Source organism: Paenibacillus sp. 32352 (assembly GCF_002042965.1).
In the GTDB taxonomy this organism is placed as follows: domain Bacteria; phylum Bacillota; class Bacilli; order Paenibacillales; family NBRC-103111; genus Paenibacillus_S; species Paenibacillus_S vulneris.
The window spans coordinates 1-57,671 of the sequence record NZ_MZNT01000008.1 but is presented as its reverse complement, the minus strand read 5'-3'; the positions used below and the strand labels follow the sequence as shown (position 1 = coordinate 57,671).

Annotated in this window: 43 protein-coding genes and 1 rRNA gene (1 of these 44 running past the window's edge); 7 read left to right on the top strand and 37 right to left on the bottom strand. The window is 49.8% G+C overall.

All coding sequences use genetic code 11. The annotated features are described in order from the left end of the window. The 18 genes from B1728_RS19070 to B1728_RS18990 form a co-directional block, all read right to left on the bottom strand. On the bottom strand, positions 1-198 hold the 5' portion of the coding sequence (locus B1728_RS19070; protein WP_079911991.1) for a carbohydrate ABC transporter permease. It extends 687 nt beyond the left edge of the window; the window shows 198 of its 885 coding nt (coding positions 1-198); the start codon lies at positions 196-198; its stop codon lies beyond the left edge, outside the window. Positions 199-213: 15 nt separating this feature from the next. Next, a complete protein-coding gene (locus B1728_RS19065) occupies positions 214-1,098 on the bottom strand; it encodes an ABC transporter permease (RefSeq protein WP_079911990.1) in 885 nt (294 codons plus the stop codon). A gap of 172 nt (positions 1,099-1,270) precedes the next feature. After that, the gene (locus B1728_RS19060; protein ID WP_079911989.1) at positions 1,271-2,179 is read right to left on the bottom strand and encodes an AraC family transcriptional regulator; all 909 of its coding nucleotides are present in this window, start codon (positions 2,177-2,179) and stop codon (positions 1,271-1,273) included. Continuing rightward, positions 2,176-2,487 carry a DUF4387 domain-containing protein gene (locus B1728_RS19055; protein ID WP_079911988.1) on the bottom strand — a complete coding sequence of 104 codons (312 nt, stop codon included), beginning with the start codon at positions 2,485-2,487 and terminating at the stop codon, positions 2,176-2,178. Before B1728_RS19055 ends, B1728_RS19060 begins: the two co-directional genes overlap by 4 nt. Continuing rightward, on the bottom strand, positions 2,484-3,857 hold the full coding sequence (locus B1728_RS19050; protein ID WP_079911987.1) for an acyclic terpene utilization AtuA family protein: 1,374 nt from the start codon (positions 3,855-3,857) through the stop codon (positions 2,484-2,486). Before B1728_RS19050 ends, B1728_RS19055 begins: the two co-directional genes overlap by 4 nt. Positions 3,858-4,119: 262 nt before the next feature. After that, on the bottom strand, positions 4,120-4,824 hold the full coding sequence (locus B1728_RS19045) for a FadR/GntR family transcriptional regulator (protein WP_079911986.1): 705 nt from the start codon (positions 4,822-4,824) through the stop codon (positions 4,120-4,122). A gap of 132 nt (positions 4,825-4,956) precedes the next feature. After that, complete coding sequence (locus tag B1728_RS19040) at positions 4,957-5,379, bottom strand: DUF3995 domain-containing protein (protein ID WP_079911985.1); 423 nt, start codon at positions 5,377-5,379, stop codon at positions 4,957-4,959. A gap of 142 nt (positions 5,380-5,521) precedes the next feature. Beyond that, positions 5,522-6,034 (bottom strand): TetR/AcrR family transcriptional regulator, encoded by a 513-nt coding sequence (locus B1728_RS19035; protein ID WP_079911984.1) that lies wholly within the window; start codon positions 6,032-6,034, stop codon positions 5,522-5,524. 115 nt (positions 6,035-6,149) lie between these two features. Beyond that, complete coding sequence (locus B1728_RS19030; RefSeq protein WP_079911983.1) at positions 6,150-6,515, bottom strand: hypothetical protein; 366 nt, start codon at positions 6,513-6,515, stop codon at positions 6,150-6,152. Between the two features lie 180 nt (positions 6,516-6,695). Further along, entirely contained in the window at positions 6,696-7,328 is a 633-nt protein-coding gene (locus B1728_RS19025; RefSeq protein ID WP_079911982.1) for a TraX family protein, read from the bottom strand. A 123-nt stretch (positions 7,329-7,451) separates the two neighbouring features. After that, positions 7,452-8,771 carry a histidinol dehydrogenase gene (gene hisD, locus B1728_RS19020; RefSeq protein ID WP_079911981.1) on the bottom strand — a complete coding sequence of 440 codons (1,320 nt, stop codon included), beginning with the start codon at positions 8,769-8,771 and terminating at the stop codon, positions 7,452-7,454. Positions 8,772-9,083: 312 nt separating this feature from the next. Then, a complete protein-coding gene (locus B1728_RS19015; protein WP_079911980.1) occupies positions 9,084-9,821 on the bottom strand; it encodes a sporulation initiation factor Spo0A C-terminal domain-containing protein in 738 nt (245 codons plus the stop codon). Between the two features lie 99 nt (positions 9,822-9,920). Continuing rightward, complete coding sequence (locus B1728_RS36865; RefSeq protein ID WP_256865421.1) at positions 9,921-10,052, bottom strand: hypothetical protein; 132 nt, start codon at positions 10,050-10,052, stop codon at positions 9,921-9,923. Between the two features lie 129 nt (positions 10,053-10,181). Continuing rightward, positions 10,182-10,736: a hypothetical protein gene (locus B1728_RS19010; RefSeq protein WP_079911979.1), complete on the bottom strand. Its 555-nt coding sequence runs from the start codon at positions 10,734-10,736 to the stop codon at positions 10,182-10,184. Positions 10,737-10,921: 185 nt separating this feature from the next. Next, on the bottom strand, positions 10,922-11,494 hold the full coding sequence (locus tag B1728_RS19005; RefSeq protein ID WP_079911978.1) for an RNA polymerase sigma factor: 573 nt from the start codon (positions 11,492-11,494) through the stop codon (positions 10,922-10,924). Positions 11,495-11,753: 259 nt separating this feature from the next. Then, positions 11,754-12,131, bottom strand: a complete 378-nt coding sequence (locus tag B1728_RS19000) for a hypothetical protein (protein WP_079911977.1) — start codon at positions 12,129-12,131, stop codon at positions 11,754-11,756. A 60-nt stretch (positions 12,132-12,191) separates the two neighbouring features. Next, complete coding sequence (locus tag B1728_RS18995; protein ID WP_079911976.1) at positions 12,192-12,551, bottom strand: response regulator; 360 nt, start codon at positions 12,549-12,551, stop codon at positions 12,192-12,194. A 236-nt stretch (positions 12,552-12,787) separates the two neighbouring features. Continuing rightward, positions 12,788-13,948 carry a response regulator gene (locus B1728_RS18990; RefSeq protein WP_079911975.1) on the bottom strand — a complete coding sequence of 387 codons (1,161 nt, stop codon included), beginning with the start codon at positions 13,946-13,948 and terminating at the stop codon, positions 12,788-12,790. Between the two features lie 242 nt (positions 13,949-14,190). Here B1728_RS18990 and B1728_RS18985 point away from each other — a divergent pair, with 242 nt between their 5' ends. Beyond that, complete coding sequence (locus B1728_RS18985; protein WP_256865420.1) at positions 14,191-16,224, top strand: bifunctional diguanylate cyclase/phosphodiesterase; 2,034 nt, start codon at positions 14,191-14,193, stop codon at positions 16,222-16,224. A 71-nt stretch (positions 16,225-16,295) separates the two neighbouring features. On the opposite strand, the gene B1728_RS18980 is transcribed toward B1728_RS18985, so the two are convergent. From B1728_RS18980 to B1728_RS18950, 7 genes are all read right to left on the bottom strand, one after another. Further along, positions 16,296-20,762: an S-layer homology domain-containing protein gene (locus B1728_RS18980; RefSeq protein ID WP_079911974.1), complete on the bottom strand. Its 4,467-nt coding sequence runs from the start codon at positions 20,760-20,762 to the stop codon at positions 16,296-16,298. A gap of 364 nt (positions 20,763-21,126) precedes the next feature. After that, positions 21,127-23,376 carry a cellulose biosynthesis cyclic di-GMP-binding regulatory protein BcsB gene (locus B1728_RS18975; protein ID WP_079911973.1) on the bottom strand — a complete coding sequence of 750 codons (2,250 nt, stop codon included), beginning with the start codon at positions 23,374-23,376 and terminating at the stop codon, positions 21,127-21,129. Between the two features lie 34 nt (positions 23,377-23,410). Continuing rightward, positions 23,411-24,688, bottom strand: coding sequence for a glycosyltransferase family 2 protein (locus B1728_RS18970; RefSeq protein ID WP_079911972.1), 1,278 nt, complete (start codon positions 24,686-24,688; stop codon positions 23,411-23,413). After that, positions 24,681-26,471, bottom strand: a complete 1,791-nt coding sequence (locus tag B1728_RS18965; RefSeq protein ID WP_079911971.1) for a polysaccharide deacetylase family protein — start codon at positions 26,469-26,471, stop codon at positions 24,681-24,683. The genes B1728_RS18970 and B1728_RS18965 overlap by 8 nt, the downstream gene beginning before the upstream one ends. Continuing rightward, positions 26,437-27,291 carry a GGDEF domain-containing protein gene (locus B1728_RS18960; RefSeq protein ID WP_079911970.1) on the bottom strand — a complete coding sequence of 285 codons (855 nt, stop codon included), beginning with the start codon at positions 27,289-27,291 and terminating at the stop codon, positions 26,437-26,439. The genes B1728_RS18965 and B1728_RS18960 overlap by 35 nt, the downstream gene beginning before the upstream one ends. After that, positions 27,272-28,426 (bottom strand): glycosyl hydrolase family 8, encoded by a 1,155-nt coding sequence (locus B1728_RS18955; protein ID WP_079911969.1) that lies wholly within the window; start codon positions 28,424-28,426, stop codon positions 27,272-27,274. The genes B1728_RS18960 and B1728_RS18955 overlap by 20 nt, the downstream gene beginning before the upstream one ends. A gap of 174 nt (positions 28,427-28,600) precedes the next feature. Beyond that, positions 28,601-29,614 carry an HD-GYP domain-containing protein gene (locus B1728_RS18950; RefSeq protein WP_079911968.1) on the bottom strand — a complete coding sequence of 338 codons (1,014 nt, stop codon included), beginning with the start codon at positions 29,612-29,614 and terminating at the stop codon, positions 28,601-28,603. A gap of 341 nt (positions 29,615-29,955) precedes the next feature. Here B1728_RS18950 and B1728_RS18945 point away from each other — a divergent pair, with 341 nt between their 5' ends. Then, positions 29,956-31,098, top strand: a complete 1,143-nt coding sequence (locus tag B1728_RS18945; protein WP_079911967.1) for a response regulator — start codon at positions 29,956-29,958, stop codon at positions 31,096-31,098. Between the two features lie 75 nt (positions 31,099-31,173). Here the strand turns inward: B1728_RS18945 and B1728_RS18940 are convergent, their stop codons facing one another. From B1728_RS18940 to htpG, 6 genes are all read right to left on the bottom strand, one after another. After that, positions 31,174-31,548 (bottom strand): response regulator, encoded by a 375-nt coding sequence (locus B1728_RS18940; RefSeq protein ID WP_179136087.1) that lies wholly within the window; start codon positions 31,546-31,548, stop codon positions 31,174-31,176. A gap of 78 nt (positions 31,549-31,626) precedes the next feature. Then, positions 31,627-32,694: an LLM class flavin-dependent oxidoreductase gene (locus B1728_RS18935; RefSeq protein ID WP_079911965.1), complete on the bottom strand. Its 1,068-nt coding sequence runs from the start codon at positions 32,692-32,694 to the stop codon at positions 31,627-31,629. A 166-nt stretch (positions 32,695-32,860) separates the two neighbouring features. Further along, the gene (locus tag B1728_RS18930) at positions 32,861-34,330 is read right to left on the bottom strand and encodes a GGDEF domain-containing protein (protein WP_079911964.1); all 1,470 of its coding nucleotides are present in this window, start codon (positions 34,328-34,330) and stop codon (positions 32,861-32,863) included. Between the two features lie 305 nt (positions 34,331-34,635). Then, positions 34,636-36,216 carry a sensor histidine kinase gene (locus B1728_RS18925; RefSeq protein ID WP_079911963.1) on the bottom strand — a complete coding sequence of 527 codons (1,581 nt, stop codon included), beginning with the start codon at positions 36,214-36,216 and terminating at the stop codon, positions 34,636-34,638. Beyond that, the gene (locus B1728_RS18920; RefSeq protein WP_079911962.1) at positions 36,209-36,901 is read right to left on the bottom strand and encodes a response regulator transcription factor; all 693 of its coding nucleotides are present in this window, start codon (positions 36,899-36,901) and stop codon (positions 36,209-36,211) included. The genes B1728_RS18925 and B1728_RS18920 overlap by 8 nt, the downstream gene beginning before the upstream one ends. 309 nt (positions 36,902-37,210) lie before the next feature. Then, positions 37,211-39,094: a molecular chaperone HtpG gene (gene htpG / locus B1728_RS18915; RefSeq protein WP_079911960.1), complete on the bottom strand. Its 1,884-nt coding sequence runs from the start codon at positions 39,092-39,094 to the stop codon at positions 37,211-37,213. A gap of 366 nt (positions 39,095-39,460) precedes the next feature. On the opposite strand from htpG, the gene B1728_RS18910 reads away from it, so the two are divergent. Continuing rightward, positions 39,461-41,017 carry a stalk domain-containing protein gene (locus tag B1728_RS18910; RefSeq protein ID WP_179136086.1) on the top strand — a complete coding sequence of 519 codons (1,557 nt, stop codon included), beginning with the start codon at positions 39,461-39,463 and terminating at the stop codon, positions 41,015-41,017. A 127-nt stretch (positions 41,018-41,144) separates the two neighbouring features. Here B1728_RS18910 and B1728_RS18905 read toward each other — a convergent pair whose 3' ends face one another. The 5 genes from B1728_RS18905 to B1728_RS18885 all read right to left on the bottom strand — a co-directional run bounded on the left by B1728_RS18905 (position 41,145) and on the right by B1728_RS18885 (position 50,744). Then, positions 41,145-47,819: an OmpL47-type beta-barrel domain-containing protein gene (locus B1728_RS18905; protein ID WP_179136085.1), complete on the bottom strand. Its 6,675-nt coding sequence runs from the start codon at positions 47,817-47,819 to the stop codon at positions 41,145-41,147. A 341-nt stretch (positions 47,820-48,160) separates the two neighbouring features. Beyond that, positions 48,161-49,159, bottom strand: coding sequence for an HD-GYP domain-containing protein (locus B1728_RS18900; RefSeq protein ID WP_079911955.1), 999 nt, complete (start codon positions 49,157-49,159; stop codon positions 48,161-48,163). Positions 49,160-49,185: 26 nt separating this feature from the next. Beyond that, the gene (locus B1728_RS18895) at positions 49,186-49,548 is read right to left on the bottom strand and encodes a response regulator (protein WP_079911954.1); all 363 of its coding nucleotides are present in this window, start codon (positions 49,546-49,548) and stop codon (positions 49,186-49,188) included. A gap of 211 nt (positions 49,549-49,759) precedes the next feature. Beyond that, positions 49,760-50,125, bottom strand: coding sequence for a hypothetical protein (locus B1728_RS18890; RefSeq protein ID WP_079911952.1), 366 nt, complete (start codon positions 50,123-50,125; stop codon positions 49,760-49,762). Positions 50,126-50,366: 241 nt separating this feature from the next. Then, complete coding sequence (locus B1728_RS18885; RefSeq protein WP_079911951.1) at positions 50,367-50,744, bottom strand: winged helix-turn-helix transcriptional regulator; 378 nt, start codon at positions 50,742-50,744, stop codon at positions 50,367-50,369. A 261-nt stretch (positions 50,745-51,005) separates the two neighbouring features. Between B1728_RS18885 and hxlA the strand changes: the two genes are divergently transcribed. The 4 genes from hxlA to B1728_RS18865 all read left to right on the top strand — a co-directional run bounded on the left by hxlA (position 51,006) and on the right by B1728_RS18865 (position 57,083). Then, a complete protein-coding gene (hxlA, locus tag B1728_RS18880) occupies positions 51,006-51,638 on the top strand; it encodes a 3-hexulose-6-phosphate synthase (RefSeq protein WP_079911949.1) in 633 nt (210 codons plus the stop codon). Positions 51,639-51,643: 5 nt separating this feature from the next. After that, on the top strand, positions 51,644-52,201 hold the full coding sequence (hxlB, locus tag B1728_RS18875; RefSeq protein ID WP_079911948.1) for a 6-phospho-3-hexuloisomerase: 558 nt from the start codon (positions 51,644-51,646) through the stop codon (positions 52,199-52,201). A 380-nt stretch (positions 52,202-52,581) separates the two neighbouring features. Then, complete coding sequence (locus tag B1728_RS18870; protein WP_079911947.1) at positions 52,582-54,147, top strand: SWIM zinc finger family protein; 1,566 nt, start codon at positions 52,582-52,584, stop codon at positions 54,145-54,147. Beyond that, positions 54,144-57,083 carry a DEAD/DEAH box helicase gene (locus B1728_RS18865; RefSeq protein ID WP_079911946.1) on the top strand — a complete coding sequence of 980 codons (2,940 nt, stop codon included), beginning with the start codon at positions 54,144-54,146 and terminating at the stop codon, positions 57,081-57,083. The genes B1728_RS18870 and B1728_RS18865 overlap by 4 nt, the downstream gene beginning before the upstream one ends. Before the next feature lie 227 nt (positions 57,084-57,310). Here B1728_RS18865 and rrf read toward each other — a convergent pair. Beyond that, positions 57,311-57,427: ribosomal RNA gene (gene rrf, locus B1728_RS18860) — 5S ribosomal RNA — on the bottom strand. Positions 57,428-57,671 lie beyond the last annotated feature (244 nt).

Sequence of the window (57,671 nt, the reverse complement as noted above, 5' to 3'; positions counted from 1 at the left end):
GTTGCTGAGAACGACTTGAAAGTTAATGAACGAGAAGCCTCTCGGCCATATTTCGTACCCATGCAGCAGATATACCTTGGCCGGATGGGATAAAGCTCTCGCCAGCAGGTTTATGATCGGGACGAACATCGTTAACGTAATCAGCGACAGAACCAGCCCGATGATCACTTTGGGAACGGTAAGCCTTCTATCTAGCATGATACATCCACCTCCTTACCATGCGCCTTTGTTCGTTAGTTTCTTCGAGATAAAATGCGTGGACAGCACGAGCACGACGCCGATCAAGCTTTTGAACAGGTTGGCTGCCGTTGCGAACGAATATTGCCCGTTGATCAGACCGACGCGGTATACGTACGTATCGATGATGTCGATCTGGCTGTTGACGGAATCATTCGTGAAGTTGAGCACTTGATCCAGCCCGGCATTCATAATGAAGCCGACATTCAGAATGAAGATAGTCACCATTGGCACATACAAATGCGGCAGCACGATTCTCGTCACGATATGCCAGCGGCTTGCACCATCAACATATGCGGCTTCGTACAGACTTGGGCTTACGCCCATAATGGCGGCAAGGAAAATGATCGAGTCCCAGCCGATACTGCGCCAAGCTTCACTTGCAAGCAGTACCCAGCGGATGCTGTCTTTGTCGGTTAGAAAATCTTTGGCCGGCATGCCGAGCGCCTTCACGAATTCATTGACCGCCCCGGTCGACGGAGACAGGAACTCGAACCAAATGCCTGCAATAACGACCCACGATAAAAAATGCGGCAAATACGACACGACCTGTACCGCTTTGCGGAACTTCCCGTTGGCGAACTCATTCAGCATCAAGGCAAAGCAGATCGGGATCGGGAAAATAAGGAACATTTTCATCGCGCTTATGATTAAGGTGTTCTGCAAGACATTAGCGAAAACCGGAGTGCTGAACAGCTCCTTGAAATATTTAAGACCGACGTACTCGTGATCGCCGAGAATGCGGTAATCGTAGAAGGCCAGCTTCATGCCGATAATCGGCCATACGTGGAACAGCACGAAATAGATGATGCAGGGAAGCAGCATAAGATACAATGTTTTATCTGCCCACATTCGCTTCATTCTAGTGTTCACTTGGTCATTCTCACCTCTTGTCTGGTAAAATTCTAAGCTGATTGTTAAGCTGCCTTAACGCTCAACATGAAAGCGCTTATTTCCACTCATTAAATTGTAATGAATTACGGCGCTTGAGTCCTCTTCAATTCACTTCAATTCTTCTCAAAAATAGCTATTCTCACAAAGTGAGCATATATTTTCTGAATTCTTTTGGCGTCATTCCTACAATTTGTTTAAATGATCTGTAGAAGGAAGCATGGCCCTGAAAGCCACAGGACAGATACACTTCGGTAATCGATACATTGGGATCGCTCAATTTCTTTTTCGACTCGTGAATCCGGATTTTGGTCAAATATTCTTTGAAGCCCTCTCCCATCGTTTCTTTAAATAAATGATAAGCCCGGGACGTACTCAAAGATAAACTGGCTGCCAGATCCTTCAGCTGAATATTTTCATGATATTGATGGTGAATCAACCCAAGAGCCGGCTGCAATTTCTTATAGGCCTGCAACGAGCGGTTCCACTCTTCCGCAGGTATTTCTTTGGCATAATGGCGGAACAGATGAGTGCATACTTGGATCAATAATCCTCGAACCATGCTCGTGTACGCCCGGTCCTGCTCCTGCATTTCGCTCCAAATGTCTCTCAGAAGCGCTCCAATCTGTACGGCTGTCTGCTGATTCCCATCGATTTTATTGACAAAATACGGCGACTTCATAAAGAACGGGGCTAACAGCTCATTCTCCCCTCCATCTATCAAAGAACCGTCAAACTTCAAGAAGTGGAACTGGCATGGCTTCAAGGGATCGGATTGCGCCCGATGCTGTTCCATATGACTCACAACGAACACATCGCCTGTGTTGATCTCATATCTCTTATCCTCAAAGTGAAAAAGTCCCTTCCCCTCCATGCAATATCCGACCTCAAACGAGGTGTGCCAATGGAACGGTTCCATAAAAATACTTGGCATCCAGCGTGAAATATGAATGGGGAAATTTTTGTTCAGGTTATAATCCCGCTTCACTATAAAGCCGGGTGCGGCAGCGCTCGTGCGAACAGATGGGTCTGCTGCCTCGTTCACTTTCATAGGTTCACTTCCAGTTCCATCAGCGGCGCGTGCTGCTGGGCTCCGTAGACGTCGCGGTCGAGGAACGTACCGGACGATACTTTGCGGGAGAACGTAATCTTGAATCCGAGCGCCTGATCGAAAAATACGATATGTGTAATGCTCTCCTCCGGAATGTTGTAGAGCCGGGATACGAGCGGCTTGGTAATCAGCTCCTGCTCCTTGACTCGGTAGTAAATAGCGGGATCGGTGAACAGCACATCGACCGTAATTTCAAAAGGCCCGCTGTTCTTGCTGCGCATAACGGCTGCTGCGTCATACAGCTTCATGGCTGCACCTCCGTATATTCGATAGGGAACATTTCCAATCCATCGGCAACCTCCATCAAGTGATAGACGGAAAATTCGTACACGGCGCCGAACGGCACATCGCTCGGGGCAAAAGGAAACGCCAGATTGCCTGCCGTCGCTTTACGTCCTTCATAGCCGTAGTGCAGGAAGGTCGATCTTACCGAGCTGCAGATCGCATTCGCCAGCTCCTGCGTCTTCGCCACGACCTCGAATACGACGCCCAATTCATGGGCGGGGGTACGCTGCGGCTCCAGCTCGCCGAGCACGCCGTTCAAGCCATAATTGATAAAATGAATGCGGTAATCGTCCGGCGCAATCTCGCTGTAGTAGTCTCTGACCTGCTGCTTTACGAGCTCCTCCACTTCTTCTATACGGGAGATCAGCAGAGGATCGCGCACTCCCGCTACGACGAACGTCCGGTAAGCCACCTTCATGGCGCCTTCCAGCTTGATCTTGTACACCGGCGTCTCTTCGATCCGGCTGCCTCTCACTTCGACGCTGCCATCACCCAGCTCGGTGAAGGTGCACTGCTCAAGGTTCAGTATCATTCCCGGCCCGTGCAAAATGTACGGGTGATCCTTCTCGTAGAACGTATGGGCGGCGACCGATACGGCTGTGCATTTGCGGGCATCGCTCAGCGGCTGGACGATGAAGGAATCGCGCTTGAGCGTTCCGAGCATGCTGTCCTTCGTCGTCCCCGGCTCTGCCGATAAGGCGGCGCATTCGAGGATTTTGCCGAGATGATAGGCGAGCGCCGTATCGAAGCCGTGGTACATCGCGACCGCCGCGAACGGCGAAGGATCATAGGCGCGTCCGCAGACGATGATGTCCGCACCCGCCGCAAGAGCTTCGATGATCGGCTCGTGGCCCATCTGTGCGACGATGCGGCTTGTCGCCTCCAGCCTCTCCTGCGTCAGCGGCGCTACCGACAAGCCAAGCGGCTCGCACTGTCCGGCTTGCTGCTTCGCTGCCACAACCTCATGGGGGATATCCGCCCATATGGTGGCGAGCTTGACTCCTCCGATCGCGTGCTCCTGCAGGATCTCCATAATGATCGACTGTGTCCATTCCACATGGACCTTCGCCCCGCTTCCTCCGGCAGAGCCAATGATGACCGGGATGCCTGCCTTAACGCCTTCCGTAATAATGATCTCCAGGTCCTTCTTGCAGGCCTGCCTGCTGACAATGGCCGTTCCCGCGCCCAGCTTGTGAGGCCCTGCGTCGGTGGAACCGGCATCCACTACGATCGCATCTGGCTCATGCGCCATGCCTTTCAGGAAGGACGCCTTGGGAAAACCGTACCCCAGCATGCCGCAAGGGGCCAGTATTTTGAATTGTTCTTTTGTCATATATTCCCTCCATTTGTCCAAGCTGCATCGATGTATATGGTGTTATTGCTGCTCTGCATACTGCTAAGCTTCTGCTGAGGAACGAAGGCTTGCTCCAGCAGGAGCTCATGCTCGAAGCGTGCATCGCTGTTGTAATCGGTTACAACAAGGCCTTTAGAAGCTGTTGCTAACGGAAAGAAAGCTCTAATGCAGATTAGTCCGATGGAGAAAGAGGTATTTTTGGATAATTGGGTGACCCAATTAAATGATCAAAAGGATGCGGTCATCCGTTTGATTCCACTTTATTCAACATAATATTTTGCTTCACTTGGCCGATATGGAACAGCAGCGCTTCCTTCGCCTTCTGAGGGTCCTTCTCTTTAATCGCTTGGAGAATTTGAAAATGCTCTTTATAGACTTCCGCTTTCCGGCCAGGGATATCGACGGTCTTCGTCGCTGTCTTCTGCAGGAGATCCATATGCAGCTCGATCAAATTGACCAGCACGACATTGTGCGTCGCCTTGGCAATGGATAGATGAAACGCCTGATCAGGACTCATCGGATCGTCCGAATCGCTGTCGATGGTGCCCCATCGTTCAAGAGCGCTTTCTATTTCCTGAATATCTTGCTCCGTCGCCCGCTTTGCCGCCAGCTCCACAATGCCGGTCTCGAAAATTTCCCGCGCTTCCAGCAGCTCGATAATCGTCGCTCTCTCGATGTTCTCGATAATCCGTTTCTGGTCTTCGGCTTTGCTGAGATTTTTGCTAAGAAAGCGTCCTCCGCCCGGGCGGGTCTCGATCAGTCCTTCCCGCTCCAAGATGCGGAAGGCTTCGCGCAGAGTCCCTCTGCTGATGCCAAATGCTTGAGCCAGCTCCCTCTCCGTAGGCAGTACATCGCCCGGAGACAGATTTCCTTCGAGAATCAGGTTCTCGATCTGCTCGATGACGTCCTCGTACACCCTATGGTATTTAATCTTCTTAATGGTCATGGTCATTAACCTTTCTGTGTCATGATGACTCAACAGGGTAATTGGATCACCCAATTAACCACAACTTCATACTAATCAGGATCAGGGGATGTGTCAAGAGTTTTTTGTATACGCTTACTGAAGCAGCGCTGTTCAAAAGCATACAATCCCATAAGCTAACCCGAAGAAAAAGCATAGCGGGCTATAAAGCCAAGTATCATTTCTAGCGAAATTAGAATGGGTTATTTTCTTGAAAAATCCTACATAGTTGAAATCACCTATCGCTCGAAGAAAGAACACGATAGCACAAGCCATACAGCCCCAGCGTGTCCATACCATTGGCTTACAATAAGGTACATAGCCGCTCTGAATAAGAAGAACGGAGCACACGCCGAACAGAAGCACAGCGACAATCAATGTACCAACCTTACCAGGAACAAAAACGGGCTTATCGCTTCCCGCTCGGGAAGGTATTGACGCCGCGCTCCCCCATCGCCCTCCAAAGGCCCAGTAAACATGCAGGATGCCGATGCAGCTTAAAAGACTTAGTGCGGAAATAATCATGACAAATTTCATGGCAAGTCCTCCTCATCCCGATTTTCTTGCAAAAAGTGTGCAGCCAATTCGCCGAAACATACGCTGGCGTATGCAATGCCATTTTTTATGCCCCTTCCGGGCCGCACAGCTGGCTGTACAACCGTATTAGGGACATCCATGATCATATTTTGGATAAAATCAGCAGTAGTCTTTTTGCATCCCAGTCCGTGTTAGACTCAAACCGAACCATCCATCCCACATAGGCCATATAAGTGAGTCGAGCCCGTTCTATCGCTTCAGAGGCCTGCAGCCCTTTTCTTTGAAACAGGCTGGCAACATAATGGATTCTTTGCTCTTCGATTCCAGCTAACCGGGCAGCCAGAGCAGGGTCATCCTTCGCCCATGCATAAATGGCCTTCTCCAATCGTTTATCGCTATCCATGCTAATATGAAGCAGCTGCTCCAATGTGATTGGATCTTGCTCCGAACTACGAATGATCCATTGTGTCGCATTCTCTTCCCAATGATCCATTATAGAGTCCAGCAGCTCCTGGCGGTCTCGGAAATGGTGGTAAAAGCTTCCTTTACTAATTCGAAGCACTCGAGCGAGCGCCTCGACCCGAACGGCGTGGACACCAGCCTCAGCCAATGTACGGACCCCCGCTTGGACCCAATCTTCTCTGGTTAATTGCATAACTCACCTCAGGATACGGTAGCGTATGTTTTAACAATGGACCTAAATGTTTATGAAGTCAACAGCGACCCTTAGGTTAAGCGACCAAAGACAAATCGGATATAGACAGGCAATCTTACTTCTTCACCACCGCAATCGTCTCCTCTTTTCCATCCCATTGAATACGGACTTTAAAGCTCTTCTCCTCCTCATAAGGCTTGGTCATCGTCCCTTTTCCCGTCATCACCAGGTGGCGCGATTGGGTATCGCTCTTCCCTTTGCTGTTGAAATTTTTGCTGTTCTCAAAGGCATACTCCACTTTCGATATAGGCTGGCTTTCCTTTCCGATATACTCGATAGCGTAGGATTGAACTTTTGCGGATGGATCCACCGAGCAATCGACTTTCCATAACTCGCTATTCCCGCTAAATGCAATGGGCTGTGAGCAGCCTGCCAGAATGAATAAACCTAGAAAGATCAGACAAACCATCCATCGTTTCATCGTCATTACCCCTTACTTATTGGAATGGTATAACCGTTCAGTTATGGTGCTTAGTCTACCTTCCAAAACTTAACAGATTGTCATACAAATTCTTAATCCTTCCTTAAAAATCGGGTCCCCGCCCGCAGCAAAAAAACCGACACGGCGGCATGGCCAGCGTCGGCTTTGTGACATTTATCTTTATGGCTTCATAGACAATATAAATTCCACTATCGCAAGCACCATCAAGTGTACAGGGTAAAAGCTTCTCCATACCCACTTGGGCATCCGAATTCCTTCCACCCGCTTCCATACGGCCGGAGCGTACACAATGGCTATCGTTGTAATGATGCTGTAGGCTTCGATAACCCATCCCTTCAGAAATAAAAACAAGACGTTCAAGGCAAAATGGCACAGGACCATCGAATGGCTTTTCGTATATTTATAGATCAGCACCAGCAGCACGCCGTACAAACCGTAGTCGAAGCTGAAAGCCTCCATACCGGCCGATAAGACCATTGCCGCGGGGACCCAGACCCATTTTGCCGTATGATCGATAAGATATAAAATGATGACGCAGATTAGCAGCGTTCCTACCGCGTTCACTCCTCGGGTACCAAACGCCAGCATGAAGGGAACTTGCGAGATGAGAGCGATGAGAAAGAGACGAACCGTATACAGCTTCAAATTCCTTGTTCGGCTGTATCCCAGCACAATAAAGTAAGCATAGATGGGAAAAGCAATCCGCCCAATCATCCGCCATATGGCTTGATCTTGAAAGAAAACCAAACCGATGTGATCAATTAGCATGGTCAGCATGGCAATAAGCTGCATCCGGGTTTCCCCCTTCAAAAAAATCTCACATCTTAAGAATATACTGCCGACAGACCATCTGTACAGCGGACTACTCCTGATGATGAAGGTGAATATGGACGGTTGCTTTCCCTGGGACACTTCTTATTTAGCCGCATCTCTCACACGGATTTCAGCCGCTTTCACGTGGCAAGGCAGCTGTTCGTAGGCACCCAGCTCACGAATCATCGGATACAGACTCCGAAGCGCTTCCCGGTTCAGCTTCCCGATCGTCGACACCTTCACCATATCTTTGGAGGTCACCCCTGAGAACGACTTGGCAAAATGATTCGTAGGCAGCACAGCTGTAATGCCTGTCCCGTAATTAGCTGCGGAGAACGGCGTACTGCCGCCGATCAGAATTTCCCCTGCATGTCGCACCAGCTCCATGACCCGCTTCTCCTGCTCTTCTGCACAAACAATCATCAAGTGCTCGGGGGCAAATGCATTGATAAAATCACAAGCTTGCCCGATATCCGGTACAACAATAATGGCTCCTTTGCCCTCAGGGCCGAATACTTGCCGTAAGTAAGTCTTTCTTACTGCTTCCACTTCTTCGATGCATTCATAGAGCTGCTTCTCTACTTGGGATGCCAGCTCCGCAGAGGTCGTCACCAGAATGGAGGTGGAGTCGGGGCCATGCTCCGCCTCGTTGATGAGATCATAAGCGGTTAGCCGGGGATCGGCCGTTTCATCCGCTATAATGATACTTTCCGTAGGACCGATGCCAAGGGCGCTCCTTTTGCCGCAGGTCATAGCTAGGCTCATGGCCGCTGCAATGCCGCCCGGACCCGGACCGAAAATACCGTCTGCCTCAGGGATCGAATCGGTTCCTTGGGCTAAGCCTGCAATGACAGCTACGCCATTGCCGATGACGAACCGGTCTGCTCCGGCCAGCTTCGCAGCCGCTACGGTACCCGGGTCGGCAGAGCCGTCCTTTAGCGGAGGCATGCCGACGATAATCTCAGGGACACCTGCTGCTTTCGCCGCAGCGACCAGCATGATGGAGGTGGATAGGAGCGGCCCCTTCCTGGCCGGAATCCATATGCCTACACGGTCCAGTGGAGTCACCTTTTCACCGACTATCGTTCCGGGGCGAATCTCCCGCTCCCACGAGGAGGGCAGCAAAGCCCGATTTACCTCCTGCACATGCCGTATCGCCTGCTCCACCGCAGCGCTCAAGGCAGAAGGCAAGGAAGCGATACAGTCCTGAACATAACTCTCTGTAAGTAGCAACTGCTCTACTGCAACACCGTCAAACTTCTGCGTTAGATTGTGAATCGCTTCGTCCCCCTGTGCAGCCACCTCGTCAAAAATTTGCAGAACCCCATTTAATACCTCGCGGGTAAACAGCGTTTTATGCGAAGCCAGTCTCTTCTTTACCTGCTCTTTGTCCTCTGGCAATGCATACATAATTCTCGACATCCTTCATCGACCTCCAATAATTTTAATGGCTTCGAAGCTGTTTCAGTAAAGCCCCAAACAATGCAAAAAAGAGCCATGCAGGATAATAAAAATACCCGCATGACTCTTATGCTTCAAGTCCGCAGGTATAACGCCAAGAAGCGTTTGCACCTACGGACTCGTTAATCCGTATTACAAACGCTTAACTATGATGATGGCTATAGGATTCGATGATATAACTATAAGAATTCATATTCATTTCGGTAATCCTCCTCAGCCATTTTGGATTATTATACCGGTGTCCTATCCGTTTGTAAATAGTTTCCACAACCTTTACTTTTTCATGTCTATTACTTGACACCAACGTGCAGACATCGTTATAAAATCCAGGTTGGTCGGCACGGACTTTCTTGTAGTACTCGTACTCCCAAAAACCTCTCGGATAACCTCCGGATCAATCCGAACCCAGCATACACCCACGGCATGACGAATGGCCCGTTCCACACGGCTTGGAGTGGTTCGATACTTCTCGGCAATGACCGGATAAACATGACGAGTTATCGCCAAATGAGCCTCAGAATCGCGTAACACGATTAGAATGGCGTCCTTTAAATAGGAAAACCCTTTGATATGATTGGGTACGCCTAAATAACCCAATAGTTGGGTAACCCTTTTCTCTTCCTGAAAAGAATCCGGATCCAGGCTTGCACGCGAAAGGATTGGCTTGGGACTGACATCTACCGCAGCTTGCTGGGAATCTACCGAAACATTCAGCACAACCGGCTTCCCTATCTCATCCAGTTTACTCAATTTCTGCGTCAACTTCTTGTCCAGTTGGTCGATCATTGATTTCAGACCTTGTATTTCAGTGACTATGGCGTTTATTTTAGGAGATTCGGAAGGACCTGACGATTGAGGCATCGAGGAGAACGGCGGCCTCATGCTAGACCATCTATCATTCATTTCGTTAAGCAGCCTCATCATATTCCGCTGGTTCGCTTCCACCTCATACACTTTGTTCGTTAACATCTTCAATTCCTTTAGCATTGCATCTTCTATCGTTCCACCCATTCTTCTGCCTCTTCTCTATGTAAAAGTTCTGACTCCCTATTTTTCCATCATCTCACAATAAAATAGAAAAGACCACCATACAAGGTGGACTCTAGCCTCCTATCCATTCCGCTCACATTCTCGAATCTTCAGATTCAGAAAATATTCCTGAAGCCGGACCAGCTCCATCCGTGCCTCATATTCCGTCCCCACCCGGGTCAATCTCTTACTCCTGTAAAATACGGCGAACATCAGCGCTATCTCTCCTTTTGAATTTCTAATTTTTCTCTAATTGTTTCTAATTCTTATATGTCTCGCCTGAAAACAAATCTTAAGAAGAAATAGAAAAAACCGCTGAAGCACAGCGGTTTTTCCCTGGTATTATCTCAATAGTTGAAGCTCTTGAATAAGCAGATCTCTACTTGTCTCATGCTGCTCCCTATAGTTCCGGGCATAGTCAGACAAAGGCTCCTTAAAGCACATTTCTGTATTTCTTTTAAATTGGATTTTAATATCTTTAATTTGATTCCAAAGAATAGGAGCAGATGGAATTTGTAATAATCTCAATCCTTCAATAACCTCTTGAATATCTAATTCTAAATATTGAATAAGTTTAATAAATGAATGGTCAGGCAGCTCCCACGGCATTAAAGAATGATGAAATAATTGTTCAATAAGATCTTCTTTTATATCTGCATAAGCTGAAAGCTGTTTAATACTCATTTGACGGTCTTCCAAGGCAAATTGAATAAGCAATATACAATCCAGCAGATATGATTCCAGATGAAATTCCGGTAATTCCTCATCTTTTTCGTGCATAGGATAGGCTTGTTGATCTGATTCATGTTGATGAAATGGGTATTCCTTCAGCATTTCTTCTAAAAAATGATGAAAATATTGTACGGAATCGATGTTATTGGATTTCCATTTATTCATACATCAACTCTCCAAAATATGAAATTAATAATAAAAATTGAATATACAATGATTTATTAATCTATTATTTAATTATTATTAATATAATCTTATATCTAATTCTATTTATATTAATCATCCGGGAGCAGGTTAAAACCAACCTATGGTTCTAACCCTCCCATCAGAATCGTTTTCAAAATGAATGTTTATGATGACCTGCGCTTATTAAAATATTGGGCTAACCTTTCGTTCAAGTTTTTTCTTGCCAGAAAACACCATTGATTTACTTGATTTTCATTGCTGCCGAGAATCTCCGCGATTTCCTTGGCCGAATACTCTTGTACGTACTTTAGGATCAACGCCTTTCTCTGCTTCAGCGGCAGAAGCGCGATCGCTTCTTCCAGCATGTCCTGCTGCGTATCCGTTAAGATGGACGAATCCTTGGGCACCGTTAAGTTCAGAATGCCATCCTCCACTTCCGCGTACAGGATCGGCCTTTTTTTCCTCAAATGATTCTTGGTCGTATAAGCGGCCGCTTGGCAGACCCACGCGCGTAGCTTGTCCGGTTCGATGCAGCCGATTTTCTGAAACACCAGATCCCGCACCTTATCTGTAATTTCCTCGTAATCACTCCTTCCCATGGACCGATTTTGTCCTATTGCCTCTTGTCTGGCTTGATGCTCTACGATCCTCGGCAGCCAGTCCTTAACAAAGGCGGCCACCTCCGCATCATCTAACTGCTGATGTACAATGCAGTGATGAAGCCGACGCAAATCCATGCTGGACCCATCCCTTCCCTATGCTATAAAAAGAGGAAAATCCTACCTCTCTAGTATATCATGTCATAGGAAAGAGAGAATCTTATTTCGTTTTGAAAAAAAAAGTTGGGATAGAGCCTGAGAGAGAAGAAGCTTGAGCGGAAGAACTACCAGTAGGAAAGTATATTCAGGAGAAATCCGGTTCGAAGAATGGACGGAGTCTATTGAATACGGCGGGTTCAGCTTTTCAGATGCGTCTTACAATGCTTTTAGTCAAATGTCATGTTCCTCTTAGATAGGACACTCGCTCCCTGTCCTCCGCTAACGTATATACATCGCGGCAGCCTGCACAGCTTAATTCTATGATATGGATCGTCCTGCCCGAAGGGCATGGGTTTCGGCAATGGCGGAATCGGAAAGCTGTCCTGCATTTTGGGCACTGCAGGCTGTCAAGACAAGCCTCCCGCATAATGGCCACGCTCTCTGTGATAAGCTCGTCGGTGATGTTCTCGTCCAATCCTTCCGTCATGTCGCGAATCAAGGAAAGATGGTATTTGAAAACAAAGAATAACGGGTCTTCCTTCAGGGCCGCCCTTATCCCATCCACGAATACGGCAGCATGTATAGAGTCGGGATTGCTGAGCTTTTCTTCCAACATGTACTTCACCCCGAATCGAATAATCCAGAAGACTTGCTTCCGGCTTTATATAGTAAGAAGCTATGCCAATATTTTGGCAACGGCTTCCTGAAGTCGGTCTTTTTGGACCGGCTTCACGACGAAATCTGCGGCTCCGCTGCGGATCGCTTCTAGCACCATGTCCCTTTGCCCCATGGCCGAACACATCACAATCTTCGCCTGGGGATGCCTTCCCTTGATATGCTTTAGCGCATCTATACCGTCCATCTCAGGCATCGTAATATCCATGGTCACGAGATCAGGCAGGACCTTATCGTACAGGTCCACAGCCTCCTTGCCATTGCGCGCTTCCGCCACGACATTCATCCCCATCTCCTCCAGCATGCCACGCATCACCATTCTCATAAATGCCGTATCATCTACCACCATAACTGCTGTCATGTCATTATCCTCCTTTTTGACCATTGCTTCTAATTTAACCAAACCGCTCTGAACAAAAAATGAACAGGAGGGGTCAGGACAGGGCTAAGGAGCTTGGTTTTCCGGGAAGAAAGGCCTTCTGTGGTTGCATGAGCGGAAACGTTTCCTTGGGCGTTCCCTCAACAATATGGAGTAACTTGCCTACATATACAAAAAAATACAGCCCCCTTCGACAGGAGCTGCTTGTAAACTTCTTGCTATGGGGCGGACTGTGCCAAACCGGGGCCTGAGCCCTTCCACTGCTCGTACCATGTCACAATATTCTCGTTCGGAGCTACATCCAGCTCCTCCAGCACCGAGACAAGACGCTTGTACTGCTCTTCAACCGCCGTACGTTCCTTCAAGAGGCCGTACAGCTGCATCAGGGCAAAGTAGCATTCTTCGTAATACGGGTATTGCCTCTGCATCCGGTGATATACCATCATTGCATCAGTAATCTTCCCCTGGCGGGCAAAATAATCGGCCAGCAGCATCGCCTGCTGAAGCCAAAGCGTCCGCAGACGCTGCCGCTCGTTCTCGGCCCACAAATAATCGAAATCGGCCATATAGTCTCCCGTGTACATTTCGAAGAACCGCTGATGCTCCTGCCAATTTTGTTCGTTCACGGCTCCTGCCGCTCGGATGGCTTGCTCCCATTCCTCCACATCGATACGTATCCGGGAAGCATCCAGCATGTACCCTTCCTTGATGCTTAAGCTGCGGATTTCAATGTCCGCTCCCATTCGCTTCAAGTCTTGCCGTACTTGATAAATCGTCGTATACAGATGCGTCTTGGCCTTCTCCATCTCAAAGTCGGGCCAGAGCATCTCGAACAGCTCCCCCTTGCGGACCAACTGCCCTCTGTGGTGGAATAAATAGGCGAACAATTCTTGCGCCTTGGCGGTACGCCATTTCAAGGCAATCGGCTCCTTGCCGGGGAATTCGATTTGCATCGTCTGCAGACAACGGATAAGTACGGAGCTGTTCTGGAGCGGCTCTTCCTCCAGCTTACGGACGGCCTCTACGGATTGCTGAAGCCGTTGAACCGTACGGGCCAATCGATCCCTCTGTATAGGCTTCATGACGTAATCCAGCGCATTCAGCTCGAAGGCCTGAACCGCATATTCGTCATACGCGGTTACGAATACAATTTCGACCGCAGGACAGACCTCCTGCATCAGTTCAGCGGCCCGCAGGCCGTAGATCTCCGGCATATTAATGTCCAGGAACACCACATCAGGCCGCAATGCTCCAACCGCCTCTATAGCTTGATTCGGCTCCATATAACTGCCGATCACTTCGATTCCCGACATATCCCCCAGCAGCTTGTTCAGCTGCATCAAAGCAAGACGTTCATCATCCACCAGAATAGCCTTCATCGTTATCCCCTTACCCTTCTGCGGAGCCCATTCCATTTACTTATCCGTGATGTCGTATATATCATCTGCTTCAACGAAATGCCCTTGTGTCCGGAAATTGTTCAGAAATTGTTTAGTGTACTGCGATACAATACCATTTTAATAGTAAATAGGCTTCAGGATGTTTGGATACATTCGCTCATCCATTATCTCCCTCTCCATGTCATCTAAGGCCTCTATCGCACATAAGGAGTGGTTCATCTATGCCCATCGAAGGATCCTATAATTATTATATCGCATCGCTTTCCGTTGTCATTGCGATACTGACCTCGTATGCGGCTTTAAATATTGCATCCAAAATCTCGCTGTCCAAAGGAACTATCCATCATTTCTGGTTATTTGCAGGCTCCTTTGTGATGGGCAGCGGTATTTGGTCCATGCATTTTGTCGGAATGCTGTCGTTTCACCTTCACGTTCCGGTCCATTACGATGCCCTGTGGACTCTTGTATCCATGGCGTCCAGCATCGCGGCCTCATTAATTGCCTTCTATACTACCATACCTAAAAATAGGAGCAGGAACAAGATCGCCGTAGGCGGTTTTTTTATGGGAAGCGGTATCATTTGTATGCATTATACCGGAATGGCGGCCATGCAAATGCCGCTTCAGCTGGAATACGACCAATTCTATTGGATCTTGTCCGCTTTGGTCGCTTTGGCGGGATCTTATATCGCCTTGGTACTGCTGCTTCGTTCCCGAAATCTGCCGGCTTCCCGATCGATTAAGTGGCTGTCTGCCCTGATCATGGGATTCGCTGTTTGCGGCATGCATTATACAGGGATGAAGGCGGCCGTATTCCGGGATGTTTCCCATCCGGCATTCGTCAATGAAGATCTGAATATGATGGACCCTCTGCTGCTTGCAGGAGTCACTTTTACCGTCCTTATCATTTTAACGATCTCCTGGGGGGCCGTGCTTTTTGACCGCCATGTGCTGGAGAAGCTGGCTTACACCGATGCGATTACCGGATTGCCCAACCGTAATGAAATGAACCGTTTCTTCGATACGTACCGGGATGAGGATTCCCTGGGGGTCTTGTTTCTCGATCTGGATCAGTTCAAGGTCATCAACGATACGCTAGGACATCACATTGGAGATATGCTTATTAAGGAAATGGGAAACCGGCTGCGGCCTTTCATTACGAGCACACAACAGGTGTTCCGAATGGGCGGAGACGAATTTCTCATTATTATCCGCGACTGTCAGCAAGAGCTGTGCGAGCGGCTCGCCGATCAGATTTTGCACAAGATCAAGCAGCCCTACTATCTCGATAACAACGAGCTGTACATTACGGCAAGCGTAGGGATCAGCATCGGTTGTATCGAACCAACGGACCGCTCGGTTTTATTGAAAAAAGCCGATACGGCCATGTACAAGGCCAAGGGCCTCGGCAAAAATCAATATTTTGTCTACAGCGAGGAAGCTGGAACGGCTGCCCTGCGCCGAATGGAGCTGGAGAAGGATCTGCGCAGAGCTTTGGATCATCAGCAATTTTTCGTTGAATATCAGCCCAAATGGAATGTGATGACGAATCGGCCCTATGGCTTTGAAGCGCTGCTTCGTTGGAACCACCCGCGGCTCGGTGTCATTGCTCCGACAGAGTTCATCCCTATCGCCGAGGAGACCGGGTTGATCATCCCGTTGACGCGATGGGTACTGGAGGAGGCCTGCGAGCAATGCATGAGACTTCAGCAAAAAGGGCTGCGCCAGCCGCTCTCCGTCAATCTCTCCATACGATTGTTTAAAAGCGACAGCTTGCTGGACATCGTACAATCCGTATTATCCAAAACCGGCATCTCCCCCACCTTGCTCGAGCTGGAGATTACAGAGTCCATGGTTCTCTACGATGTCAAGGACATTGTACGGCAGCTTAGCTCGATCCGCGCACTCGGCGTCAAAGTATCCATGGATGACTTCGGAACGGGTTACTCGTCTATCGGGCTGCTGGATCAAATCCCTATCGATGCCCTGAAGCTGGACCGGCTGTTCACCTTGGACCTGCATAATCCAAGCAAGCGAGCTATTATTCATGCCATCGTATTGATGGCCGAGAGCCTGCAATTGGATGTCATCGCCGAAGGTGTCGAGAATAAGGAGCATCTGGAGCTGCTTCAGCAATTAGGCTGCAAAGTGATGCAGGGCTATTATTACAGCAAGCCGATGGCACGTGATGAGATGGAAGCATGGCTGAAATCGAAGGAATCCCCTGATTATCAGCAGACCATTCCTCCTATATAGTTAACGTCATAAAATGAAGGAAAGCCCAAAAAACCGGCCATGCAGCGCATGACCGGTTTCTTGTTGTTTCTTTATTGCACATCATCTGCAAGCTTGCTCTTCCAAGCTTCGCTTCCGTTCTGATTGCGGGTGGATTCGTGGGAAATCGTTGCTTCCTGCACGTCACCAAAGCCCCAATGGCTTTCCGGAACATCCGGGAATACAACCTCGGTACCTTGGAGAGGACCGCGGTACAACATACGGTTAATCATCGTTACCGCTTCAACCCTGCGGATGCTGTCGTTCGGTTTGAACGAACCGTCTTGATAGCCTGCAAGGAATTTACCGCGGTACAATTGCTCAATAGCATTAGCAGCCCAGTGGCCTTCTGTATCCTGGAAGTGATACTCCGTCGGCGACGCAGCACTTAATTTCAGGAAGCGAGCCATAACGGACGCCAGCTCTCCGCGGGACACCTGAGCTTCCGGACGGAAGCTTCCGTCTTCGAAGCCGCTGAAGTAACCATGCTTCGTAGCAATCTTGATGTAGTTAGCCGCCCAGTGGCTCTCTTGAACATCGTTATAAGCCAAAGCGTCATTCACGTTCACATTTTCCGTTAATCTCGCAACGATAGCTGCCAGCTCTGCGCGTGTCAGCGTGTTGTCCGGATGGAATTTGCCATCTGGGTAACCGAGAATATAACGTTGGTGCTTAAGATCACCGAAGCGGTCGGAGAATACTTTCACCTTCACTGCGGAATCTGCTTTTACATCGGTTGTTCCGTTCACTGCAAATTGACCGGAAAGGTCGAACTCTGCGTCAGCCGCTGTCAGAAGACCCCATTTCAATACTACCTTGAAGCTTCCGTCTTGTCCGGCAGCCAAATCGGAGATGTTCCATGTGATCTTGTCGCCGTTAACCGTACCACCGCCAGCACTCACCACTTCTGCCCCTTTAGGGATGTTAAAGGTGATTACGCCGTTCATCGAAGAAGTAGTAGGGTTTTTATAGTCGATCGTAACCGTAGATTGTTCGCCTTCCTTGACCATGTTTTTGTCAACCGTCAGGTTTAAGGATGGTTGTGTAACCGGTGGCACGTAGCTGGAGCCGCCGCCTCCGGAGCTACGGCGATCCGAAGAAGGAATTCTGCGCATAGCGAAATCCAAGCCAATGACATCTTTTCCTACATGGATGATGCCGTCTTTGATATAGCTGGTTGAGCCATTAGCTGCCTCTACGTTCGGTTTGGCATCCAAAGTGTTGTAATTGATATAACCAGGTTTAGAAGCAACAATGTAGTAATCTCCATCCGGATAAACCATCCAGGCATACTGTCCGAATGCATCCGTTATTTGCGGGTTATGGTTTTTATTCGGTGCAAAATTTGGCAGTTCCGGCAAGCTGACTTCGGTATGCGCCGTACGGCCTAGTCGCGTGTTCAGCTCTGTATCCGCCCAGTACAGCTTCACGGTGACCCCTTCAAGAATTTGTCCTGTGTACGCATCAGTAACAACACCGAATGGGTCGATCAAGGAATAGACAACGCCCAATTCCCCGTTCTTGTTTACTTTCACTGTTGTCGATGGTCCGGCTAATAATGTTCCGTTCGGTGCTTTAATTTGGTACGTAATTTTATATTCGCCTTGTGGTATGTCGGCCAATTCGAAATTACCTTCTGCATTTAGCGGAAGTGTAGTCTTAAAGGAATTGCCGTTCAAGCCTTCTACCAGCACGCTTACATTTCCGTTTCCGAACAGGCTGCCTACGGTCGGCTGCGAATTCGATCCGGAAGACGCGACGAACAATACACCGCTGATTTTGTTTGCAGAGTCAACCTTTTGACCAACGCCGCTTAATAGACCTACAACTGCTGTTTGTGTTTGCTTCAGAGTGACGGTTTGGTTGCCGATTTGCACCGGTGTCTCGATATTCATCGTGTACGTGAAGTCACCACGAGGAACAGGGATGACATAAGAACCGTCCGGTCCTGTCGTTACTGTCGAGTTAAAATCGATAACGCCGTCGCCGTCAAAATCAGCTGTTACTGCAACGGTTGCTCCGGCAGCAGGCTTGCCTGTCACTTGGTCCATAACGAACCCGGTTACGGCAGCAGGCATATACGTCATATTAACGCTTTGCTGTTGAGACAATCCGGACTTCGCGTCGGTTGCCGTTGCGGTAATAACTTCGCTAACAGGGATAATGCCTTGCAGAGCCGGCACTGTATATTCCGCAGAAGCTATACCTTGATCATTCGTCATTACTGTAATATCGCCAGTAGAGCCATTGCCAAAATGGAATGTAACCGGTACTCCGGCAACAGGCTCGCCGTTTGGAGAAGTTGCTTTGGCGTTCAATGTCACCTTGGTGTTGCCGTCGGCTACAACAGTCTCAGGCGAAGTGCTGAAGGTCAGGTTGAATGCAGGAGCCTGATCTTGTACCACAATCGTTTGAGTTGTCGTCTTGCCGTCAAAGGTAACCGTAATAGTCGTTGTTCCCGGAGCTTTGGCTGTAATCAAGCCATTAGCATCCACTGTAGCAACAGCCGGATTCGAGGAGCTGTACGTTGCTTGCTTCGTTACATCCTTAACGCTCTCATCCAGATACACTGCGCTTGCTTTGGTTTGTTTAGTTGTTCCTGTTACGAGAATAGCATTTGCCGGATCCACGAGCAGATCACGCAAGGTTGTTGTCGTTGCGCCCGATTCGCCGGATGGCTTGGATTCGATGCCATTGCTAACCGCACTCACGGTAAATTTGTGCTCTGATCCAGGCGTCAATCCGATTGCTTTATACTGAGTATCCGTGATGCCGGATGCAATTAATTTGCCGTTATCGTAGATGTTGTAGGTTTGCGCTCCCGGGACCGCATTCCATACAATCGTCGCTTCGGTGGAGGTTACGTCCTTGGTAGCAACTCCAGTCGGTGCAGCAATAGGTACCGTAACGGTTGCTTGAACCTTCTTACCGTTATATACGGCTTCGATAACTGTAGTTCCTGCTCCGATCGCTGTAACCAGCCCGTCCGGTCCTACCGTTGCGACAGTTTTGTTTGTCGAAGTAAAGGTGGATTGATTCGTTACATCTGTCTTGCTTCCGTCAGAATAGACGGTGGAAACTACCGTTTGATGTGTAGAGCCTACCGGCAGTGTATATTGAGGGGTATCGATAGCAACCCCCACTGGAATAGGCAGCGTTACGCTGTTGGAAGGAAGAGATTCAGCAATGCCTTCCGCGTTATTCGTTACAGCAGTAACGGTAAATGTTGCGAATTCTCCTGGTGTAAGCCCTGTTACATTATAAGTAGCTCCTGTAACATTCGTCGCAAGCAAAACACCGTCTTTATATACGTTGTAGTAAGTTGCGCCGGTTACCGTACTCCACTTCAGCGTGTTCGCCGTTTGAGCCGTCGTTCCCGTAGCAAGGTTCGTCGGTGCAGGAGGAATTTTCACGGTTGCGTAAGCACCGCCGACAGCAATCGCCGTAATGTCGCTAGGAGGATTGCTTCCGAAGTCTACTACAATACTTGCTTGACCGTTGTTATCCGCTTGCGCAGGCACGTCCCCTTGAGAGGTTTTGAAGGTAAGCGGAGCATCAGGTACAGGCTTACCATCTACGTCATACATGGTTGCGGTAACGTTATATTTTCCAGGCTCACCTGTAGGTACTGCATTCACTTTGACTGTCGTTGGAGCTTGTTTGTAATGATATTTGGTTGTATCAATAGGATCCAACTTGTTTATAAAATACCATGACAGGATATCATGCGTTTCCATAGATCCGCCTGTTGCAGCCGTGAAGCCTGCGTATACACCTGGTTTGCCACTGAAAATAGACTCCAGATCGATATCGCCAGCATCTAGAACAGGGTCTTCTGGACGTGTTTCAGTATTGCTAATATATACTTTTACATTTTTCTTGCTTGCATCATAATCAATCCAAGTAAAATATTCATTTCCATCTGAGAGATTAATGTTATTTGAACTTAGATAAGTTCCTGGAGTATACCAATCAGGATTAGTGTTTCTTATATCGCCATTTACAGCCAATCCGATATAGTTGTTTGACGGGTCTTTAATGCCGCTCTCTGTGTTTTGCCAAGTATCATACTTCACGGCAAAACTCGGTGTAATCCCGCCATATCCAATGCCTGACCCTTCTTTTCCTGCATCGTTGGATTGGGCTTGAATAGTAAACGTAATCCCGTCAGCCGGGCTGTTGTTTGCCTTGGCATTCAATCGGAATTTAAAGAACGTGCTGAAGGAGTACTTATTGGTTGATGTGATCATCTTTTTGTTGAAAATACTACCGAACACATTTCCCGTTTGTTCCGTTAAACGCATTACATTTCTGTTCTTATCGTCAATGACGGCTTCTGCATTGCCATTACGGGTGAAGAGATTCAACTGATTCCCACTCGCGAATTCATCATTCTTAAACGTTACCCACTTCGTATCACTCGTGGCCGCGTTGGCCTTCAAAGTGAGCGGCTGCATCATGGTGACCATCATGCAGAGCATGAGGACCCATGACATCCATTTGGCTTTCTGTCGCTTCATTTTTTTACTCCTTTTTCATATTTCCTCGTTTCTTGAACCCTACCCTTTATAAACCATGTCCCGATCGCTCTATCCCTTCCCTCCCTTTAAAAACCAAATATGAAAACTCACGTTCATCGTTCCAAATTATACAGGCAGGAACTAAACAATATCTGAACAAGAATCGCCATCATTCGACTTTTCCTATCGATTTATGGTCCATTTATCCTTAACTTTCAAAAAAAGCGACAAAATAATCCCATAACGTGGGGCCTTGGATCCAATGCCGATTCAGGTACTATGTGGGGAATCCCGGAATTCTTACATTTTTATAATGCAAAAAACCCGATCAGCATCAAGCCGGGTATCGGGTTTTTGAACTAGATTATTTAGGACGGCGAAGCAGACGAATAAAGAAAATGAGACCCACGATGAACACTACGCCGACCGCAGCAGCCATCCATAACAAGGTACGGTTAGAACCGGGAGAGCTTGCAGGGTTCGATGCAGGCTTGGCTTCCTGCAGCCCCTTGAGGTCGAGTGATAACACCTCATTGGACTTGCTCATGACAACAACCTGACTGGACTTCTGCTCGCTATTTAAAAACTTCAACATATTGGCATGGATAAACGTATCCTTCGCCTGCTTATTGCTTGCCCCGGCCTGGAATACCGCCAAGACGCGGTCTTTATCCCAAGGGGAAGCTTGAATCCAGGCTGCATACTCCGTCGTTTCATTAATAATATTGGAGGTGACTGCAGCGAACTGGCTGTTGCCCGGGCTCATCAAGAGCTGGTCCTTATAGCTTTGAAGAGCTTGGAAGGAATCCGGATTGCCAACGAGAATGACGTTGTTTCCTTTGAGCTTTTGCTCCAGATCAGGCTGCTGGTCCTGCGCGATCTCAACGGTAGACGACACGGACGAGCCGCTCGTCATATCCCGAATCATGGCCGCCAGCTGGCTTAGCAGAACCCCGTCCGGATCCTTAGGCAGCAAAAATACGGTATGATCCAGACCTTGATCCCCAACAAACGGGGACGGCCAATGCTTGAAGGTCGTTTCCTTCTGAACTTCGTGAGGCAGCTGAAGCGAGCTGCTCTTATCTATAAAGATCCATTTGCCGTTATCGGTCTTGGGTCCGCACACGTTATGCGCCTCATTCAAGTGGGCCGTGAACGACATATTCAAGGCATTGCTGTTATTCCCCTTCAAATACGGCGCGAGCGGTATGGGAAGTAGATAGCTGTCGTCCTCTTTCTTGGCTTTGACGATTTCCGAGAAGGAGAACGTTTTGGGAATGTCGTTAATCACTACTGTCAATCCTGCGCTATCCGCTGGTACCGATGCATTTTTGTTTTTGTCGGAGGTATCAACAGCTTCGTTCTGAAGCAGCGGAGACACTCTGACCTTCAGCAGCAGCTGGCTCTCTCCGGTCAGGCTCCAGAAGGGCGGAATGGAGTAAGTCAGCCGATCGGAATTGGCGCTTGTCTTATCCAGCTTGATATTGGCAAAGCCTAAAGATTCAAAGGTGATAGGCTTCGCTGCATTCGATACATCAGCTGCTTTGGGCTGTTCGTTAATCAACAAGTGATTACCTGCCAGCTGATCGACGTAGTTCTTTTCCGTCAACACGTGAATCTGATCATGAATGACCTTATCGGTAGCTGCGGAGACAAGAAGAACCTGCCGGCTTTCATTATTCGCCTGATTGGTAACGACGAACGTATCGAGGCTCATCTGCTGATTGCTCACCTGAACGGGACTCTCGGACAGCATTTGCTTGACTGGTCCGTTCCACGAATCGATGCCTCCCATGGCCACCGCCGGAAGCAAACGGTTCTGATTGAGCCATTCGGACTCCGTCAGGACCGGCGCTGCCCGCTTCGTCGACGTCCGGGACGTCAAGTAGGTCGCCAGTTTCATCGCTGCAGAGATGATATCGGCGGAAGGATGGTCCGGAACCAGAACAGCTCCGTACATTTCATCCTGAATCCCCGGCTCTACAAACGGATACGGGTAACTGCTTAATGAATCCGTTGTCCTGTAAGAAGTCGTCGTGTTCAGGAAAATAACCGAGGACCGGTTGATTTTCAACCAATTCGCGGGGTTCTCCTCATCATTGCACAGATCGTTGGAAATGGTGCTGTGCTTTTCAATCGTTATCGTATGAAAGCCAGGGGTAACATCCTCGCTTCCCAACGGAATTCTGCTGGTCAGACGCGAGCTGGTCTCCTTCGTTAACGGAATGCTTTTGAGCGGCCTTCCATCGATAGAGACCGTTATGGTCGAAGTCGCGGGAAGCAGCAGCTCGGAGTAGCTGATATCCAGATCGATATAGCTGCCGTCGCTTACATCCGCTCTCGGAACGGTATAATACAGCTGCTGTACGCTGTCTACCCGCGTCATGGCAATATTATCGTTCGCCAGATGCGTCAAATAGCCGGAGTTGGTGGAAGAAATATTGGAGCTGAACGCGGCTGCTGCTCCGTCGTTCACGTAGGACGACGATATAGTGATTCTGGGGGCTCTCGCCGGATCGGCCGCTTCCGCATAAGGCGCCAAGGGCGTCAGAACGAGCTGAAGAGCCAGAAGACTGATGCTGCCGTACAACACGGTCTTGCGATAAGCATTCATTCGTATATAAACACCTTTCAATTCTATAGTGATGTCAGGATGCCGCTCCTTCTTGCTTTTTCTTTTGCTGGAAACGCTCGGTTTTATACCACTTGGTTTCCTGCTTGAAGATGACCCGCTTCATTTCGAGGTAAAGCGCGTAAAGCACGAGAAGGATCCAAAATTGCGAATACGTAAAATACATGAGAGATACGATAAAAAAGTTCCTTGTATTCAGCTCGGTTTTCTCAATGCCCAGAGCTATCATCACTTCCGTGATGTACAGGAAGTAGGCCAGAATCCATAGAATGATCGAGACCATGCCTACATTCAAATGAAGGTCCGTGAACAGATTGACCACGAACAAGCCGTCCGATACGATGACGCCGAAGAAGAACAGAAAATACGTAAAGAAAAAGTAAATCAGGTCGAACACGATGCTTTTCCGTTTCAGTGTAAACAGCCTGGACATAAACTTAAGGACGACATACTGGTTGCCCCGGGCCCATCTCGTTCGCTGCTTCCACCATACCTTCCACGTCTCCGGCTCCTGCTCCCAAGTGATCGCCGCAGGGAAGAACCGGATATGGTAGCCCATATTATAGACCCGGATCGTAAGCTCGGTATCCTCCGCCAGGGCCTTCTCGTCCCAGCCGCCCAGCTCCTCGATGATGCTGCGCCTTATGGCGAAATTCGTGCCCGGAATCGTAGCGACCCCGAACCAGAAAAACCGCCCGGCCTGCGCCATCCATTGGAAGCAGATCGTTTCGATATTGATAAAGCGTGTCAGCAGCGTCTGGGCCGCATTAATGACACGGAACTTGCCGACGACGGCACCGGCCTTCGGATCGTTAAGCATCGCGAGCACCAGGTAATACACGGCTTTACGCTCCGGCGTATTATCCGCGTCATACACGACAATAATGTCACCCGTCGCATGCCTGAAGCCATGGTTCAAAGCTCCCGATTTGCCGCCCCCGATATTGGGAGGTCTCAGATGGACGACCTTCAACCGATCATAACGGCTTGCGTAGCTGTCGGCAATCTCGCCGGTTCGATCCTTCGAATTGTCGTCAATAACGATAATTTCAAGCAAATCCTTCGGATATTCGAGCTTCAGCATCGCTTTAATCGTCCGTTCGATCACGACCTCTTCGTTATGCGCCGGAATCAAGACGCTCACCTTGGGCCATTCATACTGCTTCTTCTCCCACTCCGCAATCGGCTTGCGGAAGCGAAGGTAATGCAAATAGCCTCCCTGCATGAGAAACATGTGGTAGAGCAGCATAAGCCAAATAACGGTCAATGAGATGTAGAACAGTAGATTAGCCACTGATGTTTCGCTCCTCGAATAGTTGTTTGCGCAAATTCATTCTCATGCTGATGGTGTAAAGGAAGAACATCAGAACCATGACCGCTACCAGGATCGCAACTCCCCACATAATCAGCTGGACGCCGCCAAGCTTCTTCAGCGTCTTGACCACCTGCTTCGCTTCCGAGCGAGGCGCTGTATTGACATAATGAATTTGTCCTTCCGCATCCGTTGTAATAGTAGTGTTCGGCGCTTGGACGGAAGCGTTCATTTTTTTCAAATCCAGCCACTTCAGATTCGGTACCCGCTCCATATGGGAGATGAACGCCTGCAGCTTTCCAAGACCCAGATAAGGGTGATAGAACATGCCCATCATACTGCCTTCAATGAACTGCATCCCTTCTATTTTCCGGTCAAAGTCGGTCTCCGGCGTAAAGGAAGTGTCGTCGTAATATCCGACGGTTTCAGGGAGCAGCGTCATTCCATGCAGAAAGGACGGAGTCGACATGTAGGGGGACTCCCCCATGTTCTCCCAGCTGCTGTTGCTGATCTGTACTTGCCCGAGCAAATAGTTGAAATAGTGGGAAACGATCTCGTAGCCGGTTTGGCTCATCACATAGTGGGGCGCTTCGAATCCTAGCGGATATAAGCCCAGATCCGTCAGCTCCTGAATGCCGCTCACGATTCGGTTATCGATATACTGCTTTTCAAAAGCTTGAAGCTGCTGCATATAGCGGTCATATTCTTCTTTGGAGGAAAATTCATATCTTTTTTTCACCTTTGTGTCCTGGTCCGAAGGTCCCCAGATAGGCGTATTGTTGATGACATCCCAGAACTCAAAGCCTTCCCCCGTCTCGGATGCCCTGTATTGGTGCGTATACCCGTGAAGCAAAATGCTTGCGCCCCGTGCTTGAAGGTGACGTAGCACCTCCACGATGGCCGGGGAATCGGATAGATGCACCTGCTGCATCGTTTCCGAATTGGTATAGATCGGGATGAGAGCTATCATGAACGGAATTCCTTTATCCGCCAGGTAGTCCCCGGTCTGCTGCAGCAGCTTGGGATCGGACATGGGGTGAACATCCTCAAGCCGGATGTAGGCCGTGTGCCCGTCCTCCGTCAGCTGCTTGCCGAATAAATCCGCCAGCCCCCGGCTCAAGAACCGGTCAAAGGGGACATAGAAGTTATCCGCAGCATAATAGGCGCTATTTTCATACTGAACGAATAGAGGGAACGCGTCATCGCCTCTCAAGCCGTTGAAAAGCGCCTTCCCGCGGCTTAACGTTACTTGGGTAATAGGATAGTTGGTCTCCAGAAGCTGATACACCGGCTCTCCGGTGGAAGCATCTATCTTGGATATCCGGTTAATATACACATCAGATCCTACCGTCATAAACGAAAACCGGCTGTGAAGCTGCTCCGCATTAGCCCCGACGGCCAAGACCGGGCCTTGAAATTCGGTAATCCATCGCACAACTTCGGGCGATAGGGTTTTCGGGGTGCCTCCGTAATAAGCCAGATGCGTTATGCCCTGCAAATCGCTGCTTGTTACCTCATCGTCCTCTTTTATGACAATGCTTCGGGAGAACTGCCCCAGCAGCAGGTCCAGCAATCGGACCGACTCAGTAATCATGCCGGATTCTGTCGAATAAATAAGCAGCACCTTGGAATCCTGCTGTACTCCGGCGTCCGCAAAGGCTTTGGCAGCGGGGATCATCTGACATAGCACCGCAGCTAACAGCAGAATGGGAATCAAACGGCGTATGAGATTATTGCGTGTAAGCTTCAAGCTCTTCGTATGCAAGCTGAATCAACTCCGAGTAATCATTGAATTCCTTATCAAAGCTCGACGTTCCGAAGGAGATGGTAATGGTTACTTCTTTCTTCCCGTTCGACAGCTTATGGGATTTCATCTGCTCCTCCATCTTGTTCAAAACGAAATGAACGTTCTCCGATCCGGTATTAAATAAAATAACAGCGAACGTATCGTCCTCCAGCCTGAACTTGCGGTCACTGATTCGCGTCTGCGTCCACAGCACGTCGGATAACGATTTGATCAAATATTTCTTCTCTTCCTGCCCGTAGAGCCGTTCGTACTCCGCCAAATATTTGAAGCGGATCAGCAAGAGCGTGAACGGCGTCCCCGTTCGGATGGATCGTCTGAATTCCTCCTCAAGCTCGAAGTAGAACCGTTTCTTGTTGTCGAACCCTGTCGCTTCGTCAATCGTGACAAGCTCATCGAATTTACGGTTCATTTCCTTATTCTCGTTCGTTACCGTAGTGGCCCATCTGTGGAGAACGCCTCCTATGATAGAAGCCGCCCCGATAGCGATCATCCAAATGACAATCTCTTGGATCGAGAAGGTTAGGGCTGAAGAGAAGAACGCGTCCCAGAGCAGTACGCTTCCGAGCACAAACATCGCCGCCAGGCTAAGACCGAGCCCGAATAACAGGCCGCCCAGCAGACTTGTCATCAGAATGATAAGGGCACTGGCGAATAGCGTCATTATCGTCCACGGGATTTGCTTGAACCCTGTTACATACAGGCACAGCGCAATAATGAACAGAAAGAAGCAGGCCTGCATGAGAAAAAAGGTTCTGGGCTTATTGTAAAATCCTCGCATTATAAAGCTTCCTTTCTGCTAACAAGGGAACAAGGTTATCAAAAATATGGGTGTCCGTTTTCTGGTAATCTATGTAGCCTCCATAGTATTCGCTCTCCGGATTTAACGTCTGGAAACGAATCATACGGTAATACAGATCCTTCGCAAGCACACTGTCGTTATGCTCCATAGCGCACAAGATAGCTAGCCCGTACACCGAAGGTGACTCGTACTCCACCGCCCGCTGCTTCGTCTCTATATCATATTTTCCGTACAGCACATGATCGTTCTCAAAGGCCTCCTTAAGGAACGCCCAGAATTCCGAATCCTTCTGTCCAAACTTGGCACGAGAATATTCGACAAAGAGCTGATCCAGCAGGTTCACCTGATCATGGAATTCAAACCGTTCCTCATCAATATGGTAATTGAACGGATAAAACCCGTTTTGCACAGGCAAATCGATCATGAAGGACTTCGTCTTCTGGAACAGGTCTTCGCTGATCTTGCTGTGCTCGTACAGGCTGGTGATAGCCGTCGCATCCAGGTAAGGCAGCGTAATGACATTGCTTGGCCATTTCTTCTCATAATCATAGAAATCCCGGAAGGTGCCGTTAACCACCTGCTTGCTTGTCACGCTTTTCGTAATCGTATCGGCCATCGTCTTGAAATCGGCATCCTGCCATTTGGCGGCTGCACTGTACAGCGAGTAGGCGATCCGCAAATCATCGACAAGCGCATTCGTTGTCGCCGGCGTATTCGAAGGTCCGACCTTCCAGGCGATCCAGCCGTCCGGCTTCATAAACGTGGTCTTAACAATCTCTGCGTTTTGACGGAACAGCTTCAGGTCCCCCTTCTCCAATGCATATTGCAGCCAGAACCCCATGGACTCGGATAAAGCATCGTGCCCAGCGGCCGTATGTGCATTTTTGGATTCATTGGCCTTCATATAAGTCCGCAGCGTCCCGTTTTCATTCAACATATGAGATTGAATGAACTGCTCTCCGGGAAGCAGCCGTACCCGTTCCACAGCTTCATTGCTTTGAGAGTTCACATCCGGAACCGCCTTATATTTATTATCGATAGGTAAAAGCATGTAGACCGCCATTGCAGCCAGAACAACACTAGTACTCCATAGGCTCTTTTTCAAAAACGACACAGCCTGCCTCCTGAATGAAAATATTGTCGAATCATAGGATATTTTAATGGATAATATCATTTAATTAGGCTTTAAGACCTAATTCTACCATATCCAACCTCTCGGAACAAACTAATATCCTGTGACAACATCATGTAAAATAAGGAATATACAATCCTAATATATCCCTTTCCGTTACCAAGCTAAAATCTCCCGGATTTGCAAGCTGCTCTCCTTGCTTAAATCGATGAATTCGTCTTCTATTTTGACGAGAGGTGCCTCCATATGATGCGGATTCAAGTAGACTACCTCGGCTACTCTTCCATCCGTGAGCACAACCTGCTTTCCCACCAATCGTCGAATCATATTATCGACAAAAAGCGATATGATCTTCGGATCGAGCTCTCCGAACTTGCCCCGCTGCATTTGACTGACGATTTCATAGAAAGGGAGTGGTTCATGATAGGGACGTTTTGAGGACATCGCATGAAAAATGTCGGCAACGGCCACAATCGAGCTTAGCAGATCGATCTTGGACTTTTGAAGTCCGAACGGATAGCCTCTTCCGTCTTCTCGTTCATGATGCTGCAGGGCGACAAGGGCGATTCGGTGGCTTATTCCTCTCGTATCCCTAAGCATTTCGTAGCCGAAAATCGTATGCTTCTTCACCAGCTCATATTCATCGTCCGTTAATTTGCCGGGCTTGTTCAAAATTTCATCAGGGATTTTCACCTTCCCTATATCATGCAGCGTAGCCGCAAGCGACAGGTTCGCAAGCTCCGGCTCGCTTAAATTCATCCATCGGCCAATCAAGGTCGAAAGCACACCCACTCCGATATTATGCTGGTAGGTATAATCATCCTTGGCCTTGACCAGCTCAAATAATTGAAAGAGATTATCTCGCGCCGCTATCTGCCGGATCGCCGGTAAGATTTCCTTTCTAATTTCGATCACGGGAATTTTGCGCGAGCGCTTGATCGATACTATCAATTCCTTGGATACGGCTACCGTTTGTTCCAACAGCGCGGCGGCTTCTCCGTCCTCTTCGGGCAAGGTCAGGTCCACAACGGCAATATGCTCCGGCGGGATTCTGTGATTCGACAGCACGGTCAAAGCTTCGTGATCAATGATAGTCCGGGCAGGCAGAACCGTAGCACCATAGGCGTTAATAATATCGTGCTTTACTTGTTTCCCTATCAGATGTTCCATACATGACCTCCACGAAGCTTCCTCATCCCCTTACGATCCTTTAGGCATTATCATAGAATGCCGCAGATCTTCACTATAGCACCGGACACTAAACAAATTCTGAACAAAAATGACAATATCAGATAAAATTCGACTTCCGCAAGATCAGATTGTCTCAGTATCGAAAGGACCATAGACCTAAAACTTGGGTAACCGAACAAAATATTCCACTCCTTATATCATTCGACATGCATGTTTGTTTTTAGACTTCGTTTGTACAGTTTTTGTACAGTTCCATGAGATAGAATATAGGGCAGCTGCTCAAGATGTATTTGCAAACATGAGGAAGGGGTTTTTCAGACATGCGAGCCATACTGGTTGACGATGAACGGCTGTCGCTCCAATACTTAAAGAAAATGCTGGAGTGTGATGTAGGTACCGTTGAAGTCGTGGGAGCCTATTCCGATCCGTATCAAGTATTGGAAAACGCACGAATGCTGCAGCCCGACGCTGCTTTTTTAGATATCCATATGCCCGAAATCGACGGCCTTCGACTGGGTGCACAATTGCAAAAGTCGGTTCCCGGCATCCAGCTCGTATTTGTAACGGGATATGAGCACTGCGCGCTTGAGGCTTTTGAGCTTCATGCATTGGATTATATTATGAAGCCGGTCCGGCTGGAGCGGTTGAAGCAAACCGTGAGTCGCTTGAAGGAGAGAGAGGCTGGGGACCAAGAGCGCTTCAGTGAACCGGAGCCGCCGGTCCTTTGCTGCTTTAACAAGCTCCGCTATCAATGGCCCGGGCAAGCCCCCAAGACCATCGAATGGCGCAGCGATAAAGCGGAGGAGCTGTTCGCCTATCTGCTGCATCACCGGAACCGGGTGGCCGGTACAAGCGAGCTGATTCAGCTGCTGTGGCCAGAGCTTGAGCCATCCAGAGCGGCTCAACAGCTGCACATCATGCTGGATCACGTTCGAGAGGCTTTGAGAAGCTGTCCATTGGATGGGGTCACCCTAACATGCGGGGATTCGGAAGGCGGCTGTATGCTGTCGACTGGGAACGTGCGACTGGAGACAGAGGAGTGGGAGCGAAAGCTGAAGCAGCTTGGAGACCTTACCGTTCAGTCTTTAGCGGATTATGAGGATGTGCTGAAGCGGTACGCAGGCCATTACCATGCAAATCCAGACTACGGATGGGCCCGGCAAGAACGGGAGCGGCTTAAGCGGCTTTGGCTGGAGCATGCCGGAAGATTAAGCCGCTATTATGTGGAGCAGGGGGATATAAGGAAGGCCGTTCGGGTTCAACAGCGCATCCAGCAGCTTCTGCCTGACGACGCAGCAAGCTATTTCAGCTTGATGAAGCTGTATGATACGCTAGGCTTTGCCGGAAGTGTGGAGGTGCAGTATTGGATGCTGACCTCCAAAAAGATGGTGATGGATGCAGCCTTACAGCGGAGCGTCACCGAATGGTATAACCGGTGGAGACTCCGGTCGTTACTCCAATGAGCTGCGAAGGATAAGAGGTCGCGGTTGCGGCACGTGACTGCGGATTACTTCGATTACGGCTGAGAGGGTTGAGCGCTATTCGACGCCGGCCGCCGAATAGCGCTCAACCCTCTCCTTCAAATCCTCCAAGTCGAAAGGCTTCTCTAAGTAATCGACGGCACCCAGGGCCATGCATTCTTCATAATGATCCTCGTAAGAAGTCATCATAATGACCTTGGCACGTGGGTTAAGGGTCATCAACTCCTGTAAAGTCTCGATGCCGTCCAAGCCGCCGGGAAATTTGATGTCCAGCAGAACGATATCCGGGGATGCCTCGGTGAACAGGGTTATCCCCTTCCTCCCATTCTCAGCGAGGAGCACGTTGAAGCCCATTTCGGTAAAGGTCTTCTGCATGAATACACTAATTCCATTTTGATCGTCAATGACAAGCATGGTTCTATTTCCATTCATTTCCATTGAATTCCTTTCGTCTTCTGATAGCTTCATCGTATCATTGCCGAAGACGAAAAGGAATCCCGCCCGTTAGTCTTAATTAATCGCAGGCTGAGGCCTCCGTGAATCCTTATTCCAGACTGTGCTTGGAATTTCTCTTCGCAGCACAGGCATAATGTCCTCCGCAAACCGCTCCAGCTGCTCCTTCTGTTCAGCTTCGGTCAAGCCGTCTACACTGATGCTCAGCACCTGATTCCCATAGGCGGCGTGATAGTTCAGGATCTTCTCGATGACGAAATCCTTGCTGCCGACAAGGGCGGGACCGTTCTTGATATTATCCTCCAGATCCTTGAAGGGGGATTGGTTATGCTGAGCGGAGGCTGTAGAAGTAAAAGCATCATAGTAGGGGCGGTACCGCCGGACCGCTTCCTCCGAGGTATCGGCCAAATAAAGTCTTCCGGCTCCCGCGCCGACTACCGCTTTCTGCGGGTCATGACCGTAATAGGCGAGCCGCTCGCGATAATGATCGATCAATGCCTTATATTTGGCTTTCGGATGGAACGTATTCGACGAGAAAATCGGCTCGCCGTACTGTGCAGCCAGCTCCGTGGACCGCGTGCTTGATGCACTGCCGTGCCAGACGGGGATGGACGACTGGTAGGGTCGTGGCTCGGTCGTTACATGGTGAAGCGGCGCACGGTAGCGCCCTTCCCAGGTTACGTTCTCCTCGTTCCATAACCGCTTGAGAAGCGCGTACCGTTCGGCAAGCGAATCCCACTGCTCCTCCTCCTTTACTCCAAAAAGCGGGTAATGACGCGGATCGTTCCCTTTACCGATAATCAGCTCCAGCCTTCCCCCGGATAAATGGTCGAGCGTCGCATAATCCTCGGCGACTCGCACCGGATCCAGTACACTGAGCACCGTGACGGTAGTCAGAAGCCTTATGCTGGACGTCCGTGCCGCGATTGCGGTCAGCACAACCGGAGGCGAGGAGGAGAGAAAAGGCCGCCCGTGCCGTTCGCCAACACCATAAGCTTCAAAGCCAAGCTTCTCGGCAAAAACCGCTTGCTGAAGAACATTGTGAAATTTCTGCTGTGCCGTCCATGTCTCCCCCGTCACTGCATTCGGAATATTCATCATCAGGGTAAAAAGCGCAAATTTCATGGCATCCATCCTCCTACATAAGGCATAATGCAGTTATGCTAAGACCACGAAGCAACACCCTAATTCATATATAACCGACTTGTTTAGTATGAATTATTCATTTCAATGTTAGCACCGTATAGCCCTTGGAGTCTAATAGATCCTTTCTATTCATGAATTGAAAATATCAATGATAAATATCATACCGGTTCTTCCCTTTCTCCTTGGAACGGTACAGCGCAATGTCAGCGCATTTGCACAAGGCATCCTGATCCATTCCATGCTCCGGCGCCAGCGCGATTCCGATGCTGACCGTTACCCGCTCCCCACCCAGTTTGATTTCCCCTGCTGCGGAAGCCTCTATCCCGGCTATAATCCTTGCGGCTATAGCTTCAGCCTGAGCCCTGGTAACGGAAGACAGGATGACGACGAATTCATCCCCTCCCAATCGGATGGCTATATCCTCCTTTCGTATCGTGGTTCGAAGACATTGGGCTACGCATTTCAATAAATGATCTCCCTTGTCATGCCCCAAGCGATCGTTAACCAGCTTAAAATTATCCAGATCGATCATCAGCAGAGCCGTTATCCCCTTATTTCGGGATAAGGTCGTCATCAGGAGCTCATCGAAGGCCGCACGATTGCTGAGTCCGGTCAGGCTGTCGTGAAAAGCGAGGTACATCGGCCGGGCCACCCACCTGGAGATGATAAACGAGAGCACAATGGAAATAACCAGCACGCTGATTAATTGAAGGAAAAAGGTAGCCCTGTTTTGAGCGAGGATTGCCTGCAAATCCTTATCGTTGTAGATGATCTCCAGAACCTTGTTCTTTGTCGTGCCTTGATCATACTGGGAGGTATAAAGAACATACCGGTAAATGGCCGGCTGGCCCCTCCATTCCCCTCTCCATTCTGTCGTCTCTCCGGTTTGAAGCGTACGGTCGAACGCCTCCCGCCTCGGTCCTGCAAGCCTGCCGCCGTCGGCAGGCTCTCCCAACGAATAGGCGCCTGTATTCAGAAAATTGATCTTATTCATGGAAGGATATTTTTCAAGCAGTGCCTCGATCGTCCTGAAGAAGCTGAATTGGTCAAATATATTTTCATTTTGCAGCGCATAGCCAAGCTGAATGATATACTTCTTGTCCCGTGTGGCCATGTAGCTGTATTTCTTGATGGCTCCCGTTTTCTGTTCGATATCGATGCCGTCATGGAAAAACTCGCCCGATATCCTTCTTTCCTGCAAGACTTGCGACAGCTTCCTGCAGCAGGCCCCAAAATCAAGCCCGACATCCTCCTCGAAGCTGCTGTAAATAATCCGGTTTTCGTCATTAATAATGTAAATATCGGAGGAGAGCTGCCTCTTAAGAGCGTCGAAATCCCATTGGTCAAAGGAAGGATTCTCGTCATATTTATCGAGCAGGTAGATCGTGTTCTCTTTTAGCTGCTTGGCTATATGATCTCCAAATACGAAGTAAGCCTTTTCAACCGTCTCAAGTGCATGGTGAGCCAGCTTCTCATTTTGTTCTACCTGATCCATCTTATTATGAATCGCCTGATCCCTAAGCCGAATATGGTCCGTTATTGCAATCGTACATGAAATCAACACGGCAAACACGATCATGGTGACCGTTAATTTGAATCTGAACCGAGATTTCAACGCTGCCCCTCGCTCTCGCTATCCTCATGAATATGGACATAGTTAAATAAACCCATACCGCATCTGCATGGCTTAAGAATGGACCTTGCACAATGGCAGCTTACGACCGTTCGACAAAAGCTGCACTCCCGCGCCATAATTTAGGAGTATGGACCTACATCTGTTTATTCTATCATATGGAAATGATTTGTAAACTTCATCATGAAAGTTCATGTCGAATGAGGTATTTCCCCGGAAATATGGAAACAACCCGTTCTGGACTGTACCAGTAACGGGTTGTTGGTGACTTTTTTTATTGAAACCTGTCAAAATTCCGGAGCCGCGAGCTTCAGCTTGACGTAAAAATGCAGCTGACCGCTGTCCTGCTCTGCCCAGATCGTGCCGTCATGCGATTCCACAATACTCTTGGCAATAGCCAATCCCAGTCCTGAACCTCCTGTGCTTGAAGAGCGAGACGCATCGATTCTGTAGAAACGATCGAACAGCTGCTGCAGCTCCTCATCCGTCAGCATGTCCGACCGATTGCTGAAACGGATGGTCACATAGCGGTGATCCCTGGAGACTTGGACGGTGACCGCACCCGGCTTCAGGCTGTATTTTACCGCATTCGTAAGCAGGTTCTCAAACACGCGGATCATCTTGTCGACATCGATTCGGACGAACAGCTTTTCCTTCGGAATATTGCGGATGATCGTCAGCTGCTGCTCTTCCGCCATCGTAACGAATTCCTCAAGGAGCTGATCCAATACGTCGTTGATCGGGACGCCTTCTTTAAACAGCGGCACATCGCGGTTGGACAGCTTCGTATATTCGAACAGATCATCAATGAGAGCCTTCAGCTTCTCGGATTTGCTATAGGCGATGCTGACATACCCGGCCGCCTGCTCCGGCGTCTCGTAGCCTTTGTCGTGCAGAAGTCGGAGATACCCCATAATCAGCGTAAGCGGGGTGCGCAAGTCGTGGGAGACATTCGTAATAAGCTCATTCTTCAGCCGCTCATTGCGCCGCTCCTCCTCGATCCTGCGCTGCAAATCCTCCACCATGAGATTCATATCCCGGGCCAGAGAGCCGAGCTCATCCTCGCTTCGCTCAATAACACGGTAATCTAGATTGCCGGTAGCGATGATACGCAATCCCCCCGCCAGCTCTTCTACGTAACGCATTTTTCGCTGCGTCAGGAAGTAGAACAAGAAGATGAACATGGCTATCGCACTTAAGATCGACATGGGGCTTTCCCCTTTCCGATAAGTGATATGCGGCTCGGGGATGGCAGATACAATCAAATACGATTTTTGGCCTTTATAGTTGACGGGATAAAAGCTGGAAAATTCTTTTCGGTTGTAATCATTGTCCGTTCTGGCATTCATCGCATTGCTGATGATATTGTGGATGTCGACATTTGTCTCCGCCACATTGCTGCTGCGGAAGATGACTTTTCCTTCCAGATCGGTGATGAGAATCTTGAATTTCCAACCTTGCGACATCATTTTTACACGCTCTTCAAATTCGGCTTGTCTTGAGGCAGCAATATGAACGTCCACCTCAGGTATTTCTTCCAAATGGGGGTCCGGCGAATTTAATTCCCTGGCGAGACTGCGGGCTTCGTTGTCAATATGTTCAATACCGGATTGATAATCGATGACAGCCTCGCTGCGCATTTCTCCGAACGCCTGGTAGCTAAGCGCATAGGTCAGCGAGGAAGCCAGCAGACAAATACAGAAGGTTAATATCAGCTGCAGACGTATGCTGCGGGTTACATGCCCCATCAGAGTCAGATACAACCTACGGGCAAATACGATAAGCTTGCGGAAAAGGTTAAAGGGAAACCAGGTAAACGGAAACCGGTTTAGCCTGGAGGACGGGTCCAATTCATATCTTCTAATCAACTTTATAGCCAACCCCCCATACGGTTTTTATAAATTTCGGCTTGCGCGGATTTTGCTCGATTTTCTCGCGAATTTTGCGGATATGTACCATGACGGTATTGTCCGAGTCAAAATACGCCTCCTTCCAAACCGCCTCGTAGATCTTCTCGATGCTCCACACCATTCCCCGATTGCGGGCCAACAGCTCAAGAATGGCGAATTCCCGCGGGGTAAGCTTCACTTCCTGTCCCTGCACCTTCACTTCATACGTCAGGGTGTTGATCGTCAGCTCATCGACTTCAATCTCATGCTCCTTCTTTGCATGGGGCACGTTCAACCGGGTGTACCGGCGCAGCTGGGATTTAATCCGGGCAATCAGCTCCAGCGGGTTAAAAGGCTTGCTCAAATAATCGTCCGCTCCTGAAGATAGCCCCCAAATTTTGTCCATGTCCTGGCTCTTGGCGGAGAGCATGATGATCGGCATGTTTTTTTGCTCCCGGATTTTGAGACATGCTTCGATGCCATCCATCCTCGGCATCATGATGTCGAGAACAATCAGATCGACATCCTCCTTCTGCAGCACCTGAAGCGCCTGCTCTCCATCAGAAGCGCGAAGCAGCCTGTATCCTTCGTTTTTCAAATAAATTTCCAGCATGTCAATAATTTCCTTCTCATCATCGACAAGGAGTATCGTAGATGGGGCCATGGTCCGTTCTCCCTCCGTTTCATTTGTATCGGTCTATGTCAGCTCATGTAGACGTTTCATCCTGTTAACAACCTATCCATAAACGTAACAAGCCGGATGAAGAAATTCAATCCCTGCGGATTGTTAATGTCTGTCACTGCCTCGTTATGGGTCTTAGTATAGACCCCGAATCTTAATAGATTGTGGAAGCAATTCTTAAGAGTTTCTTAACGGATATAAATTATAAAGGCCGTACTAAAAACAACACAAAGAAACCCGATACAACCGGCGCACCAGTATATATCGGGTTTCCTTATTAAGTATGGCTAATTACACCATGATTTTGCAAATATCGTTCGTGAATTCTACCGGATCCTGAATCGGCAAGCCTTCGATAAGAAGAGCTTGGTTGTACAGCAGCTGAGTATACAGATTAAACTTCTCTTTATCTTTGCTGTATGCATCCTTCAACGATTGGAACACCTCATGGTTCACGTTGATTTCCAGAACCTTGTCTGCTTTGACGTCCTGGCTGTTCGGCATCGCTTTTAGGATTTTTTCCATCTCAATGGTCAATTCGCCCTCTGTAGACAAGCAGACCGGATGGGTTTTCAGACGTTTGGACGCTTTAACCTTCTTCACTTTATCCGTCAGCAGCCCTTGCATCGCTTCGAAGAGCTCCTTCGTGCCGCTCTCCTCCGTCTCCGCCGCCTTATCGTTCGCATCCTCGGATTCGATGCCCAGGTCGCCGCTCGATACGGATTTGAATTCCTTCTCCTTGTAGCTCATGATCATTTTGATCGCGAACTCGTCGATATCGTCGGTGAAGTAGAGGATTTCATAGCCTTTGTCCGCCACCAGCTCGGTCTGAGGCAGCTTCTCGATTCTTTCGATCGATTCTCCGGCTGCATAGTAGATGTACTTCTGATCTTCCGGCATTCTCGATACGTATTCCTCCAGCGTAACGAGCTTCTTCTCCTTGGAGGAGTAGAACAGCAGCAGATCCTGCAGCACGTCTTTGTTGGCGCCATAATCGTTGTACACGCCGAACTTCAGCTGTCTGCCGAACGATTTGTAGAACTTCTCGTAGTTGTCTCTTTCGTCCTTCAGCATGCTTTGCAGCTGGCTTTTGATTTTGTTCTTGATGTTTTTGGCGATCAAGGTCAGCTGACGGTCATGCTGCAGCATTTCTCGGGAAATGTTCAGCGACAAGTCCTCGGAATCGACCATCCCTTTCACGAAGCTGAAATAGTCCGGGAGCAGCTCGGAGCACTTGTTCATGATCAGCACGCCGTTGGAGTACAGCTCAAGCCCCTTCTCGTATTCCTTCGTGTAGTAGTCGAACGGAGTGTTCTCCGGAATAAAGAGAATCGCATTGTATACCACGGCGCCGTCGGCGCTGATATGGATATGCTTGAGCGGCTTGTCGAAGCCGTAGCGCTTTTCAAAATAAAACTGATCGTAATCCTCCTGCTTCAGCTCGCTTTTGTTTTTGCGCCAGATCGGTACCATGCTGTTGATCGTTTGTTCCTCGGTGTATTCCTCAAGCTCCTCCGAGTTGTCGGCCTTAGGACGCTGCCCCTTGACATCCATCTTGATCGGGTAACGGATGAAGTCAGAGTACTTTTTGATAATCGCCTTGAGACGATACTCCTCCAAATACTCGTCATACTGATCCTCTTCGGTATTTTGCTTGATTTTCAAAATAATGTCCGTACCCACGGAATCCTTCTCGCAAGGAACGATCGTGAAGCCGTCGGCTCCCTCGGATTCCCATTTATAAGCTTCATTGCTGCCCAAAGGCTTGCTGATAACCGTCACGACATCCGCTACCATGAAGGCGGCATAGAAGCCGACACCGAACTGGCCGATAATGTTGTGGCCGTCCTTCGCTTCATTTTCTTTTTTGAACGCGAGCGAGCCGCTCTTGGCAATAACGCCCAGGTTATTTTCAAGCTCGTCTCTCGTCATCCCGATCCCAGTATCGGAAATCGTCAGGGTACGGTTCGCCTTGTCGGCCGTCACTTTAATGAAGTAGTCGGACTGGTTGAATACCAAAGTATCGTCGGTTAACGCTTTATAGTAAATTTTGTCGATCGCATCGCTGGCATTGGAAATAAGCTCTCTTAGAAAAATCTCACGCTGCGTATAGATGGAGTTAATCATCATTTCCAGCAATCTTTTGGATTCTGCTTTAAACTGTTGTTTGACCACGAAAAGTTCTCCTTTCAAAATAAACATCGTCAAAGTAGGATAAGTTGCTGCACAGATGATAGGCCGGATAACTGCCCTTCCATTTTAGCACTCGTTTGTTGTGAGTGCTAACTCTTCCTTTTATATACCATATTCGAATTTTTCATGTCAACCTCTTCTTCGGTTTACCTGGCAATTTAATGAGGTCGCGGCTGGCGGCGTACCCCCGGTTTCGAAGACAAATGGAATTCCCTTCGAGGTACTTCCCGCCATTAAATTTGTCCTCTCTCCTGTAAAACCGGATTCTCCTGCTAATAAATAGATGAACCTCTGACGATATATCCAGTTAGTTAAGAATTCAACTATGGATGAAGGATGTGTAGTTTGTTGGCAAAATCGTTATGCACTACCTTAGGAGCGCTGTTCCTCTGTCTGCTCTTCATAGCCCCCGGAAGCTTGAAGGCGGAGGAAGCGCTCATTCCGGATGCTAATCTGGAAGCAGCTGTTCGCATGCAGCTATCCCGGATGCAGGAGCCTCTGGACAAAGCAGATCTGGAACAGCTGACTTCGTTGTCTCCTCAAGATCTATCCCAAAAAATCAAAAGCCTGGAAGGTCTGCAGTATGCACCGAACCTTCGAACCCTAATAATCCCTGGGCACGAGATTCAACAGCTGGAGCCACTGCAAAACTTGAAGCAGCTGGAATTCCTCGTTATTGCGGGAAATAAAGTGGAAAGCCTGGAAGCCCTTCGTAATGATACCGGGTTGAAACGGCTGCTAATCGATAATTCGGATATTGAGAACATCGAGCCGCTATCCGGCCTGAACCAGCTGACGGATTTGCTTATGAGCAATAACCGTGTCCAGGATCTGTCCGCCTTGAGGGGCCATCCGCTTCGCTGGATCAGCATGTCGAACAATCAGGTCGAGGATTTGTCTGCGCTGCGCGATATCCCGACTCTCCAGACGTTATATGCTGACCAGAACCGGATCAGCCATATCGAGGTGCTGCTGGAGCTTCCGAAGTTAAAAGAGGTTCATCTAGCAAGCAATCCGTTAGACGAGCAGGCTGATGCGGTTATTTCAAAGCTTCGGGAGCGCGGTGTTAAAGTCGTTACCGTAGCAGAGGAAGCAGGCAAGCCCGCAGGCCGTGCCATTCGGGTCATTTTGGATGCGAATTCCGTCCCGTTCAGCTCTCCGCCCTTTATTACCGATTCAACGGCCATGGTTCCATTTCGGCCCATATTTGACCGTTTAGGGATTAAGATCGCATGGGACGAAAAGACACGAACGATCAGCGGGACTAAAGATGGAGTTCAACTTCAGCTGCAGATCGATAATCCTGTCGCTGTGGTCAACGGGAAAGCGGTTACGCTTCCCGCAGCCCCCGCTCTTATTGACGGCAGCACCTTCGTTCCTGTCCGGTTTATTTCCGAGGCCGTCAGCGCCAAAGTAGACTGGAATGAACAAACAAACGACATTATCATCCAAAGCAAGAAGCAATACCAAAGCAAGGACGGCAAATTTCAGTTTACTGCGTACGGGCTGTGGAGAGATTTGAACGACGAAATGGATACCGGCGAGGCCGAGCTGGCGATCCGCTACTTTAACTACACGATGCTGCTGATATATTCTGATCCCAAGTCGGCCGAGGATTCAAAAAGCAATAAGCTGGATTCCTATTTGGAATGGATTAAAGGCGTACACAGCATTACTAAGGATACCTTACTAGAGGAGAAAAAGATCAAGGTACTCGGCTTCGACGCAGTTCAACTCACTTATGTGAACAATGACGACTATGACAAGCGGATCGATACCATGATCGTGTTTGAAACGGATTCTTATTTCTATAATATCCTCCATTCCTCTTACGAGAGTGAATACAAAAGCTCTATGAAGCAATTCCAAGAAATTCTGAATACCATGACGTTTCATGAAAAATAGATGTAAATTTGATCGCCAGATCGTATCAATTATCACATCCATTAATAAAAGCAGCAACAGCGCGGTCAGGGCCTGAAGCCCTTTCCGCGCTGATCTGCATTGCAGCTAAAGCTGAAACAAAGTATTGCTATTTCTGCATTCGCAGCAGCAAGGTGACGGCTTCCGCCCGCGTCGTGCGGTCGTTCGGAGCAAAATTCCCCCGCTCCCGTCCTTGGACAAGTCCCTTCTGCTGTGCCGCGGCGGCGTAGCCCTTGGCCCAGGCCGGAATGCTCTCCGCATCGGAGAATATTCCGTTCACCGATTCAGGCGAAGCCGGAGCAAGCCGGAAGGCTTTGGCCGCCATCGTCATCATTTCTGCGCGTGTCACTTGCGCGTCGGGCCGGAATGTGCCGTCTTCGTAGCCGTTCACGATGCCGCTCTGTACGGCTGCCCCTACTGCCGGGGCAGCCCACGCAGGAATGGCATTCCTGTCGGTAAACGGAATGGCTTCCGCGCCAAGTCGTCCTTGCGCCGGGTTCATCGTCTGCATAAGCATGACGACGAATTGCGCGCGGGTTACCGCTTCATCCGGGCGGAACGTGCCGTCTTCGAACCCGCTCACTATACCGCAGCCCGCGGCCTCCATCACGTTTTGCTCTGCCCAATGCCCCGGCATATCCGTAAAATGAACAGCTGGAGCCGGTGCGTAGCATCGTTGAGCCTTGCCGTCAGCAGGCTTCTCGGGCTGCTTCGGCTCTTCTGCCGGTTTGGCTCCTTCTTCCGGAGGCAGAATCACTGCCGGCGAAGAACCGGAGGATCCTCCCCTGGAACCCGAAGGCGGTGCCCGATGAACGATAACCGTGTAAGAAAGCTTCGTCTTCCGATCCTGCGCGGTTACCTGAATGTCCATGACGTTATTTCCTATTTGCAGAGGTATCGCTTCCGATGCCTGCCCGTTAGGAATTGCCTTGCCATTCAGCGTGATTTGCGAATCCGGCTCATAGACCGAAGCAGTCACCGTCGTTTGGACTGCCCCGTAGCCTGCATATATGTCATAGGCTGTTATTCCGCTGTCAAAAGAAGGGGTTAACACACCCGCGGAGAACGTTAGCCCCGTCAGACTGACCTTCGAGCTTGGTTGGCGATGGACATCCACGGTATAGGACTGCGTACTAACTCCATCCTGAGCCGTAACCAATACGGTAATCGGATTGGATCCTACCTTCAACCCTATCGGCTGCGACGGTTTGCCGCTTGCCGCAGGCTGGCCGTTGATGGTCAACGTCGCATTGCGGTCATATACGGAAGCTGTTACCGTTGTGCTGGCCGTTTCATTCCCTGCTGTCGTCTCGTAATGGAAGACGCCGCTGTTGAACGAAGGGCTTAAGTCTCCCGTGGAGAGCTGAAGGCCGTTCAATAACCCATTCGAGCTCGGTATCCGTATCACATCCACCTCATAGGATTGTGTCGTAACACCGTCCTGAGCCGTCACAGTAACCTTGACCGGATTGCTTCCTACCTTCAATTCAAGCGGCACACTGCCGCTGCTGCCCGTAACGGAAACGCCGTTGATTTGAAGCGCTGCAGCCGGACTGGAAGCCCTGGCTTGAACCGTTATAGAGTATACATTATTCGTAACGGTCGAGGTATATCGGGTAACCCCCTTGTCAAACTGCGGGCTGAGGATTGCAGGACTCACACTTAATTCCGCCAAGCCCGTATCATTCGAAGGTTCTCTAGTTATGGTCACCGTATACGGCTGAACGGTAATTCCATCCTGAGCCGTAACCTGTACCGTGAAGGTTTGCGATCCTACTTGAAGGCTGACCGGGTTCGATACGGATTGGCCGTTTTGCAGGATTTGCACGGTCGCATTAGCATCCGCAGGAGCCGCAATGATTGACGTGCTCTTGGTGTCATACGGTGCCTTGGCCGTGTAGCTATAAGTCGTACTTGTGACCGTTTCATTCAAGGCCACGCCGCTCAGCTCCAGCGTACCGAGCCCTGCATGATCCGAAACTACGGTGAATCGGTTTTCCGCAGACGCCGTACTTACATTCCCTGCCGCGTCAGCAGCTTGAGCCTGAACCGAATGCAGGCCTAAAGCAAGTCCGGCTGCAGGAGCATAGCTCCATTTCCCTTCGGTATCCGCCTTCACATCCGCCGTTCGAGTCCCATCCACATACACGCTAATAGTGACGCTGGATTCTGAGGTTCCCGAAATTTCAGGCTTACTCCGATTCGTCACGCTGCCGTCGACCGGATGAAGAACTACAGGAGCCGCTGGCGCTATCGTATCAACGATAAAGGCATGTTCAATCGATACCGGGCTCATATTGCCAGCCGCATCTATCGCTTGAGCCTTCACGAAGTGCTGTCCTTCGCTTAGCGGAGAGGCAGGAGTAAATTCCCAGCTTCCGCTGCTATCGGCGGCAATTGAAGCATCCGCTCCACCATCCAGTGTAATCCGGATGGATGCGGAAGCCTCAGCGCTTCCTCGAAGGACAGGCTGTGCCGTACTCAGAACCGCTCCCTCTGCCGGCGCCTCTATAACAGGGGCCTGAGGGGGCTCTGTATCAATGGTCCACGAAACGGCGGCAGATGCAGGACTCGTATTCCCGGCTGCATCCTTCGCGGTTGCTTGCACGCTGTGCGTTCCGTCAACGATAGCCGCCGTTGGCGTATAGGCCCATTGACCGCTGCCGTCTGCCTTCACGGCCGCAGCATCGCTGCCGTCCAGGCGGATCTGAATCTCGGCACCCGCTTCAGCGGTTCCCGAGATGACAGGCCTGTTAACCGCGGATAGGGTACCATCCACGGGCGATAGTACGCTCGGCGCCAAAGGCGCTGCGGTGTCTACCGTCCAAGTCAATGCCGCCGAAGCCGGGCTGGTATTCCCTGCGGCATCCGCTGCCTTGGCGCTTAGCGTATGCAGCCCATCCGATAAAGCGGCGGCCGGGACGAATGTCCATTTCCCTTCGGTATTCGCCTCGGTCGTACCGGCAGGAACCGCATCAACATCAATCGTTACGGTAGAACGGGCTTCCGCCGTTCCCGTAATGTTAGGCTTGGCGTCGGCCATTACGGCATCCTGTACAGGGTACAGGATATCCGGCGCATCCGGCGCCACAGTGTCTACAGTGAAGAGGAGCTCTTCACTCGTTTCGCTTGAATTTCCGGCTGCATCTATAGCGGCGGCAGTTACCGTATGCACCGAGTCCGTTAATGGCACGGAAATCGTATAGGACCAATGTCCGCTGGAATCTGCAGCGGCCAAAGGCATGTCATTGCCGTCGATAGAGACCTTGACCGCCGCCCCCGCTTCTGCCGTACCCCGAATGACGGGCTTATTATTGCTCGTCACAGCCCCGGACGCCGGTGAGGTAAGGATAGGAGCTGCCGGTGCCGTACGGTCAATCTGTACCTGGGCAGTTGAAGCAGGCCCAACATTACCCGCTTGATCGACCGATCTGGCGCTGATGATGGTTTGACCTTCCGCTATAATGGACAGCTCGCTGCTGTAGATCGTCCAATCCAAAGCTGCTGCGCCGGACAAGCTGTATTCGGTCCGGACCACGCCGGAACCGCCGGCGTCCGTTCCGGCTGTTATGGCTACGGGCACCGCGTCGGCCGACGTCCAGCCGCTCACTCCGGGCGTCACGACAGGTGCCGCCGGCGGCGTCCGGTCGATTGATACGCTGAGGGTCTGAACCTCGCTTTGATTACCGGCCTTATCTACTGTTCTTGCACTGACCGTAGTCTGACCCTCTGCGGTTATGTTTAGCTCGGCTGTATAAGGCGTCCAGCCTAAGGTTACCGCTCCGCTCAGGCTGTACTCCACCTTTTGTACTCCTGAGCCGCCGTCATCCGTCCCGGCCGTTATCGTAACCGGCACGCTATCCACTGCTGTCCAGTCGGTCGTTCCGGCAATGACCGGAGCCGTCGGAGCTGTCTTATCTATAGAGACGGTTCGTGCTGCAGCTACGCTTCTATTCCCGGCGTTGTCTACAGTTCTTGCCGTAATCGTGATCTGGCCCTCAGCCGACAGGACGATGGCTCCTGTGTAGGGAGTCCAGTCCAAAGCTGTTGCTCCCGTTAAGCTGTACTCTGTACGCTGTACCCCGGAGCCACCGTTATCCGTCCCGGCTGTAACCGTAACGTTAACATTCTCCGGCGTCCAGGTCGAAGCGCTTGCGCTTAGGGTGGGAGACGTCGGCACCGTTCGATCGATTTGGACCACCGTCGACGTAGGGCTGCTAACGTTGCCCGCATGATCTACGGTTCGGGCCGTTACCGTCGTCTGACCTTCTTTATCGATCACGATGGGGGCCGTGTACGCTGTCCAGGCAAGTGTCGTCGCACCGGTCAAGCTGTACTCCGTCCGCTTCACCCCCGAACCTCCGCTATCCGCCCCATCTGCTGCCGATACAGTAACTGCAGCAGCGGACGTCCAGCCCGTCACACTAGGAGTAAGTGTCGGCGATTCCGGCGCGATTTTGTCAATGAGCTGGGCAGCCGTGCTAGTCGTACTCACATTGCCGGCATTATCCACCGTCCTTGCCGACACGGTCGTCGTGCCCCCCGAAGTGATAGCAATAGGGGCTGTATAGGGAGTCCAGTCCAACATAGTCGCACCGGACAAGCTGTACTCCACTCGGTTGACACCCGAATGGCTGTCTGTTCCCGGTGTTATCGTTACATTCACATTCGATGAGGTCCACGAGCCGCCTGGCGGGGATATCGCAGGAACGGCAGGCGGTGTCCGATCGATCTTTACCGTCCTGCTGCTCACCGCACTGATATTGCCTGCCTTGTCTATAGTTCTTGCAGCTATATCCGTTTGGCCTTCGGCAGTGACAGATATGGGTCCTGCATAGGTTGTCCAGCCCGCAACGGTCGCTCCGCTCAAGCTGTATTCCGTACGATTCACTCCCGAGCCGCTATCCGTTCCGCCTGTAATCGTTACATCGACACTCGCGCCGTTCGACCATGCTATCGATGCCGGATTCACGGCTGGAGCGGTGGGGAGCGTCTTATCTACTTGAACCGTAGCTGTCCCCATCGCACTGATATTGCCCGCATTATCCATACTTCTTGCTTCAATAACCGTTTGCCCTTCAGCGCTGATCGTGAACGGACCTCCATAAGCGGTCCAGCTCCCCCCTGAGAGCCTGTACTCCGTTTTGCCGACCCCTGAGCCGCCGTCCGTTCCGGGAGTTATCGTGACGGAAACGTCGTTCTTGCTCCAGGCTGTCGTCGCCGGGGTAACGATCGGCTTTGTCGGCGCGGTTTTATCTATATTGATGTCCGCCGTGCTTTCCGTACTGATGTTGCCTGCATTGTCAATGGCCCTGGCCTTGATCGTGGTTTGCCCCTCCGCCGTAACCGTAACCGTTCCTGTGTAGGTTATCCAGTCGAGTGTCGTGGCTCCAGTCATGCTGAACTCCAGCCGGTTCACTCCCGATCCTGCCGTATCTGCTGCTCCCGTTAACGTAAATGTCACATCCGCACTCGACCACGAAGATGAGGAACGATTGATGGCAGGAGCCGTCGGCGGGACCCGGTCTATTTTGGCGACAGCTGTTGTGGTAGAGCTCAGATTTCCGGCATTGTCCACGGTTCTTGCGCTGATTTGGGTCTGCCCGGAATTGGTGATCGTTATTGGCGTCCCCTCCGTATAAGGTGTCCAGTCCTGCGCGGTCGCACCGGACAAGCTGTATTCGGTTCGATTGACGCCGGATTCCGCATCCGTACCGGGTGTCAACGTCAAATTAACATCTTCAGCCGTCCAATCGCTTGGAGCTCCTGAAATAAACGGTGCCGTCGGAGGTATAAAATCAAATGTCAGCTTATAAACCGACCGATTATCCACATAATCCTTATTGTATCCGCCCATAAGATACACGTCATTTCCTATTGGTATCATACTGGCATTGACCAAGCTATCCAGATTCGGATTGTCTTTTACCCATGTATCGGTATCCGGATCATATAGATAAAAATAATTATTGCCCATCACTAACACCTTACCGTTAGTAAGCGTCACCTGGGCATGTCTAAAAAAAGTATTTCCCCCCTCATAAGGCAATCTTGCTTTTTTAGTCCAAGTATCGTGGGAAGGATCATAGATATAAGTATCATAGGAATAGATGTAACCGCTCTGTCCTCCTGTGACCATGACCCGGCCGTCCTTGAGCGTACTTTGTGCGGCACCGTACAATCCTATCGGAAGTGGGGCCACCTCATCCCAACGGTTAGCGGAAGGATCGTATAGGTAGGCATTATTATATAACGTGCTGCTATAAACCGAATAAATCTCATTGGCTCCCCCGGCAACGAGCACTCTCCCGTCAGGCAGCGTACTTTGCGAATGACCAAAAGAGACATGCGGCAAATTCACTGCATTAGTCCAAGTGTTTGAGCTGGCATTATAGATCCTTGCAAGGTTGTTGTACGTATAACCTACACCGCTTGTAAAAGCAGCACCGCCCGTTACAAGCACTTTGCCATCCTGAAGCTTGGATAGTTTATGATAGGCTATATTCAACGGCGGCGCATTGGAGGACCAAGTCTGGCTGGCTGTATTGAATATGTAGGAATGCTGAGGATACTTGAATTTACTTGTGTCCTCTCCCCCGGTTAACAGAATGTCTCGGCCCGAGAGCGCGCTTGCCGAAGCCCCCGGCAGTATTTCAGGCGGATTAGCCGCAGCCGGAAGCTGCTCCACCATCACCGCCGCATGAACGGTCCGTTCCAAGCCTGCAAGCATACAAACGACAAAAACCGCGAGCCCTAACAGTCCACGCAGCATTTTGGGTATCAAATGGGTATTCCTCCTTACCTTTTGGACGGACAAGCCGCCATATTGACATGCGAATGGTCCCATAGTACCAATTCTTTTTTATTTTGAATATTAACTTAAGTTAACTATTGCCCAAAATAGAGTCTAACGACGGAGAGCGCGTTCACTGCCTTCCCTCCGATAAGCCTCTAGCCAACCTAGGCTCCCCAAGCGCAAAAAAATACCCCCATGCCGAGAGCATGAAGGCTTCCGTAAACGTTTATTAAGTTAGATAACCGGTAAAATTAATGGGCTGAGGAGGAAGGTTTATTTCCTTTATTCGGACTTGAAGTACCTTCTGAGCAAGGTACCTCCAGCTCCTTTTATACGTTAACCTGCTGAATTCGAATATCATACCGTTTGCTTAAATCCACGAATTCGTCATTGACTTTGACTAAAGGGGTCTCCCTGCTGTGGGGATTCAGGTAAACAACCTCTCCTTCACGGCCGTCCGATAGCGAGACCGTTTCACCGATCAACCGGTTGATCATATTATCCAGAAATACGGAGACGATGTTCGGATCCAGCTCACCGAAGAGCCCCTTTCTCATACGGCTGACAATTTCATGGAATGGGATAGGGTCGTGGTACGGCCGCTTGGACGACATCGCGTGAAAAATATCCGCCACCGCAACGATTTTACTGAAGTAATCGACCTGGTCATGCTTAAGGCCTAACGGATAGCCCTTGCCGTCGTTACGTTCATGATGCTGCAGCGCGATAAGCGGAATACGCGGATCCAAGCCTTCGGTATTTTTGAGAAGGTGGTAGCCGTAAATCGTATGTTTTTTTATAAGCTCATATTCTTCCCCGGTTAATTTGCCCGGCTTATTCAATATTTCGATCGGTACGTTCACCTTGCCAACATCATGGAGGGTAGCCGCAAGTGATAGCATGGACAGCTCCGGTTCCGGAAGCTTCAGCCATTTGCCGATTAGCGTGGATAAGATGCCTACACCAATATTGTGCTGGTACGTATATTCGTCCGTCGCTCGAACCACCTGAAACAAACGAAAAATGTTGGAGTGCCCCGACACCTGCTGGATCACAGGGAGGAGCTCCTCTTGAATTTCCGCCAAGGGGATTTTTTGAGATTTGCCGATCGTTTGGAACAGCTCTTCGGAGGTTTGAACCGCTTGATCAACCGAATGCTTGTATGCATCCTCCACTTCGGATACGAGGATTATGGATAAGGGGTCTACGTTATGCTTAGTTAGCAATTCCATATGAAGATCCGTCATTGTGGTTCCCGCAGGTATGAGAGTCATCCCATACGAGTTCGTAATATCATTCTTCACTTTTTTCCCGACGCAGCTATCCATGTCCTCTCCCCTATTCCCAGTGCAGATTAGTTCATCAATACCTTACTGATGGCCTCCAGCACCCGCTCCTTCTGGAACGGCTTCACAATGAAGTCTTTGGCGCCAGCCCTAATCGCATTCACTACCATGCCTTGCTGCCCCATCGCGGAGCACATAATGACCTTGGCCAGAGGATCGTGCTTTCTAATTTCCGTCAGAGCCTCAATCCCATCCATCTCAGGCATCGTAATGTCCATCGTCACGAGATCCGGCTTTACCTTTTTGTACAGCTGCACCGCTTCTTCACCGTTAGCCGCTTCCGCCGCAATCTCGAACCCACCGGCGCTCAGCATATCCTTTAACATCTGCCTCATAAAGGCCGCATCGTCGACAACCATAATTTTCGTCATAATCCATCTGCGCTCCCACATAGTTGAACTAACCCAACGAACCGGTCACGAGGATGAGGAGCGATACGATACGTCACGTACATTCCCTGATGCGCCCCTTGATCATGTCAGCTCGTTAGTTTTACCTATTGTACAACATTTCCAATTGGCGTTTGATTAAGAATTGTTAATCTTTTGTAAGTGGGCCTTAATGAAAAACAGCGTTCAAAACTCATTCCCTGTAAACGAGATTGTATTTTTGGATCAGGATGAGCGTCGTTACAACCGATATGAGCACCTTCATACTATCGATAGAGAAAATCCCTTGCTGTATAAAGATGCTGGCGCATAATCCGAATCCAACGACCGCTATGTAAGTCGCCGCCTTGTAAGCCCTGTGAAACCAACGGCTTCCCGAATAGCTCCATTCCAATACCGTTACGGTGAACACCGTTAAGCTTTGCAGCAACAGTCCGATGCCGGAAATGACCTGGATAGCAGACCCTCTATCAAAAAGCAGTGTATAAGCGGACCAGTAGATTTGAAATAAGGACAGCAGCATCAGCATGATCATGGATTGGCGGTAACGTTTGTGCATAAGAGGCCTCCTAGAGCTCTTTGGGGTATGGGGAATTCGTTGCTTGATCCTTCATTTTCTTAGCAGCTTATTCTTAAATCTATCGTACCATATTTGGTAAATAGGGGAGGCCCATCCGGCCTAAAAAAAAAGGTTATCCTTCAACAGCCTAAATCGCTCTTAAAAGATAACCTTGGTTGAATCCCGATAAGGGTCCGCTCTGTTTCCTTTATCAGGTGAAGATTAGATGCTATTTCGTTGTTTATGGCGCAATTCCTTCGCTTTCTTTAATATCCGCGATTCTCTTCTTGCCCCATTCATACATCAATTCAATGATCGGTAGCAGCGTCTTTCCAAGCTCCGTTATGGAATATTCGACCTTCGGGGGCACCTCGGGAATAACCTCCCTATGCACAATCCCGTCGTCTATCAATTCCTTCAGCTGACTCGTAAGCATTTTGTGCGTGATTTTGGGAAACAGCCGCTGAAGCTCACTGAACCGGCGGGTCCCCTCCGTACCCAAATGCCACAGAATGACAATCTTCCATTTTCCGCTGATCATAGCTAAGGTCAATTCTTTCTCGCAGTTAAAATCTCCGTTCTTAATCTTATCCAGTATTTCCTGCCTGAGGTCCGACATGATTCCCTCCCACGCTTAGTTACTTTTTGGGTACCACCGCACAAATAAGTGCATTCTTCTTTATTCTCTCCACAGGGGTTAAGATGTATTTTGTATTAACCAACCCGATTCATAGAGAGGGGTGCTTGCCATATTGCTGTCCAAAACCAAGCTTCACAAATATGATAAACACCTCACTCAAACTATAAGGTGAGTTCTTTAAAGGAATTCAAATTATAACAGAAAAGCTATTAATAAAAAACATATTAGGAGGATACTATGATGGAACTGCAATTAGCGTTAGACTTGGTTGACATCCCGCAAGCAATTGAACTGGTGAAGGAAGTGGAGCCGTACATCGATATCGTAGAAATCGGCACGCCGGTTGTTATTAACGAAGGACTTCGAGCGGTAAAAGAAGTCAAAGCCGCTTTTCCTCATCTTAAAGTATTAGCGGATTTGAAAGTCATGGACGCTGCCGGATATGAGGTCATGAAAGCTTCCGAAGCAGGCGCGGATATTGTTACCATCCTTGGAGCTGCTGAAGATATGACGATTAAAGGCGCCGTAGAAGAGGCCAAAAAACAAGGCAAAAAAATTCTGATCGATATGATCAGTGTGAAGGATTTGGCACAGCGTGCCCAAGAGGTCGACGCGTTCGGCGTAGACTACATCTGCGTTCATACAGGCTATGATCTGCAGGCCGTAGGCAAAAACTCCTTCGAGGACCTGCGTACCATTAAAGCTGTAGTTAAAAATGCCAAAACAGCTGTCGCCGGCGGCATTAAATTAAGCACATTGCCAGAGGTTATTCAAGCTCAGCCGGATCTAATCATCGTAGGTGGCGGAATTACCGGGGAAGACAATAAACAAGCCGTTGCAGCTGAAATGCAAAAGCTGATCAAGCAAGGGTAATGTCTATGATACAGACGGCACCTTTAAATACCATAAGCAAAGAATTGAGCCGTTCGGTGGACTTAATCTCCGAAGAGCAAGTCGAGCAACTAGCCGACCGTATTCTTCGATCGAAGAAAGTATTCGTCGCGGGTGCGGGCCGGTCCGGACTCATGATGCGAGCCTTCGCTATGCGGTTGATGCAAATGGGGACCGAAGCGTATGTCGTAGGAGAGACGGTTACTCCCAACATGGAGGCGGCAGATACGCTAATCATAGGATCTGGCTCCGGGGAAACTCGAAGCTTAGTGCCTATGGCCGAGAAAGCGAAAAGCTTGGGCGGGTCCGTCGCTGTTGTCACCATTTTTCCTGAGTCTACTATGGGAAAACTGGCTGAGCTGACTGTGAAGCTGCCCGGAGCACCGAAGGATCAATCCAGCTATACTGCTCAAACTATCCAACCGATGGGGGCCTTGTTCGAACAAACGCTGTTAGTTTTCTGCGACGCCGTTATCCTTAAAATCATGGAAAAGCAAGGCTTAAGCTCCAGTACGATGTTTGGCCGTCATGCTAATCTGGAGTAGATGTGATGCCCTCACGAGTTTTCGTGGGGGCTTGTTTGTTGCGATACCTAAAACGTGTTCAATATGCAACTATGCCGATGGGGTATTCCCCTCCAGCCACTGTTGAAATCCGTGAATTTTGATTAGACTTAGTGGTATTTTCACGGTTTTCAAAGGTGGACGTAAACTCCTCCGAGGAATACCCCACCTCCTTCATAGCATATCTCACTTTAAACATAGTTATCTTAACAACCCGCGCCCGCACGAACATCGTGAGGGCTATTTTTTGGGGTAAGGAAGTGGATCTTTTGCCGGCAGGAGAATGAACATATCGTATTTGTTCCTCCGTCGTTTTATAATAGGTAGATACTATTCTTTTATGAGAAGCAAGGAGCTTTGCTATGAGCTTGTTTACTGCATTAAACGATGAGCAGTGGCTGCTGCTGCTGGAACAAGTAGCCAAGAGCTTCAACGAAGTCACGCTTAGTCGAGGATTTACCTATTTTAAACAACAGCGCATTGTTAGAATGATCGCTTCCGAGGATCGGGTGATTCAAGCTTGGGTATCCGGCTCGGGCTCCGAGGAGTACAAGGTGACTTTGCATTTAAATCATTTTTCGTCCAACTCCTGTACATGTCCGGTTCAAGATACGTGCAAGCACCAGGCGGCCGTCATGATGGAGCTCGCGGATCGGCTAGGTTACCCTGCCTCGCAAATTGTGAATGCCAAGCACCACATCAAACGAATCAAAGCCACTCCTACTCCCGAGACGCTGCTTGCCTATTTGCCGGGTATGAAGATTAGTGGCTGGCATGAAATGATGAATCAGCTGACGTCCCATGTGACGCCGTCCTATGATTTGGGGATGTATTCGGACATGCTGAGTAACCAGCTGCAAACGATTCGTTTGGACACTGTCCCCTTTTCGGATACGGATCGAATGTATTTTGAACTGCATCGAGAGCTGTTTATTTTGCGAAAAATGAAAGAACAGACCGCCAAAAATAATGTAAATTATTATACTTCTTTTGCGTTATACCGCCTTTCAGACAAAATACTGGCCTGGCTGCAGGAGCAGTCCGCTTTGGTCGACTTCACCCTCAATCCGGATCGGCTTAAAGAAACGCTGGCTTACTTAAGACAGCAGATGCTTGAGGATAGTCATCAACATGAGCCGGAATTCAGAATCTATACAAGATTATGGGAATGTGGGGCCGCTCGTTCGCCTGAAGCTGGTATATGGGCATCTGAAGAATTAAACAGCCTGGAGGAACAGCCTGCTCATTCCAGTGCCACGTACCTGCTGGCGGTCAAAGCCTACCTGCTGCTTCAGCAATCTCAAACGAAAGAAGCATGGAAGACTATCGAAGAAATCCAAACCATAAAAAAGGCGCCGTCGAGTCTGTTTTTCCCCTTCCTCTACCATCTTTTGAAAGTCCGTGAGCTGGACGCCCTGGTAGAATGGCTAATCCGAACTGCTCCGTACTTTTACGGCTCGCAAAGCAAGGAACAAGATCTCTATATCTCCATCTGGAAGACAGCCATTTCCCATGTTCCGGAAGCCGAAAAGCACCTGTGGCCTGTACTGGAAGAAATGCTGCCTCACTCGATATCCATTATGGAGGATTTGTTATACGAACAGCGGAAATGGAAGCCTTGGCTGGAGCTTCAGCTGGTTCAAGGGCATGACCCTCATTATCATCGAGTCAGCGTATTGCAGCCTATCGAGAAAGAAGAGCCGGAGCTCCTTCTGCCTTATTACCATCAAGCGATCGAGCAGTATGTTGCCCAAAAAAATCGCCACGATTACAAATTAGCGGTCAAATTGCTGAAACGGCTGGAGAAGGTGTACAAAAAAATGAAGCAGGTCGATCGCTGGGACCGTTTTTTTGGCGGTTTTCTTGAACGGCACAGCCGGCTGCGGGCGCTGCAGGAGGAAATGAAGAAAGGAAAGCTGCTGGAATGATCACACAACTGTATGACATGACGTTGCATGTACTATTAACGGATAGCGGAGATGCGCTGCTATGGGGTCAGCAAAATGGACATGACGTTCCCGGCAATCGATTCCGCAAGCTGTTGTTTGCTTGGCATGAACCGTCCTATTACGGAACGACTCTGGAGCTGCAGCAAGCTGGCGAGCTTACAGTGACGGTTCTTCCTGCGGAAATGGTGCTGGAGTTTTTCACCGAGCCGAAATTTATCGGCATCCTTCGGTGGGAGGGTGGCAATGATGCCGTCAATAGCTTGCTAAAGGCAGCCCCCATTCTATTAAGAGAAGCGATAGAAGGACGATTTGTGCCTAGCTACAGCTCGTTCCGCAGCGGAAAGCTGCAGTGGACATGGGATTCCGGATCGGAGGAGCTGAAGGAGCTCAATTGGGATTCGTTAAAAAGCCTTGATACCTCGGGAGAGGAGCTATCGGGTCTTCGTTCTGCTTTTTCTGCAGCCGTGTCTGCGCAGCATTATGGCAGCGAAGCCGCCATGGCCGACTTGCGCCGGGATTATCCCGCCTTGTTCAAGGGGCGTGATTCGGCAGCGGCAGTTTCCGCTGCCGCATTTACAGAGGAGGAGTGGCTTGCCTCCTTGGGCTGGAAGCCGGATATGGCCCCCTTTCGTCCTGCGCTTCAGCTGCTGGAGCCGGACGAAGAGCAGTACGATTGGCAGCTCAGGCTCGTGCTGCAGGACAAAAGCGACAACACCGTGCTTGTCCCTATCCGCTTGACCTTGGACGGACAAGCCTTCGGGACCTGGGCCAGCGAATGGAGCCCCTATATCCGGGAGCGCTCTCCCGGGTGGGCGGCCAGGCTGGCCGCGGCGCTTCCAAGCGCAACTACCGGCAGCGAGCTCTTCGCAGAGCCGCTGAGTGACGAAGCCGCTTGGCGGTTTCTAACCACGGACAGCCGCGAGCTGCTGAGCGACGGCTGGAATGTCATGCTTCCCGGATGGTGGGAAGCAGCCTCCAAGCGTAAGCCTCGGCTGCGCGCGCAGGTCTCCGCCGAGGCCGGCGGGAGAGGCCAGTCGCTGTTCGGGCTGAACGCCCTCGTCGACTTCGATTGGCGCATCGCCATCGGCAACGCTGATCTCAACGAGGCGGAGTTTGCCGAGCTGCTAAGCCGCAAGGAACGGCTGATCCGCTTCCGCGGCGAATGGGTCTACCTCGATCCTGCTCTCCTGGAGCAGATCCGTAGAATTATGGAAAGCATGGATCCGGAAGAAGGCTTGTCCCTGCAGGATGTCCTCCAGTTACACCTATTAAGCGAGGCGGGACAAGGGGAGCATTCTTCTGAAGGGCGGCGGAATGCCGAAGCAGATGAGGAGAACGAAGAAGAGCGAATCCAGATGGAGATTGAGCTGAACTCCCATCTATTAGCGCTGGTTCGACAGCTTGGGCAGCCTTCGGAGCTGACAGAGCTTCCGGTGCCAGAGGGACTGCGAGCTGAGCTCCGAAGCTATCAGCGTGAAGGCTTCACCTGGCTGAGCTTTCTTCGAAAGCTTGGGTTAGGCGCCTGCCTGGCCGATGATATGGGCCTCGGCAAAACGATACAGTTCATTACCTACTTGCTGCACCATAAAGAAGAGTCGGAAGCTCCTGCGCTGCTTATCTGCCCCATCTCCGTGCTTGGCAACTGGCAGAAGGAAATAGCCCGCTTTGCACCCGAATTAAACGTGCAGGTCCACTACGGCAAAGGCCGCTTAAGCGGCGAGGCGTTCCATGCCGCATTGCAGGATGCAGACGTTGTGCTTACTTCTTATACAACGGCACTTCTGGACCAGGAGGTGCTTCAAGAAGTGCAATGGAGCTCTCTGTGTCTGGATGAGGCGCAAAATATTAAAAATGCGCAAAACAAACAATCCGCCGCTGTTCGCTCCCTAAAAGCGCGGCATCGTATTGCACTAACAGGTACACCGATTGAAAATCGCTTGTCTGAGCTGTGGTCGATCTACGACTTCCTTAACCCAGGCTATCTGGGGAATTCACGCGGGTTCCAGCATCGCTTCGCCAATCCGATCGAGAAGCATCATGATGAAGTACGGACCCAGCAGCTTCAAAAGCTGGTGAAGCCGTTCATGCTCCGCCGCAAAAAGAATGATCCTGCCATCCAGCTGGATCTGCCGGAGAAGCTCGAGATGAAGGTGTATATTAACCTCACCCCCGAGCAAGGCGCACTTTATGAGCAGGCCGTGAAGGATCTTATGGAACGTATGAAGAACCTGGAAGGAATCGAACGAAAAGGAGCCATCCTAGGAGCCTTAACTCAGCTTAAGCAGCTATGCGACCATCCTGTTCTGTTAACCAAGGAAACTAGATTATCTGAAGAGGTGCTGCTATCCGAGGAGCATCGCGAAGCGTTCATTACGCGTTCCGCGAAGCTGGAACGGCTTGTTGCCATGGTCGACGAGCTCCGGGACGAAGGCGACTCCTGCCTGATCTTCACCCAGTACGTAGGCATGGGCCGCATGCTGGCCGACGTGCTGCGGACGCATCGGGGCGAGCCCGTTCTGTACCTGAACGGCGGCACCTCCAAAGCAGATCGGGATAAAATGATCGATCAATTCCAAGCTGCAGACGGGTCGGGACCCGGCATCTTTATTTTGTCTTTAAAAGCCGGCGGCGTCGGCCTCAACCTGACGGCGGCCAATCACGTATTCCATTTCGATCGTTGGTGGAATCCGGCCGTGGAGAATCAGGCAACCGACCGTGCATACCGGATGGGACAAAAGCGCAACGTCCAAGTGCATAAATTCATTTCCCTCGGCACTCTGGAGGAAAAGATCGATGAGATGCTCGAGAGCAAGATGAGCTTGAGCGAGAACGTCATTTCTACCTCGGAAAATTGGATTACCGAGCTGTCGAATGATGAGCTGCGTGATTTGTTCACGCTTCGTCAATCATGGTGATGATCAGAGATTATCCCTAGGAAAAAACTAAGCATCCATCTCCGTCATTTTGACCAAGATGGATGCTTTGTATTCTTATGTGTGTGGAGAATGGCTAAGAGGCTTGCTCTTGAACTTATCGAAATGAACGGCAGATCAATGATGCTTTTATGCTCTGCCATAAGATACACCTTTGATCTGGGTGCTAATAAAACAAAAAAGCACCCAGAAAGTGAGTGCTTTGATTCGCTTGGCGACGTTCTACTCTCCCAGGACCCTTCGGTCCAAGTACCATCGACGCTGGAAGGCTTAACGTTCGTGTTCGGTATGGGTACGCGTGGTTCCCTTCCGCCATCATCACCAAACTAAGAGCTTTCGTCAGAAAGCTTACTTCGTAAGCATGTTTCTGCCAAGAAACATCCTACTTCATTTCAAGGTGGCTTGCACCCTGAAAACTAGATACGAAATGCATGCGTAAAGTTCGTGAATTAGTTTCCCGTTTTTTCCGGGCCTCGAGAAAGTACTAGGAGTAAGCTTCGAAGCTTCTCTTCACTTTCTTGGGTAATGGATAAGCCCTCGACCGATTAGTATTCGTCAGCTCCACACGTT

Coding starts and splice junctions, on each gene's coding strand:
- B1728_RS19065 (WP_079911990.1), bottom strand. CDS start 1,098: ATGAAGCGAATGTGGGCAGATAAAACATTGTATCTTATGCTGCTTCCC.
- B1728_RS19060 (WP_079911989.1), bottom strand. CDS start 2,179: ATGAAAGTGAACGAGGCAGCAGACCCATCTGTTCGCACGAGCGCTGCC.
- B1728_RS19055 (WP_079911988.1), bottom strand. CDS start 2,487: ATGAAGCTGTATGACGCAGCAGCCGTTATGCGCAGCAAGAACAGCGGG.
- B1728_RS19050 (WP_079911987.1), bottom strand. CDS start 3,857: ATGACAAAAGAACAATTCAAAATACTGGCCCCTTGCGGCATGCTGGGG.
- B1728_RS19045 (WP_079911986.1), bottom strand. CDS start 4,824: ATGACCATTAAGAAGATTAAATACCATAGGGTGTACGAGGACGTCATC.
- B1728_RS19040 (WP_079911985.1), bottom strand. CDS start 5,379: ATGAAATTTGTCATGATTATTTCCGCACTAAGTCTTTTAAGCTGCATC.
- B1728_RS19035 (WP_079911984.1), bottom strand. CDS start 6,034: ATGCAATTAACCAGAGAAGATTGGGTCCAAGCGGGGGTCCGTACATTG.
- B1728_RS19030 (WP_079911983.1), bottom strand. CDS start 6,515: ATGAAACGATGGATGGTTTGTCTGATCTTTCTAGGTTTATTCATTCTG.
- B1728_RS19025 (WP_079911982.1), bottom strand. CDS start 7,328: ATGCAGCTTATTGCCATGCTGACCATGCTAATTGATCACATCGGTTTG.
- hisD (WP_079911981.1), bottom strand. CDS start 8,771: ATGTCGAGAATTATGTATGCATTGCCAGAGGACAAAGAGCAGGTAAAG.
- B1728_RS19015 (WP_079911980.1), bottom strand. CDS start 9,821: ATGGGTGGAACGATAGAAGATGCAATGCTAAAGGAATTGAAGATGTTA.
- B1728_RS36865 (WP_256865421.1), bottom strand. CDS start 10,052: ATGTTCGCCGTATTTTACAGGAGTAAGAGATTGACCCGGGTGGGGACG.
- B1728_RS19010 (WP_079911979.1), bottom strand. CDS start 10,736: ATGAATAAATGGAAATCCAATAACATCGATTCCGTACAATATTTTCAT.
- B1728_RS19005 (WP_079911978.1), bottom strand. CDS start 11,494: ATGGATTTGCGTCGGCTTCATCACTGCATTGTACATCAGCAGTTAGAT.
- B1728_RS19000 (WP_079911977.1), bottom strand. CDS start 12,131: ATGTTGGAAGAAAAGCTCAGCAATCCCGACTCTATACATGCTGCCGTA.
- B1728_RS18995 (WP_079911976.1), bottom strand. CDS start 12,551: ATGACAGCAGTTATGGTGGTAGATGATACGGCATTTATGAGAATGGTG.
- B1728_RS18990 (WP_079911975.1), bottom strand. CDS start 13,948: ATGAAGGCTATTCTGGTGGATGATGAACGTCTTGCTTTGATGCAGCTG.
- B1728_RS18985 (WP_256865420.1), top strand. CDS start 14,191: ATGCCCATCGAAGGATCCTATAATTATTATATCGCATCGCTTTCCGTT.
- B1728_RS18980 (WP_079911974.1), bottom strand. CDS start 20,762: ATGAAGCGACAGAAAGCCAAATGGATGTCATGGGTCCTCATGCTCTGC.
- B1728_RS18975 (WP_079911973.1), bottom strand. CDS start 23,376: ATGAATGCTTATCGCAAGACCGTGTTGTACGGCAGCATCAGTCTTCTG.
- B1728_RS18960 (WP_079911970.1), bottom strand. CDS start 27,291: ATGCGAGGATTTTACAATAAGCCCAGAACCTTTTTTCTCATGCAGGCC.
- B1728_RS18950 (WP_079911968.1), bottom strand. CDS start 29,614: ATGGAACATCTGATAGGGAAACAAGTAAAGCACGATATTATTAACGCC.
- B1728_RS18945 (WP_079911967.1), top strand. CDS start 29,956: ATGCGAGCCATACTGGTTGACGATGAACGGCTGTCGCTCCAATACTTA.
- B1728_RS18940 (WP_179136087.1), bottom strand. CDS start 31,548: ATGAATGGAAATAGAACCATGCTTGTCATTGACGATCAAAATGGAATT.
- B1728_RS18935 (WP_079911965.1), bottom strand. CDS start 32,694: ATGAAATTTGCGCTTTTTACCCTGATGATGAATATTCCGAATGCAGTG.
- B1728_RS18920 (WP_079911962.1), bottom strand. CDS start 36,901: ATGGCCCCATCTACGATACTCCTTGTCGATGATGAGAAGGAAATTATT.
- B1728_RS18900 (WP_079911955.1), bottom strand. CDS start 49,159: ATGGATAGCTGCGTCGGGAAAAAAGTGAAGAATGATATTACGAACTCG.
- B1728_RS18895 (WP_079911954.1), bottom strand. CDS start 49,548: ATGACGAAAATTATGGTTGTCGACGATGCGGCCTTTATGAGGCAGATG.
- B1728_RS18890 (WP_079911952.1), bottom strand. CDS start 50,125: ATGCACAAACGTTACCGCCAATCCATGATCATGCTGATGCTGCTGTCC.
- B1728_RS18885 (WP_079911951.1), bottom strand. CDS start 50,744: ATGTCGGACCTCAGGCAGGAAATACTGGATAAGATTAAGAACGGAGAT.
- hxlA (WP_079911949.1), top strand. CDS start 51,006: ATGGAACTGCAATTAGCGTTAGACTTGGTTGACATCCCGCAAGCAATT.
- hxlB (WP_079911948.1), top strand. CDS start 51,644: ATGATACAGACGGCACCTTTAAATACCATAAGCAAAGAATTGAGCCGT.
- B1728_RS18870 (WP_079911947.1), top strand. CDS start 52,582: ATGAGCTTGTTTACTGCATTAAACGATGAGCAGTGGCTGCTGCTGCTG.
- B1728_RS18865 (WP_079911946.1), top strand. CDS start 54,144: ATGATCACACAACTGTATGACATGACGTTGCATGTACTATTAACGGAT.